General features: G+C 60.5%; 53 protein-coding genes, 1 tRNA gene and 2 pseudogenes (1 of these 56 only partly in view). 28 read left to right on the forward strand and 28 right to left on the reverse strand.

Translation table 11 applies throughout. From position 1 onward, the window contains the following. Nucleotides 1–243: 243 nt before the first annotated feature. Complete coding sequence (locus NKI47_RS10360) at nt 244–1371, reverse strand: CobW family GTP-binding protein (protein WP_352589741.1); 1128 nt, start codon at nt 1369–1371, stop codon at nt 244–246. 4 nt (nt 1372–1375) lie between these two features. Further along, nucleotides 1376–2554, reverse strand: a complete 1179-nt coding sequence (locus tag NKI47_RS10365) for a D-alanyl-D-alanine carboxypeptidase family protein (protein ID WP_352590062.1) — start codon at nt 2552–2554, stop codon at nt 1376–1378. A gap of 270 nt (nt 2555–2824) precedes the next feature. On the opposite strand from NKI47_RS10365, the gene NKI47_RS10370 reads away from it, so the two are divergent. After that, nucleotides 2825–3988: a M20 aminoacylase family protein gene (locus NKI47_RS10370; protein ID WP_352589744.1), complete on the forward strand. Its 1164-nt coding sequence runs from the start codon at nt 2825–2827 to the stop codon at nt 3986–3988. Between the two features lie 72 nt (nt 3989–4060). Here NKI47_RS10370 and NKI47_RS10375 read toward each other — a convergent pair whose 3' ends face one another. From NKI47_RS10375 to NKI47_RS10390, 4 genes and pseudogenes are all read right to left on the reverse strand, one after another. Next, nucleotides 4061–4204 (reverse strand): glycine zipper domain-containing protein, encoded by a 144-nt coding sequence (locus tag NKI47_RS10375; RefSeq protein WP_352589747.1) that lies wholly within the window; start codon nt 4202–4204, stop codon nt 4061–4063. Nucleotides 4205–4245: 41 nt separating this feature from the next. Next, complete coding sequence (locus tag NKI47_RS10380; protein ID WP_352457623.1) at nt 4246–4536, reverse strand: hypothetical protein; 291 nt, start codon at nt 4534–4536, stop codon at nt 4246–4248. Nucleotides 4537–4656: 120 nt separating this feature from the next. Beyond that, a pseudogene (locus NKI47_RS10385) lies at nt 4657–5185 on the reverse strand (hypothetical protein). A 115-nt stretch (nt 5186–5300) separates the two neighbouring features. Next, nucleotides 5301–5627, reverse strand: a complete 327-nt coding sequence (locus NKI47_RS10390; RefSeq protein WP_023677873.1) for a DUF1330 domain-containing protein — start codon at nt 5625–5627, stop codon at nt 5301–5303. A gap of 340 nt (nt 5628–5967) precedes the next feature. Between NKI47_RS10390 and NKI47_RS10395 the strand changes: the two genes are divergently transcribed. From NKI47_RS10395 to NKI47_RS10405, 3 genes are all read left to right on the forward strand, one after another. Then, the gene (locus NKI47_RS10395; protein ID WP_023677872.1) at nt 5968–6660 is read left to right on the forward strand and encodes a winged helix-turn-helix transcriptional regulator; all 693 of its coding nucleotides are present in this window, start codon (nt 5968–5970) and stop codon (nt 6658–6660) included. A gap of 47 nt (nt 6661–6707) precedes the next feature. Next, nucleotides 6708–6784 (forward strand) — tRNA-Arg (locus NKI47_RS10400). A gap of 1143 nt (nt 6785–7927) precedes the next feature. Continuing rightward, complete coding sequence (locus tag NKI47_RS10405; RefSeq protein WP_352574897.1) at nt 7928–9259, forward strand: UDP-N-acetylmuramoyl-tripeptide--D-alanyl-D-alanine ligase; 1332 nt, start codon at nt 7928–7930, stop codon at nt 9257–9259. A 338-nt stretch (nt 9260–9597) separates the two neighbouring features. Here the strand turns inward: NKI47_RS10405 and NKI47_RS10410 are convergent, their stop codons facing one another. From NKI47_RS10410 to NKI47_RS10430, 5 genes are all read right to left on the reverse strand, one after another. Further along, complete coding sequence (locus NKI47_RS10410) at nt 9598–10803, reverse strand: TadE/TadG family type IV pilus assembly protein (protein ID WP_352574895.1); 1206 nt, start codon at nt 10801–10803, stop codon at nt 9598–9600. A gap of 175 nt (nt 10804–10978) precedes the next feature. Then, the gene (locus tag NKI47_RS10415; RefSeq protein ID WP_352451186.1) at nt 10979–11404 is read right to left on the reverse strand and encodes a hypothetical protein; all 426 of its coding nucleotides are present in this window, start codon (nt 11402–11404) and stop codon (nt 10979–10981) included. A gap of 714 nt (nt 11405–12118) precedes the next feature. Beyond that, a complete protein-coding gene (locus NKI47_RS10420) occupies nt 12119–14425 on the reverse strand; it encodes a CapA family protein (protein ID WP_352589752.1) in 2307 nt (768 codons plus the stop codon). Nucleotides 14426–14736: 311 nt separating this feature from the next. After that, on the reverse strand, nt 14737–15201 hold the full coding sequence (locus tag NKI47_RS10425; RefSeq protein ID WP_352457629.1) for a hypothetical protein: 465 nt from the start codon (nt 15199–15201) through the stop codon (nt 14737–14739). Nucleotides 15202–15247: 46 nt separating this feature from the next. Further along, nucleotides 15248–17329, reverse strand: a complete 2082-nt coding sequence (locus tag NKI47_RS10430) for an ATP-grasp domain-containing protein (protein WP_352589756.1) — start codon at nt 17327–17329, stop codon at nt 15248–15250. A gap of 736 nt (nt 17330–18065) precedes the next feature. On the opposite strand from NKI47_RS10430, the gene NKI47_RS10435 reads away from it, so the two are divergent. Genes NKI47_RS10435 through NKI47_RS10445 form a run of 3 tightly spaced genes read left to right on the forward strand, consistent with a single transcriptional unit; the run spans nt 18066 to nt 22654 of the window. Beyond that, nucleotides 18066–19628 (forward strand): hypothetical protein, encoded by a 1563-nt coding sequence (locus tag NKI47_RS10435; RefSeq protein ID WP_352589759.1) that lies wholly within the window; start codon nt 18066–18068, stop codon nt 19626–19628. A 60-nt stretch (nt 19629–19688) separates the two neighbouring features. After that, entirely contained in the window at nt 19689–21332 is a 1644-nt protein-coding gene (locus tag NKI47_RS10440; protein ID WP_352589762.1) for an ATP-binding cassette domain-containing protein, read from the forward strand. Then, nucleotides 21329–22654: an HlyD family type I secretion periplasmic adaptor subunit gene (locus NKI47_RS10445; protein ID WP_352589765.1), complete on the forward strand. Its 1326-nt coding sequence runs from the start codon at nt 21329–21331 to the stop codon at nt 22652–22654. The genes NKI47_RS10440 and NKI47_RS10445 overlap by 4 nt, the downstream gene beginning before the upstream one ends. 67 nt (nt 22655–22721) lie before the next feature. On the opposite strand, the gene NKI47_RS10450 is transcribed toward NKI47_RS10445, so the two are convergent. Further along, nucleotides 22722–22862 carry a hypothetical protein gene (locus NKI47_RS10450; RefSeq protein ID WP_352589768.1) on the reverse strand — a complete coding sequence of 47 codons (141 nt, stop codon included), beginning with the start codon at nt 22860–22862 and terminating at the stop codon, nt 22722–22724. A gap of 183 nt (nt 22863–23045) precedes the next feature. Here NKI47_RS10450 and NKI47_RS10455 point away from each other — a divergent pair, with 183 nt between their 5' ends. Next, on the forward strand, nt 23046–24143 hold the full coding sequence (locus NKI47_RS10455) for a cupin-like domain-containing protein (RefSeq protein WP_352570606.1): 1098 nt from the start codon (nt 23046–23048) through the stop codon (nt 24141–24143). Nucleotides 24144–24259: 116 nt separating this feature from the next. Then, the gene (locus NKI47_RS35120) at nt 24260–24532 is read left to right on the forward strand and encodes a beta-barrel domain-containing protein (protein ID WP_502897332.1); all 273 of its coding nucleotides are present in this window, start codon (nt 24260–24262) and stop codon (nt 24530–24532) included. 378 nt (nt 24533–24910) lie between these two features. On the opposite strand, the gene NKI47_RS10460 is transcribed toward NKI47_RS35120, so the two are convergent. Further along, on the reverse strand, nt 24911–25285 hold the full coding sequence (locus tag NKI47_RS10460) for a site-specific integrase (protein WP_352589771.1): 375 nt from the start codon (nt 25283–25285) through the stop codon (nt 24911–24913). A gap of 364 nt (nt 25286–25649) precedes the next feature. Between NKI47_RS10460 and dctP the strand changes: the two genes are divergently transcribed. The 3 genes from dctP (at nt 25650) to NKI47_RS10475 (ending at nt 29301) form a co-directional block, all read left to right on the forward strand. Continuing rightward, nucleotides 25650–26768 (forward strand): TRAP transporter substrate-binding protein DctP, encoded by a 1119-nt coding sequence (dctP, locus tag NKI47_RS10465; RefSeq protein ID WP_352589774.1) that lies wholly within the window; start codon nt 25650–25652, stop codon nt 26766–26768. 109 nt (nt 26769–26877) lie between these two features. Further along, on the forward strand, nt 26878–27927 hold the full coding sequence (locus NKI47_RS10470; protein ID WP_352589777.1) for a TRAP transporter small permease subunit: 1050 nt from the start codon (nt 26878–26880) through the stop codon (nt 27925–27927). Between the two features lie 3 nt (nt 27928–27930). Then, on the forward strand, nt 27931–29301 hold the full coding sequence (locus tag NKI47_RS10475) for a TRAP transporter large permease (protein WP_023677869.1): 1371 nt from the start codon (nt 27931–27933) through the stop codon (nt 29299–29301). A gap of 168 nt (nt 29302–29469) precedes the next feature. On the opposite strand, the gene NKI47_RS10480 is transcribed toward NKI47_RS10475, so the two are convergent. Beyond that, on the reverse strand, nt 29470–29592 hold the full coding sequence (locus tag NKI47_RS10480) for a hypothetical protein (protein ID WP_352570610.1): 123 nt from the start codon (nt 29590–29592) through the stop codon (nt 29470–29472). A 65-nt stretch (nt 29593–29657) separates the two neighbouring features. Here NKI47_RS10480 and NKI47_RS10485 point away from each other — a divergent pair, with 65 nt between their 5' ends. Both NKI47_RS10485 and NKI47_RS10490 read left to right on the forward strand, forming a co-directional pair. Beyond that, nucleotides 29658–30194, forward strand: coding sequence for a hypothetical protein (locus NKI47_RS10485; RefSeq protein WP_352589781.1), 537 nt, complete (start codon nt 29658–29660; stop codon nt 30192–30194). Continuing rightward, on the forward strand, nt 30109–31329 hold the full coding sequence (locus NKI47_RS10490) for an FAD-dependent oxidoreductase (RefSeq protein WP_352589784.1): 1221 nt from the start codon (nt 30109–30111) through the stop codon (nt 31327–31329). Before NKI47_RS10485 ends, NKI47_RS10490 begins: the two co-directional genes overlap by 86 nt. A 21-nt stretch (nt 31330–31350) precedes the next feature. On the opposite strand, the gene NKI47_RS10495 is transcribed toward NKI47_RS10490, so the two are convergent. Together NKI47_RS10495 and NKI47_RS10500 are read right to left on the reverse strand one after the other, a co-directional pair. Further along, nucleotides 31351–31821 carry a YbhB/YbcL family Raf kinase inhibitor-like protein gene (locus NKI47_RS10495; protein WP_023677865.1) on the reverse strand — a complete coding sequence of 157 codons (471 nt, stop codon included), beginning with the start codon at nt 31819–31821 and terminating at the stop codon, nt 31351–31353. A gap of 49 nt (nt 31822–31870) precedes the next feature. Beyond that, nucleotides 31871–32308 carry a DUF2267 domain-containing protein gene (locus NKI47_RS10500; RefSeq protein WP_023677864.1) on the reverse strand — a complete coding sequence of 146 codons (438 nt, stop codon included), beginning with the start codon at nt 32306–32308 and terminating at the stop codon, nt 31871–31873. 265 nt (nt 32309–32573) lie between these two features. Between NKI47_RS10500 and NKI47_RS10505 the strand changes: the two genes are divergently transcribed. Continuing rightward, nucleotides 32574–33053: an Hsp20/alpha crystallin family protein gene (locus NKI47_RS10505; protein WP_023677863.1), complete on the forward strand. Its 480-nt coding sequence runs from the start codon at nt 32574–32576 to the stop codon at nt 33051–33053. An 88-nt stretch (nt 33054–33141) separates the two neighbouring features. Here NKI47_RS10505 and NKI47_RS10510 read toward each other — a convergent pair whose 3' ends face one another. Continuing rightward, nucleotides 33142–33570 (reverse strand): CBS domain-containing protein, encoded by a 429-nt coding sequence (locus tag NKI47_RS10510; RefSeq protein WP_023677862.1) that lies wholly within the window; start codon nt 33568–33570, stop codon nt 33142–33144. A 298-nt stretch (nt 33571–33868) separates the two neighbouring features. Here NKI47_RS10510 and NKI47_RS10515 point away from each other — a divergent pair, with 298 nt between their 5' ends. The 8 genes from NKI47_RS10515 (at nt 33869) to NKI47_RS10550 (ending at nt 44480) form a co-directional block, all read left to right on the forward strand. Further along, nucleotides 33869–34603: a phosphoribosyltransferase gene (locus NKI47_RS10515; RefSeq protein WP_023677861.1), complete on the forward strand. Its 735-nt coding sequence runs from the start codon at nt 33869–33871 to the stop codon at nt 34601–34603. Nucleotides 34604–34614: 11 nt separating this feature from the next. Further along, a complete protein-coding gene (locus NKI47_RS10520; RefSeq protein ID WP_352589787.1) occupies nt 34615–35349 on the forward strand; it encodes a dienelactone hydrolase family protein in 735 nt (244 codons plus the stop codon). Between the two features lie 66 nt (nt 35350–35415). Further along, complete coding sequence (locus NKI47_RS10525) at nt 35416–35916, forward strand: DUF6496 domain-containing protein (RefSeq protein WP_023678569.1); 501 nt, start codon at nt 35416–35418, stop codon at nt 35914–35916. A gap of 340 nt (nt 35917–36256) precedes the next feature. Further along, nucleotides 36257–37180 carry an arginase family protein gene (locus tag NKI47_RS10530; protein WP_352589790.1) on the forward strand — a complete coding sequence of 308 codons (924 nt, stop codon included), beginning with the start codon at nt 36257–36259 and terminating at the stop codon, nt 37178–37180. Between the two features lie 190 nt (nt 37181–37370). After that, nucleotides 37371–39902, forward strand: a complete 2532-nt coding sequence (locus tag NKI47_RS10535; protein WP_352589793.1) for an NAD-dependent epimerase/dehydratase family protein — start codon at nt 37371–37373, stop codon at nt 39900–39902. A gap of 181 nt (nt 39903–40083) precedes the next feature. Beyond that, nucleotides 40084–41112, forward strand: a complete 1029-nt coding sequence (locus tag NKI47_RS10540) for an ABC transporter substrate-binding protein (protein ID WP_023678566.1) — start codon at nt 40084–40086, stop codon at nt 41110–41112. Between the two features lie 3 nt (nt 41113–41115). Beyond that, nucleotides 41116–43404 (forward strand): ABC transporter permease, encoded by a 2289-nt coding sequence (locus NKI47_RS10545; RefSeq protein WP_352574854.1) that lies wholly within the window; start codon nt 41116–41118, stop codon nt 43402–43404. Further along, nucleotides 43404–44480 carry an ABC transporter ATP-binding protein gene (locus tag NKI47_RS10550; protein WP_352589796.1) on the forward strand — a complete coding sequence of 359 codons (1077 nt, stop codon included), beginning with the start codon at nt 43404–43406 and terminating at the stop codon, nt 44478–44480. The genes NKI47_RS10545 and NKI47_RS10550 overlap by 1 nt, the downstream gene beginning before the upstream one ends. On the opposite strand, the gene NKI47_RS10555 is transcribed toward NKI47_RS10550, so the two are convergent. The 5 genes and pseudogenes from NKI47_RS10555 to betI all read right to left on the reverse strand — a co-directional run bounded on the left by NKI47_RS10555 (nt 44470) and on the right by betI (nt 48030). Then, nucleotides 44470–45264 (reverse strand): inositol monophosphatase family protein, encoded by a 795-nt coding sequence (locus NKI47_RS10555; protein ID WP_352570624.1) that lies wholly within the window; start codon nt 45262–45264, stop codon nt 44470–44472. The two genes, NKI47_RS10550 and NKI47_RS10555, sit on opposite strands and share 11 nt — an antisense overlap. A 155-nt stretch (nt 45265–45419) precedes the next feature. After that, nucleotides 45420–45566 carry an SDR family oxidoreductase gene (locus NKI47_RS10560; RefSeq protein ID WP_502896713.1) on the reverse strand — a complete coding sequence of 49 codons (147 nt, stop codon included), beginning with the start codon at nt 45564–45566 and terminating at the stop codon, nt 45420–45422. A gap of 166 nt (nt 45567–45732) precedes the next feature. Continuing rightward, nucleotides 45733–45915, reverse strand: a pseudogene (locus tag NKI47_RS10565) (aspartate aminotransferase family protein); the annotation flags it as partial. A gap of 20 nt (nt 45916–45935) precedes the next feature. After that, nucleotides 45936–47237, reverse strand: a complete 1302-nt coding sequence (locus tag NKI47_RS10570; RefSeq protein WP_352589800.1) for a flavin monoamine oxidase family protein — start codon at nt 47235–47237, stop codon at nt 45936–45938. Nucleotides 47238–47313: 76 nt separating this feature from the next. Beyond that, the gene (gene betI / locus NKI47_RS10575) at nt 47314–48030 is read right to left on the reverse strand and encodes a transcriptional regulator BetI (RefSeq protein WP_352891294.1); all 717 of its coding nucleotides are present in this window, start codon (nt 48028–48030) and stop codon (nt 47314–47316) included. A gap of 113 nt (nt 48031–48143) precedes the next feature. Here betI and NKI47_RS10580 point away from each other — a divergent pair, with 113 nt between their 5' ends. After that, complete coding sequence (locus NKI47_RS10580; protein WP_352574940.1) at nt 48144–48359, forward strand: hypothetical protein; 216 nt, start codon at nt 48144–48146, stop codon at nt 48357–48359. 2 nt (nt 48360–48361) lie between these two features. Further along, nucleotides 48362–48622, forward strand: a complete 261-nt coding sequence (locus NKI47_RS10585) for a hypothetical protein (protein WP_023678557.1) — start codon at nt 48362–48364, stop codon at nt 48620–48622. A 42-nt stretch (nt 48623–48664) separates the two neighbouring features. On the opposite strand, the gene NKI47_RS10590 is transcribed toward NKI47_RS10585, so the two are convergent. The 4 genes from NKI47_RS10590 to NKI47_RS10605 all read right to left on the reverse strand — a co-directional run bounded on the left by NKI47_RS10590 (nt 48665) and on the right by NKI47_RS10605 (nt 51779). Next, nucleotides 48665–49723 carry a dipeptidase gene (locus NKI47_RS10590; RefSeq protein WP_023678556.1) on the reverse strand — a complete coding sequence of 353 codons (1059 nt, stop codon included), beginning with the start codon at nt 49721–49723 and terminating at the stop codon, nt 48665–48667. Nucleotides 49724–49908: 185 nt separating this feature from the next. Continuing rightward, complete coding sequence (locus NKI47_RS10595) at nt 49909–50208, reverse strand: GNAT family N-acetyltransferase (RefSeq protein WP_023678555.1); 300 nt, start codon at nt 50206–50208, stop codon at nt 49909–49911. Further along, the gene (locus NKI47_RS10600; RefSeq protein WP_023678554.1) at nt 50201–50836 is read right to left on the reverse strand and encodes an alpha/beta hydrolase; all 636 of its coding nucleotides are present in this window, start codon (nt 50834–50836) and stop codon (nt 50201–50203) included. Before NKI47_RS10600 ends, NKI47_RS10595 begins: the two co-directional genes overlap by 8 nt. Nucleotides 50837–50846: 10 nt before the next feature. Continuing rightward, nucleotides 50847–51779 (reverse strand): VOC family protein, encoded by a 933-nt coding sequence (locus NKI47_RS10605; protein WP_352589803.1) that lies wholly within the window; start codon nt 51777–51779, stop codon nt 50847–50849. 208 nt (nt 51780–51987) lie between these two features. Here NKI47_RS10605 and NKI47_RS10610 point away from each other — a divergent pair, with 208 nt between their 5' ends. Then, nucleotides 51988–53580, forward strand: coding sequence for an alkaline phosphatase family protein (locus tag NKI47_RS10610; protein WP_502897336.1), 1593 nt, complete (start codon nt 51988–51990; stop codon nt 53578–53580). Between the two features lie 52 nt (nt 53581–53632). On the opposite strand, the gene NKI47_RS10615 is transcribed toward NKI47_RS10610, so the two are convergent. Continuing rightward, the gene (locus NKI47_RS10615; protein WP_352589809.1) at nt 53633–55009 is read right to left on the reverse strand and encodes a PRC-barrel domain-containing protein; all 1377 of its coding nucleotides are present in this window, start codon (nt 55007–55009) and stop codon (nt 53633–53635) included. 253 nt (nt 55010–55262) lie between these two features. On the opposite strand from NKI47_RS10615, the gene NKI47_RS10620 reads away from it, so the two are divergent. Beyond that, entirely contained in the window at nt 55263–56183 is a 921-nt protein-coding gene (locus NKI47_RS10620; RefSeq protein ID WP_352457969.1) for a diacylglycerol/lipid kinase family protein, read from the forward strand. A gap of 58 nt (nt 56184–56241) precedes the next feature. Here the strand turns inward: NKI47_RS10620 and NKI47_RS10625 are convergent, their stop codons facing one another. After that, entirely contained in the window at nt 56242–56415 is a 174-nt protein-coding gene (locus NKI47_RS10625; protein WP_292659198.1) for a hypothetical protein, read from the reverse strand. Nucleotides 56416–56561: 146 nt separating this feature from the next. Between NKI47_RS10625 and NKI47_RS10630 the strand changes: the two genes are divergently transcribed. Continuing rightward, on the forward strand, nt 56562–56619 hold the 5' end (the start) of the coding sequence (locus tag NKI47_RS10630; protein WP_352589812.1) for a sensor histidine kinase. Its footprint extends 1469 nt past the window's final position; the window shows 58 of its 1527 coding nt (coding positions 1–58); the start codon lies at nt 56562–56564; its stop codon lies beyond the right edge, outside the window.

Below are 56619 nucleotides of genomic sequence, written 5' to 3' on the forward strand. Positions count from 1 at the left end.
GCCGGTCGATGCCATACCAAGCCGTCGAAAACTGCTTTCCCGGCCTTCAAAAAAGCCCCATTAACTCACCAACCAGGATTTCGCTTCCCGTGCAAAGCCCTCCTTGAGGGGGAGATGGCCGGCAGGCCAGAGGGGGTTGCCGCGCGTGAAGCGCCAACCTTTTCTTTCGTCCCACAGGGGGTCGCGCCAGCCGAGGCGACCCCCTCTGTCGCCTTCGGCGACATCTCCCCCTCAAGGGGGAGATCACGATCCGGCAATAGCCAGCGGGTTGCTTTCCAGTGCTGCGCGATCCGGCGTGTCGATCGACGGCCGGTTGGTGAAGGCGGCGAACAGCCGCCGGACATAGTCTTCGGGCATGTCGAGCGTGATCAGCACCAGTCTGGTGCCGCGCTGGCTGTCCGGCCAGGCCGGCAGTTGCACCGGCGGATGCAGGATCTTCTGCACGCCATGGATAACCAGCGGCCGCGACGGGTCTTCTGCAAGCTCGATGACGCCTTTCATCCGCAAAAGGCGCTCGCCATGCGCCGAGCGCAACAGATCGAGGAACATCTCGATTGCCGAAAACGGCACCGGCCCGTCATGAACCAGCGAATACGAACGCACGCGGGAATCGTGCCTGTGGTCATGGTGATCATGGTCGGCATGGTCATGCCCGTCGTGATCATGCCCGCCGTGGTCATGCCCGCCGTGGTCATGGTCGTGGCCGGCTTCTTCGCCGAGCCAACGCTGCACATCGACGGATTTGGTGGCCGGATTGTAGAGGCCGCTATCGAACAGGGTCGCGGTGCTTGCCTCGCCCGCGTCGAGCACCACGGCGCCCGGGTTGAGCTGCCTGAGCCGCGCCCGCAACGCCTCGACATCGCCTGCATCCGTGGTCAGGTCGGCCTTGCTGAGCACGATGCGATCGGCGACGGCCACCTGCTTCACCGCCTCGACATGCGCATCGAGCGTCGCATTGCCGTTGACGGCATCGACCAGGGTGATGACGCCGTCGAGCCGGAAGGCCTGGACCAGGGCCGGGTGTGCCATGATCGACTGCAGTACGGGGGCGGGATCGGCGAGCCCGGTGGTCTCGACGATGACGCGGGCAAGCCGGTCGATGCGGCCGGTCTGCAGGCGGTCGACGAGGTCAGCCAGCGTATCGACCAGTTCGCCGCGCACCGTGCAGCAGAGACAGCCGTCGGAGAGCTGGATGATGCCGTCGGAGGCCTGCTCGACCAGGAGATGGTCGATCGCCACCTCGCCGAACTCGTTGATGATGACGGCGGTGTCGGCGAGCGCCGGATCCCGGAGCAGCCGGTTGAGCAGCGTCGTCTTGCCGGCACCGAGAAAGCCGGTGAGCACCGAAACGGGGATCGGGAAGCCGGCCATGCGGCTAGTTCAGCGCCTTGGCCGGCTGCTGGACCTGCGCGGCGGTGGCGGATCCGGCCACAACTGGCTCGGCGCCGGCCGGCGGCGCCCGGTCCGGCCGCCATGTCGGCAGCGGCACGTCGGCATATTCCTGCCCGGAGGCGTCGAGCATCGCCTTTGGCTTCGGTCCCGTGGCGCCGCCGAGGCCGACGGCGATCAGCGTCGGTACATGGTCGAGCTTTTCCTGATAGGGCGATTTCGGCACGTCCTTGCCCTTGTCGCCGACGGCGGGTGCGGTTTCCGACTGCTCCTCGACCGGCTTCTTCTTACAGATTTCGTCATTCATGTCGTTGGCCGACATGGTGTCGCCATAGGCGGGCAGCGCCGCTACCGTCAGCCAGCTCGGCGCCGGCGTTGCAAAGCCCTGGTCGAGCAATTTTGCCGCCGCCTCGGCGCGGGTAATGGCCGATTGCTCGCCGAGCACTACGGCGACCAGGGTGCGGCCGTTGCGGGTCGCCGAGCCGATCATGTTGAAGCCGGACGAGCAGACGAAACCCGTCTTCATGCCGTCGGCACCCGGATAGCGGCCGATCAGCAGGTTGTAGTTGGAGATCGCCTTCTTGCCGACGGCAAGGCCTTCGATCGAGAACCAGGGGGCATATTGCGGAAATTCCTTGCGAATCGCCATCACCAGCAAAGCGAGATCGCGCGCTGTCGTATACTGGTCCGGCGAATAGAGCCCGTTCGGATTGACGAAATGGGACCCGCTCATGCCGAGCCTCTGCGCTTCGGCGTTCATGCGTTCGGCGAAAGCCGCTTGCGAACCGCCGATATTCTCGCCGACCGCCATGGCGATATCGTTGGCCGATTTGACCAGCATCATCTTCAGCGCATTGTCCAACCGCATCACCGAGCCCGGCTTGAAGCCCATTTTGCTCGGCGGCTCGCCGGCAGAATGTTTCGTTACCTTGATCGGCGAATCGAGCTGGACCTCGCCCGCGGCAATCGCCCGAAACGCCACATAGGCGGTCATCAGCTTGGTCAGCGAAGCCGGGTACCAGCGCCTGAACGCCTCCTGGTGCTGCAGGATCTTGCCGCTGTTCAGGTCGAACAGGATTGTCGGATTGGCCAAGGCAGGCCCGGCCAGCGCCGCAAGCACCACCGTGCCCGCCACCAACAGTTTGAGGAAATGCCTGTAGCGCATCATGAAAACCGAAATAGCCTCTTGCCGCAGTCCCACCTGGCTCCGTAAGATTTCGTTACACGGTCGCCAGGATAATGGTCCGGCCCTCTGTTCCCGGACCACAGTCGCGGTGCTATTTACTCTATGTGACGTCAACATGGCAAAGTGCTGCCGATCACAATGTGGAAGCAGCAGCACAATGCAAAGCAGCGTGCATGGTTGCAAGGCAGCAGGCACAATTGCAAAGCAGCAGGCCAAGACCGCCTGCTCCAACAGCGAAATGGAACCATCATGCCGATCCTGAACCGAGCCGCCGAAATGCAGGACGAGGTGGCCGGCTGGCGCCGCCATTTGCACCAGACGCCGGAGCTGAATTTCGACGTCTTCAAGACCGCCGCTTTCGTCACCGAGAAGCTGAAGGCTTTCGGCTGCGACGATATCGTGACGGGTTTGGGCAAGACCGGCGTCGTCGGCATCATCCGCGGCCGCCACGGCGAAGGCTCGACCATCGGCCTGCGCGCCGACATGGATGCCCTGCCGCTCAACGAGATCACCGGCAAATCCTATGCTTCGACCGTCCCCGGCAAGATGCACGCCTGCGGTCATGACGGCCACACCGCGATGCTGTTGGGTGCCGCCAAATACCTCGCCGAAACGCGCAATTTCGCCGGCTCCGTCGCGGTCATCTTCCAGCCGGCCGAAGAGGGCGGCGGCGGCGGCAACGAGATGGTCAAGGACGGTATGATGGAGCGCTTCGGTATCTCCAAGGTTTTCGGCATGCACAACATGCCGGGCCTGCCGGTCGGCCAGTTCGCCATCAGGCCGGGCCCGATCATGGCGGCGACCGCCGAATTCACCATCACCGTCAAGGGCCGGGGCGGCCACGCAGCGATGCCGCACGGCACCATCGATCCGATCGTCATCACCAGCCAACTCGTCGGCGCATTGCAGACGATCGCCTCGCGCAGCACCGATCCGGTCGAGGCGGTGGTCGTCTCGGTGACGAAATTCCACGCCGGCGACGCCTATAACATCATTCCCGAGACGGCCGAGATCGCCGGCACCGTACGCACGCTGAAGAAGGAGGTCGCCAAGAAGGCCGAAGAGCGCATCCGCGCGCTTTGCCAAGGCCTGGGCGCTGCCTTCGGCGCGACAATCGAGGTTGATTACAATGCCAATTACCCCGTTACCTTCAACCATCCGGAAGAGACGGTCTTTGCCAGCGACATCGCGGCCGACGTCGCCGGCGACAGCCATGTGCACCGCGCGATCCAGCCGGTGATGGGCGGCGAGGATTTCTCCTACATGCTTGAAGCGCGGCCGGGCGCCTTCATCTTCATCGGCAATGGCGATACCGCCGGCCTGCACAACCCAGCCTACGACTTCAACGACGAGGTCATCCCGCACGGCATGAGCTATTGGGTGAAGCTGGCGGAAACAGCGCTGGCGGCGTAGCCATTCGGCATCGGCGGTGCGGCAACCGCCGCACCTCTGGGCGGCAAAACCGGGCAGGACATGTTCTGATGGTCACTTCCGGCCGGACGACTTCCGGGCACGGCCGAAGGCAATGCCCAGAGCAATACCTATACCGATGCCCGCAACAATGTTGTCCAACACGACGCCGATAGCCACGCCGATCACGACGCCGAGTGTGAGGTGTTTGGCATCCATTATGCCCGGTCATGTAGCGTGGAAGGGAAGAGCCGCAACCGCTACGGTCCGCTCTTCGGATCCTCGACCTCCAGCGCCTCCATGACCGGCGCCAGCTCATTGTCGTCGGCAGCCTGCGGCTCTTCGCCTGTTCTCGCCTTCGTCAGGGCTGCCTCGATCGCCTCCTGGATATTGCCGAGCTCGTCTTCGCGAACCTCGTGGCCATAGCCGGCAGCGTCGGCGTCCTGCTCGAATTGCTGCGCCAGAACGGCGACGCTCACCTCGCTCTCGGCCGGCAAATTGCCGACATTCTCCTGCAGCCACGTTTGAAAGAACTCTTTGGTGGCGCTCATGCGGTGTCTCCTTCGGGACACTAAAGCGCGCCGGCGTCCCGAAAGTTCCGCTATCCCGACCTCTTTGGGGCCTGCTCCCACATTCGGCCAGGCGGCGTTGGCGCCGCCTGGCTCGGCTGCTTACTGGCTGGCAGCAGTCGTCGGTTCGCACGACACGTTCGGGTTCATATCCGCGAACGCGCCGGTCGGGTTGCCCTTCCAGGCCCAGACATGCAGCTCGTAGAACGGGCCGAGGCCATAGCGGTTGGGCGCGCTGTTGAAGTTGAACAGATGTCCATCGAGCGAGGCTGGGCCTTTCGAGGTGATGTATTCGACGGCGATCAGTTTTAGCGTGCCGTCGGCCATCGGCTCGTACATCACCGCTTCGGGCTTGGCGACATCGACCGCGTCGTCCTTGAGGTAGCCGGGATTGACATAGTGGATGCCCATGGCCGCCGGTGATGCCGCTGGCGCAGGGAATCGGCGCATAGCCCTCGGCGGTCGCCGCCGCCACATTCTCGAAGCGGCTGTTGGCGGCGCGTACCTTGTCGGCCAGCGGATTGGGACCGGACGCGGGCGCTGCCTGATGCGCCTGCGCCAGCGCGGTGCAGGCCGACAGCAGCGCCGCGGCAGCGAGGAACTTGTTGCGAAAGTTGATTGTCATAGTCATTCCATTCTTCTTGAAAAGCACAGCCCGGCCGGCCGCCGGAAGTAAGGAGGTCCGGCAGGTGGGCGCTGTGGCTGTTGTTGCTGGGAGATCCCTGTCCCGATGCGACGAATGCCTATCATCCCTTCGGCAGATAGGGGATGGTTCCGGCCAGATCGGAATTGTCGATCAGCTGGAAACGGCTGTCGCTGCCGCCCTGACGGGCCGAAACGAACGGCGCGTAGGCAGGATCGTCGGTGAAGGCGCGCGCCGCGGCCTCGGTCGGGAACGCCATCAAGGCAATCAGCGTCGTGTCGAGCGGCTTGCCTTCGAGCGTCTTCACATTGCCGCTGCGCGACAGATATCTGCCGCCGTGCTTGTGAACGAGGTCGTGGACCGACGCGGCATAGGCCGGCATCCACTTCGGGTCCCTCACCTTGATGTCTGCGATAACGTAAGCGGTCATGGGTCATGTCTCCTGGTCGTGCACAGGGGTATCCCGTGCAGCGGCCAAGGGCTCGCACGGCAAGGCCGGCGCCAGCCAGTCCGCGATCTGTACTGGTGTGGCGAATCCGAAATTCGCATTCACTTTTGGAGCAACGCAGCGAGCGAATTTCGGATTCAAAAGCCACACCAGCAAGTGCTTGGAATTCCAGTGTGGTTTTGGATTTGAAGTTCCTAACGCTGATGCCACCCAGAAAGCAGGAACTTCAAATCCACCACACTGGGCCGGTACAGTTTCTGTACTCGCCGTGCCGCCGGGGAAGGCCTATGATCCCGGCTGAGTTTGAGGGGAAGGCAACATCATGACCCAGTCCGGATACAAGCAGTTCTGCCCGCTATCGATGGCCGCCGAGGTGCTGTGCACCCGCTGGACCATGGTTCTGCTTCGCGAATTGGTGGCGGGCTCGACCCGTTTCAACGATCTGCGCCGCGGCGTCCCCAAAATGTCGCCGACCCTTCTGTCGCAACGCCTCAAGGAGCTCGAGCTGGCCGGGATCGTCGAGCGCAAGGAGGTGCGCGGCGAGAAAGGCATCTTCGAATACCGGATGACCGAGGCAGGCAGGGATCTGCGTTCCGTTGTCGAGGCGATGGGCTTTTGGGGGCAGAAATGGGTCGAGTCGCGGCTGTCGCTGAAGAACCTCGATCCGTCGCTGCTGATGTGGGACATGCGGCGCAACCTCAACGCGTCGCCGCTGCCCGACGGGCGCACGGTGATACAATTTCTGTATCAGGAGCTCCCCGCCTCGAAACGGTCGTGGTGGCTGATCGTCGAGAAGCACGGCGAGGTCGACCTCTGCTGGTACGACCCGGGCTTCGATGTCGATCTCTACGTCTCGACCGACCTGCACACCATGACCGAAATCTGGATGGGGCTGATCACCGTCGAGAAGGCAGGGACGAAAGTCATCTTGACGGGAGACCAGGATATCGCCCGTAAAATGCAGACCTGGCTGGGCCTGAGCCCGTTCGCGGTCGAACCCAAGCGAGCTGCCTAGCTGCCTCTTGGCGAAACGTCCCGAAGCGGTTATGTGTCGGGCGCGATGGTCCCGTAGCTCAGTAGGATAGAGCGGCAGATTCCTAATCTGTAGGTCACAGGTTCGATTCCTGTCGGGATCACCATGTTTTTCAAGTACTTAGCGCGAAATCGCCGTACTTTTTTGCAGGATTTTTGCGAAATAAGTACGGCGAATTTCGCAGACCTTCAGACTTTGGGCACACATATTCCAAGGGCGAAGCGGCCCAAAATCGCTGCGAAGCGCGGCGCTACGATGCCTAAATCGAGGTAGGTAATCGTTGTTCCCAATCAACTTGCCCGTTTTTCGACGCACCGAGACGACGGACGGCAGCCGCTACCGACCGTCAGCGTCGACGTCTCCTTGGCGGCGCCGAAAGGTCTCGCTACTTCGTCGTTCAATCGAGACCGCGGCGAGTAAGAATGCGAACATCGGCATCATCGATCACGAGGTCGAACTCGACTCGTGTGTCCATCCGTCCCCTTAGGGCGGATTGTCCACCAAAGTCCGCATCATAGGGGGAATGGACGCGCCCGGTCTGGCGGCTAGAGGAACGGAACGCTATCATTTTATTGTATTAGTAATGACGCATGAAATGGCCTACAATTGACTCTACCCGGCAGCGCCACTGGCAGCCGGTAGGCCCGGCGGCCCGCTGGAACCCCCGATCGGCTGTCGGCCCGTCCCCATGAAAGTTACGTGCGGTGGCGACCAACGTGAGACGAGATCGAACCAACAACCCCGCAACCGGCATCAAGGGCAAGCGCCACGGGCCGCCGGCCAACGACGAAGCAGGATATTTCGAGTTCTGCCCCGTTTGTGGCCAGACGTTCGACAAGCGAAACCTTGGCGAGGTGCTGCATCACTGTCTCCCCGACCATGAGCCGTTGAACTCGATGAATAGGTGACTAGCGTTCGAACAGATGGTTTCGCTCATCCAAGATCGTGATCGGTTCCAACCAGACGATCTCAAAAGTGATTGCGGATGTGGTCGTTAAAGTAGCGGGCTTGGCGAAGGCCGCTTTGAACCCGGCAAAGGTCTCAGGTGGTACCCGGAACCATTGCACATTGAGCGGAATTGGCTGAAAGTGATCGAACCACAGGACAGGGATGTCGGACGGCCACCTATTCAAGGTGGCCGGGGCGCGGGTTAACGTGATTCGGGTCGATCGGCGGGACAGGGGGAGAAATGCACCCTTGGACGAAGGCTGAGCTTGCGGATATCACCGGAGGCATATGGGAAGGCGAGTTGCCGGAAGCCTGGACGACCGACTGCATAGCCTTCTGCGACGCACTGATCGGCCCCGGCGCGCTCGTCATCCCGCGCGTTGGCACCTACCGTTACGGAGTACACCCCAGGAAGATCAGGCGCTTCAGGCGACAGGGGCTCGCGCTCCTCGCGGACCGAGAGTACCGGCCCAACTTCGAAGGCTTGCCGTTGCTCCGGGTGGCTTCGGTCCGCGTCGCCATGAAGTATCTCGCCGAGCGAGCGCGGTCTGCTTACGGCGGACGCCTGATCGCGGTTGGCGGCAGCGTCGGCAAGACGAGCACCACGGCGATGATCAACGTCATTCTCACCGCAGCTGGTTATCCACCTTTTCCGGGCGAAAACTTCAATACCGTCTCCGGCGTGCTCGGCCTGATCGCCAACCTTCCCCCTGATGGCATCCACGCTGTCGAGGTGTCGATTGGCTTTTTTCGGCGGCTCCTTGAGGTATCTGCGCTCAAGCCGCATGTCGCTCTTATCACGACGATCGGCGACGCCCATCTCGAAGAGTACGGCTCGCGTGAGGCCATCGCCAAGTTGAAAGCCCGCCTGTACGATGTCGCTGAGGGCGGCACTGCGATCATGCCTCGGGATTCCGAGCATTTCGAATATCTCCGAGCCCGCGCGCTGTCGTTCGGGGCGAAGGTCGTGTCCTTCGGTGGACATGCTAAGGCCGACTACCGGCTCGTGGACTATTCGCACGAAGATCAACTGGTGCGTGCGGTCCTGAAGGGCCGGGATTTCGCCTACAAGCTAGGTAATCCAGGGCGGCACATGGCAGTCAACAGCCTCAGCGCGCTGGCGGCTGTCGATTCGCTCGGCCTTGATCTGGGAGCTGCGACCAACGCGCTCGGGGAGGTGCAGGCCATCCACGGACGTGGCGAAGTCATACGCATCGCCCTCGCGTCCGGCGAGGTCCATGTCGTCGATGAGGCCTACAACGCGAATCCGACATCGGTGGCCGCCGTGCTGGCGGCACTCGCTGAGGGGAAGCGCGCAAGTGGGGGCCGAAAGCTTGCCCTTCTTGGCGACATGCGGGAACTCGGGCCACGATCGGCCGAATTTCACGCCGGTCTGGCGGAACCCGTTCTCGCGGCCGATCTGGATATGGTGATGACGGTTGGGACGCAGATGACATATCTCCGTCGTGCCCTGCCGGAGTACCTCCTCGGCCCACACTTCGCGACAGCAGACGATGTGTTGCCCGAGCTCGCCACTATCCTGCGCGCGAAGGACCGCCTTCTTGTGAAAGCTTCGAATGCCATGGGTCTGCATGAAGTTGTAACTCGCTTGCGCCGGCAATTTGGACGCTAGTCCGCCGCGATATACGTCGAATTTCGCTGTTTTTTTGGACCAAAGCAGAAAAATTGACCGGAGATCAGCTCCGCCCATGACTGGTTCCACAACCAAACAGTCTCAGGCACTTGGCGGAAAATTGTGCTTCGCCGCCTGATTCGATCTGTGCTGCCTCCGGGTGACCAGGGTAGCGCCGGCTGGACGCCGCCAACCGAAGAGCTGCGCACAGTCATGCCCCGCTCGGTCATTTCGGCCATGCATATAACGGCAGCCGCCCGGAATGGTTGGTTGGTCCGAGCCCAATGCAGCAACAACAAAGATATAGCCCTGTGCCGAGCACTGACATCAGTATTGCTTCAGCGAAGGAGCACTATTCCTAAGTCTCCAAGGCCTTTCGGCGGAGTCGCACCATACCAGTCCAGGGCCACGCTCGAGTTGCCACTATAGAAAAATTGCCACGCAACAATCCAACCTGAGTTGGCAGTCGACTTCAGGTCTGTTGTCCCTCTCATCCGAAAACGATGATGGGGCAGGTAGATAGCCCCTTCAATTAAGTAGTTTTTGTTTCCGGACAATGAGACCGTTGGCACAGAGGGCGTAACTGTGCGTGACCCGAAGATAGCGATGCCAGCGTAAATGCCGCTCGTGGGAGCCGAAATCCTTACGCCACCTTTGCCTGCTGACTGAATAATGCTTGACTCGGAGTCAACGAATATCGTGACTTCGTCGCCCGAGAGATTCACATGGCTGCCGATGCTCACTGTTGCGTTCTGAAAATAGTGAACTCCGGGAGAAAGAACGACATTTCCATCGAGATCGATGTTTCCACAGAACACCCGGCCGGCCGGAATGGTAACATCGGTCAGCATCTGATCACTGTAGTCGCAGCCGTTCGGTGGAACGGGCTGCGGTAGATCGACAAGGGGGTCTGCAAGTTCGGGTTGGTTGGTTTTCGGGATGATGGTGTAACCGCCGCCTTGGTAATTGCCCACTATAGAGATTTTTCTGGCGACAATCTTTCCGGTTCCAACGTGCCTCAGTGCCCTTGGACTGGAGGAATTCACTTGGATACCGCAGTTTGGCACCGAAAGCCCCCCGGAACCCATTACCGTCAGCGCTCCATTTGAGGCAGGATCGAGGACATAGAAGCAATAATCCGGCGCGGCTTTTCGGGCCGTTGCCGCCGCGTGAAGGTTAATGCTCCGAATTCCAGCAAGACTCATGAAAGCGGTTGGCATTCCAGCTGAGATTTCAACCGCCGCCTCTCGCGTCCCAGCAGAAGGAGTGGTGATGCTCACCCCAACGACAGCGCCGGTCACGAAGGAGCCATTGGCCAGCGCCCAATTCTTCGCGGCCTGGACGGCTGCTTCGTTTCCTCCATCGCTCTCGACAGCAACAAGAGCCGCCGAATCGGCTATCTCCTGCAGCTTGGATCTCCAGGAAGCGGCGTTGGTAAAGTCAATGCTAAGGCCGAGGGCCAAGCCCAGTGGCACCACCATTAAGGCCATCGCGACGGCAAAGTTCCCCCGTTTTTCGGGCGGCAGATCTTTCAGTCTCCGCATCCAGAAGCCCTCTCTTAAGAGCAACTTAGACCGAAGATGGTTTAGAATTTACTAAATTAGAACAACAAAACGCAGCGGCAATTCACGCTCGGCAAAAAGGCGATGCAAGCTGTCTCGCTGCTCATTGAGCTGAGTGAAACGCGGCAGACCTTGAAGTCAGCGATGTGCTAATTCTTTACTTAAGGCCGAAGACTTGCTGAGCCTGGTCAGACTGCAACAAGTCGCGTGCCGAATGTCCGACACCCGGCAAAATCACGAGACGCCAATTGAAAGGCCACCCGTTAGCGGTCGCGACAGCTTGCGCCAGCTCAAAAGTGAATTGCCCCCGATCCAAACGCGTCTCTCCTTGGCGCATAGCAGCTGCGCTTTCGTTTAGATCGACATCGCCAGTGTCGTCTTCTCCAAGATAGATCGTTAGAGGCAAAGCCAGATAGGCCTTCAACTCCTGAGAGGCTTGATCCGGCGTATAGACGCAACCCGAGGAGAGACATCCCAGCCCGTAGGCTGCCGCCTCTGCTAGCGAGGGCAATACGTAGGTCGACGGATTGGCTACGACCACTCTCTTGGCATCCGACAAGGCAAATGCTGCAACACGCGACATGAATTGACCTCCCGCCGAGTGCCCAAAAAGGTAATACTGCGCAGTCGGCAGCCCCTCTCGGGCCCTCGCCCAGTTTACCAAGCCCTTCACGTACCAGACAGTCCACCTGTCCCGAGGTTGAATTGTGCCCGAGTTGACAATGCCTCCCCGCTGATAGCTCCAGCCTGGGAACCTTTCCAGGTCGAAAAGCGGCGCCATAACGATCAGGCAATTTCGATCCGCAAGAGGCTGCGCGTAGTCTCGGTAGGATTCGGCCGTTCGGCTTAGTCCATGGAACACGAACAGGATCGATGGACTGGCACAGTTCTTCGGATGATAGGTGTATACTGTCAACTTTATACCGTTAATAGTTGCTGAGGTCGTACCTTTGCCGACCTTCCAGGCAAGTACTTGGCCTGAATACGTCAGACTACAGCCTAAGACGACTGCCCCTAACAGACGGATTAGAAATCGCACCTGTCGCTCCCATGGACGATCCCGCAGGGATGACATATCCCATTAGCGGCAGCTAAACAAATCAAAACCGGCTGAGCAGTAAAGAGTTCGTTTCTCCACGTCTGGTCCTCGCAATGTTCGCAAGCGACGCCTCCGCGGCACCTCCTGCGTGACAGGGTATCGGCTCCTTGTTTTGTCGGCACGTATCGCTCGCGCCGCCATTGCGATCGAGGAACCCAGTGCAAATCCGCGTACGGCATACGCATGAGCTTCGGAGCCTCACGCCAGTGCAGGGATGGCCAATCTAAGGCATCTGTCTTGAACGGCTACGACAACATCGGCGAGTCCAGGCGACAACGCCAGCAACCGGTCGATTGTCGCGCGACCGGCTGCTCCTCCCATTATCTTTGGTTGGTAGTCGAGGCGCGGATCTCTGTTTTGAACGTAAACTGGATAAATATCTAAACGGATCTGCTTCGCACTAAAGTGGAAGCAAGGCAGAATGGACTCCCCTTTGCTGTTTCCGGACCCAAATGCAAAATTGCCGACACTGTATAATATCGGCCGACCGTTATAAATCTCGATCGGCTGAAGGATGTGGGGATGATGGCCGATGACTGCGTCCGCACCCAGGTCGATAAATAGCCGTGCTTTCATGCGGTCTTGCTCGGTAGGTTGGCGCTGGTATGGCAAACCCCAATGTACCATCACGGCGATCCGATCGACCAGTGGACGAAGTTGGGCCAGATCACGCTCGATGAATTCGGGCACATCTTGTGCGGAGCCTGGAAGTTCGCCACGAGCCGCTGTTCGACGGTTCCAGTAATATCCGAGAAGTCCGATGCGGATATCTGCGCCATCAAAAATCGCGGGGTGGTAAGCAGAGCTCTGGTTCCTACCACCACCGTACGGTTGGATATACTGTCGCTCTAACGTGGCTAGCGTCTCAACCACGCCACCCCGACCGCAGTCTTGAATGTGGTTATTCGCGACAGTCATGGCAGCGAAGCCTGCACGACGTAAGACAGAGGCTGACTTGGGGTCGACTTTGTATGAGTAGTTCCGAGTGGTATCTGCTTTCTCAGAGATGGTGGAGAACGGCCCCTCAAGGTTTCCCGTTATCAAAGCGCAGCGTCTAAAGATCGGCCTGACCCAGGCGAAGGCATAGTCTGGGCCAAACCTACGGATACGATGACGCATCCGCATCCCGGTCATCACATCTCCGACCGCCGCCAAATGGTACGGAGCGCTGGCGGACGAAGAGAGGAACTGTTCAAGTTGGTCCGGGTCGATGAGATCGATGTCATCCGGAATTATGACCTCTGAAAACTTCTCGCGAATTTTTACAACATGGCGCCGGACTTCTTCCGATTCACTGAGGCGGTAAAGGGGTGGCTGAACGGAGGGGGCCAACAATGTCTCAACCGCTGAAGAACTAAAGCCGATCCCACGCTTCTCAAAAACGCTTCGGATCAGTGTTTCGTAACGGCTGCTGAATCTCATTCGGTCTGCATGAAGCAAACACGAGGCAAAGCTCTTCGGAAGTGACCTGAGGGCGCGCGTTCGAATTCCGGAAGGAGCATACGGGCTATCAGAAAGTCGTCCCAGCGCCAAAAGGGCAGCTACAACTAACGAAATGCAAGTAAGTTCGTCTCCCGGAAAAGCCTTGTGTAGGTCCCACATTGTCGCCGCTATGACTTGCGCGACCAGCGCCTCCGGCGGTGGCATCTCGGCGTCGTCCATACGCGAATCATTGGCAAGAGTATCCGATGGTACGAACTCGGCATCATGACGGAGGTGCCAACACCATACGTAGGGAGTCGACAGCATCGCGGCCGCAAAGTATGCGCTCAAGGCGTACTCAAGGGGACCAGGCTTACTGAAACTGGCGCGCGGTGCATGCAGCCTGTCAGCTTGGATGTCAGCGGTATGGCGCACCACGTGAAACCCGAATGCCTGATATATGAAACTGGCATTGTGCGAGGGGTCGCACAGATAAGCACCGCCTGAAATTCGTGGAAGCCACCCTTCCGCTGTGACTGCACGCCCCGGGCCGAACAGCAATTCCCCACAGAGGGGGATCGAAAAATCATCGAGATTTTCGATTCTTGCTGGATATCGGTATTTGGTCCCTTTGACCGGCACCAACCTAAGCAGATCCCCGTTAACTCCCCCTTGTTTCGGCTGGTGCGCGTTAACGATCGCTCTGACCTTCGGCAACGGGCCCTCGCCGAGTGAACGCAGCACTTCGTTCACTCGATGAGCTATCAAGGAGACGTGGTAGTAGACGTTGACCTGGCCGAAGCGTGCCGCGGCCTCACAACCTTCCTGTTCACCAAGAATTCCGCCGCCGAAAGGCTTGAAAACATAGTTACCTTGCTTGTCGGGCAGTGCTTCGCCCATCTCACCCGTGGGCCAGTGAACATCCGTGGCTGGATGACCGATTACGTCCACGTACCGCCCACGCAGCCCTTGCCTCCCCGTGTTTTGGCAAAGATAAGGCAGTTCGACCTCGGTTGAATGCACCCGGCCGCCAGTAAAATCTGAATCGCAACGCTCCCAGACGTAAACAGATCCAGTCGCCATCTTTTTCCCCAAAGCTACTGCTTCTTCTGCGAACGCTGAGACGCAAGAATTCACAAGTCTTGCGCTCCGCAATCCTGCGAACCTTTCGCCGACGGGTGCTGAAATTGATCGAAAGGACATGCCGTCGGTTGCCCTGAGGCCAACTCTCTACAGGGCGTGGAGATTGTCCTTCAACATGCTCTGAGGCCGCATTTTCGCTCCATGGTGGGAAGCTGGATCCGAGTCTGCAGCCCAGCTTCCGGCAGCGTTTTGGCCTCAATTCGCCTGCCCCTGATGGGGGCTACACAAATCAATCTCCTGACGAGGCACATCTATCCGATGCTTGCGACCGGCTTTTTCTTCTCTCCGCTTATTCGAACTGCCTTACTGAGGCCGCCTGCTGAACCGTTATTCTCACCCGATCCAGCGAGCTCTTGCCGAGCGCTCTCCAATGCCTTCGCCGCAGATCCCTCCTTAATCACCTTAAGTTCTTCCGCGACCATATTTGATTTTATGAGACGCCACTTGTCGAGGGAGGCGGCGCGCACGAAGCCGTAAGCCGATGGCATACGGACCATCAGCCAGCCTAGCTTCAACAATTCCTCCGTGAAGCCTCTCACGAACGCCGCCCCGCCGACACGCCGTCCGGTCAGGCGCCTGAATGTCTTGTACGACATTCTTGCACGGGTTCGCGGCTGTCCCGCTTTGTTTGTGGTGCGTTTCAAAGTCAAAGCAACGAGTGTCGCCGCATCACTTAGCGAAACACTCGGTGTTGCAATCGGCGAAACAGTGTTCATAACCTTACTCTCCTTAGCTTGAGCAGAATCGATAAACTCATCACTGCTATCGAACGTCGTTCGTCTCGGGCCGAACTGACGGAAACGGGGCCACTTCATCGAACCAGCCATCCTTTTTTGCCAAATACGACATTGCCATTGCGTGCATGGCAGCCTTTATTTGCGGTGGCCGCGACTGAGACATAGATGCGAGGGGTTCCGCGGCTAGCTCACCAGATCTCGACAAAAGCGCCATTTTGGCACCCGATCCGTCAGTGCTCCATCTCAAAGTTAGAACCAAACCACCACTCTGTAGGTGCCGACGTAGGTCGGTATCAGTATCAGGCTCGGAACTGACCAATATTAGTCGTGTGATCGGCAAGGTCGACAGCGCACGGCGGGGCCATTCATCTTCGCTGTTGACAATGAAATAGCCCTGGTTTCCGCACTGCAACACTCGCTGAGCGAGATCTTCGAGAACTGTACCATTGTCTGCATCCGTTCGAGTCATCGAGACCGCACGGCAAGCACCCAGACAAAGACCGCTCGCCCAAAGTCTGTCCGGAGAGGCTGCATAAACCAGGGCTTCCAGGAACGGGTCTCTGGCCAGCATTTGCGGGGTTGTCCGCCGCCCAAATTCCTGGGGTACAGTGTTGATGTAAGCGCCTCTTTTCGACAAGAGACCAACTCTTCGCCCTTCCGCCTGGAACCGATGATCGATTGCTGTCGCCACCGCACCAGTGTGTCGATCGCCGATGACGAGTACGGTGGCAATTTCCGAAGAGCCCGGCTCATTGTACATATTGGCCAGGATTATCTCACTCACATCTCTCGAGGTCCCCGCTCGCGGCCAAAGATGAAACTCGATCCCCGGCCGTGCATTTACCTCGATGACAGTACACCCGACCTCTTTGTATGATCTTGCAATATCGGGCATGATGAGATCTATCCCGGCAATGTTAAGGCCGATGACTCTCACGATGCGCTCGCACAGTTGCCTGTTATCTGGATGAACGGAGTTTGTAACATCGACCGGGACGCCTCCACGGGCGAGGTGGCCGGTAGGTCGGAGAACCAAAGGCTGCCCGGAAATTGGGACGGACTCCAGCGTAAGACGACGCAAGGCTAGGTGCCGTAGCAGCTCATCGTCAATCTCTACAGGAGAAAGACGTCTCCCGTCTCTGTCGGGTTCTCGGTTCAAATCATGAATCAGGTCAACTATCGTTTTTTCACCGTCGCCAACGACTTGGGGGGGGCAACACATGACCGCCGCCACGAGATGATAGTCAACGACTGTCGCTCGAAATTCCGGGCCGGCGATGAACTGCTCAACCAAGACGCCAAACCGCTCTGACTGAGTGACGTCGTGCGCTATATCGAATGCAGCCTCAACTGCACGGCGTCCCCGCAGTTTAACCGAGACTCCCCGCCCCTGATTTCCCTGAACCGGTTTGACCACGACGGTCTTACCCAGCTGTTTGGCGGCAGCGACGGCCTCAGGTTTGGTGCGAACGGTAATCTGACGGGGTACTGGGATCCCCGCTTGCGCCAAAAGTCTGTTGCCCAGCCTTTTGTCCAAGGCCACCTTCGCCGACGCAAACGATGTAGAACCCGATATCGTCGAGAACAGCTGCTTCTGGTGCTTGCCTTGGCCAAGGCGAAGGTGGTTACGGGCAATGAATTCGAACGGGATGTGATTTCTCTTAGCTGCAGCTACAAGCACAGCGGTCGAATTTGAAAGACGTCGTCTCTTCGCCCTTTCCAGGTTTAGCTCCCGAGTCTGAGCGTATTTCGCTGCCCCGTCCTCGCCTCGCGCCGCCTCACCAATCGCGTCAACGACAGCCGAAGCAGCCGCGCGCGACATCTGCGGGTCATCCGACTCCCAAACGATTGCAAGATGGCTTTCGGACGGATCGCCTATTAGCGACGCCGTCGGCGAAAACGAATAGAAATTCATCGCGCGGCGAAGCTCAAGATCAGCGGACAGGATTGCGTCGGCAATGTAGCGAGGGACCAAAGCGTTTTGTGCACAACCGGGAAACATTTCGGACAGCGCTGAGCGAGCCAGCGCAGTAAAATCGGAGATGCAAGAAACCGCTAGCCGCCCGATATTCAGGGTTAATTTGACCACCGTGTTCGTGCTATGCACGTTAAGTCCCGATAGCACCTTAAAACTGACAATCTCAAGTTGTCCAAACTCTTCAGATAGGCTGACCATAACCCCACTTTTGACCCCGGATGTTCACGCTCCGCCTGCTTTTCGACCGTCTCCCACAATACAGACTTCCTGACCACGCTTCCGCTGCAGCCACTTCAAATGCATCTCGAAACGGGCATCGCATCGATGGGCATGAGCGGCTTCGGCAAGACCCGATGTGAAGGGGCGAAGATGTGGCGCATTCCACCACATTTAAGCACGCTTTATCTCTGATCCCCCGCGTTCAGCCTAAACGCTACGGCCGCAGCATCCGGAAGTCGCGTTCTTATTCTCTTGAAAGACCAGTGGATTTCCCGCCGGCCTGATCCGGACAATGCAGCTGGATGGTATGTGGCCTCGCGGGGAGATGTCGTCATGCATTCGAATGGCAGAGATCCAGACATTATAGTGTTAATAGCCGTTAAAAGTCGTCAGCTTGGGTATGTATTTTAGGCATCTAATGCTATTTATCTAATCATATTTATCCAATCATATTGGTTATTGGATAATCGATTGCAAACGGAGAGGAGTATAGAAAAGGGCTTAATCTTATACATAGAACAGAAAAGACTTCTAAATGCCATCCAAATGTAAGTTGGGGGGGTTCATGTCCGTTTCAAGAATTAAGCGCGGGCGCCTGAAGAGAGCTAAACGAGCATTCGCCACCCGCCGGGTCGCCGCATCTCACATGCGCACACTCGTTACCGGACCTATACAGCCCGTCGCTGGCGATCTTGTTTTGGCGCGCGTTGATGAACTCGGCAATCACAGCAGACTGGAGCTCATCTGCGGGCGAAAGGCGATCATGTTTCGCGGAGATGAGATAATCCTCTGTTATGGAAACAGGTACGCTCCTGACCAGTTCGAGGCGGTAATAGGCCCCGATCTGGGGCCGTGCGACTTGGTAGCGGGGGGCGGCATCGCGGCATGTGAGCTTTCCAGGCATGCTCGCATGCTGGCGCCAACCAAGATCACCCCTCTCGGCCTGATTGGCGACAAATTCGGTCGCCGGCTAAACGTGTGGGATTACAAGGTCAGCTCCGACGATTTGCCCCCTTCCCTGCCGATTGTTCTGTCGCTTGGGACGTCAATGAACGCCGGCAAGACATTGACGGCAACGTCATTGGTCCGAGGGTTCAAAAAGGCGGGACTGAAGGTCGCGGCACTGAAAATTACAGGAACTGGCTCGGGTGGCGACACTTGGATTGTGCGGGATGCCGGAGCCGACATCGTTCTTGATTTCACAGATGCCGGATTTGCAACGACGTATTTAGCCCCGGTAGAGTTGATTGAGAAGGGCGCGTTCCGCCTACTGAACCATGCCGCTGAAAATGGATGTGACGTCGCTGTTATTGAGATTGCCGATGGGCTGCAGCAGAAGGAAACTTCCGAGCTAATTCTGGCTGAATCTTTTCGGAGCATGGCTCTTGGCGCGATTTTCGCTTCCTATGACGCGATGGGAGCAAAGTATGGAGTTGATACCCTCCGCGCTGCTGGCCACAAGGTACTTGCAATTAGTGGCAGGATCGGCCGATCGCCGCTCGGTGTGAGGGAGGCTGAAGAAGCCACTGGCCTGCATGTCTATTCCCCATGGGAGCTCCAGGATGGGGCACTCAGCCCCGTTCTAAAGGCTCGCGCTTCTGAAAAACTGGCTAACGGACAGGGCAATAATCCATATCTACGGCGTATTGCTGATTCCCCAAATCCAATGACGGCACTCGACCAGGGTCGAGCCTACTCTTCCCAGCTGCGAATTGATTTTTTGGGGAAGCTTGCGCACGAACTGATTCAGGCAGAGTTGGGAGAAACACCTGGTCCGGGAAGGCCTGCCAGTGACAGCAGGGCGACATGGCCCAGTCCCTTTGGGAGCGTCTCGGTCACCTTACCCGAGTTGCTATCGCAAAGCTCGAACCCCGCGTTTATGTCGATCCAGGCGCCCGCTGAGTTGATAGAAGCGGCAGTTTTGGCAAAAACCCGTGGAGCCCTCAAGTCATCTCTGGGCAGCCTGGTCCAAGCCCTCGGGTGCCCTCCCCTGTCCGCCACCCAAATGTACAACCTCGTGAGCGGAGCTTGGTCGATGTTCGAGGCAGTTGATCACGATGAACGCCTTTGGGCAGCAAATCGGCTTCAGCCAAATGTTCTTGCGGGACCTGCTTTGAGCCCTCATGACGATTTGGATGGGATGATCATGAATTTCTCGGGAATTTTCAACGAGGACCCCGACCAGCATGCCCCGCTTGGACGGGCGTGAAAGACGGTGTCCTTGCTGAGAACACGAGGTAGGCGGCGGTACAGCGCCCCCCTCAGCGAAATGTGGCGAAGGTCGATACCCGGCCTTGCTGCGGTTGTGGGTTTTGGTGTCTGTATCAATGCGCTCCGATTTGCTGGGCCGCTTTATTTTATACAAATATTCGACCGGGTCATTTCCAGCCGGAGCGTGGAAACCCTCGTTATTCTGACCTTGGCCGCCTTGCTCGCTCTGGTAACCGGCGTCGTGCTGGAAGCCATTCGTCGTCGTATGCTTTCCCGCTGGAGCGTTTGGATCGAGCACCACTTGACCAGCCAGTCCGTGAAAGCCGGATTGACGGCAGGCGTCCCCAATCCGCCGCTTCTGACCAGCATCGAGAAAGTCTCCAGCTTTGTTGAGCGAGGGCTAGCTGCTTGGCTGGACGTGGTCTGGGCTCCCGTTTTCCTGTTATGTGTATACTTGATCCATCCTGTTCTCGGCCTGATCGCGTTGGCAGGCATGGCTTTGTTGACAGGTATGAGCCTGCTCAAAGAAAAGATCACACAAGAGCCCCGCCAAGCTGAACGTGAAGCTGCCAAGCAGGCGAAAGAGGTATTGATCTCAGCGGAAAGGCACAAAGACGTAGTCGGCGCCTTCGCAATGGCCGACGCGATCGCCGGTCGCTGGGGTAGGAACAGAGTAGATGGCTTTTTGCAGCGGGAGCGGCTTAATGCCAGAGGATCGAGCCTTGATGCAGCGATCCGGGCGCTGAACCGTTGCGTTTACATAGTTCTATTGGCATCGGGCATCTGGCTGTTCCTGAACGATTCGGCGTCCCTCGGAGGCGTATTTGCAGCCCGGCTCATTGCCAGATTTGCTTACAGAATGGTGGAAAAGGCAGTTCGGGAGCTCAGAAGCCTCAGGGAAGCGCGGGAGGGATACTCTCAGATCAAGGCGGAGCTTGCCAAACCGTTGGACGTAGAGCCGTCCCTGCTTCCTGGAACGCCGCAAGGCTCGTTAGTTCTCGATCAAGTTACATTCAGGCATGCTGGATCGCGAGCAGACGTATTTAGGAAACTGTCGCTTTCTCTGGCTCCTGGGGAATTGCTGCTGGTCATAGGACGTGCAGCCACCGGCAAGACGACGCTTTCTCGTCTTCTCATCGGTTTGCTCAAGCCCCGCACCGGTCAGATCCGCTTGGGAGACATGGACATAACCAGGCTTCCGGATAATGTTAGAGTTGGAGGCATCGGCTATTTACCTCAGCACGTTGAACTTTTTGACGGAACCGTCGCGGAAAATATTGCACGTTTTCAACAAAGTTCTATCGATGACGTGGTTTCCGCAGCAAAAATAGCCGGAATACACGAAGTTATCATTCGTCTGGGCCAGGGTTATGACACTTTGCTTAACGACTCGGTCGGCCTGTCCGGGAGTGAACGGAAGCGAGTAGCCCTTGCCCGCGCGCTCTTTCGCGCGCCGAGACTTATTGTCTTGGACGAGCCATTCGCCAATTTGGACGCTGCCTCGAAGAAGACCCTCGAGTCGGCGGTTAGGCTTATGAAGGATGCGGGAAGCTCGGTAATTGTCACCATATCCGGACAGACCAACCGTCTTGCCGGATTAGTTGATAGGTCGCTGATCCTAGGAAGTCGATCGCCCGAGCTCACCGGAGGTTCCGTTCGTCCCGTTGCTTTCGGGAAAACTGAATTGCGGAGCGTTAAGTGATAGCTTCGCTCGCCCTTGGCACCAAACACCCCGGTACCCAGCGAGCCGAAGATCCGCCGCCGTTTGGTAGGCGTTTAGTGATCTCTGGTTTCGCGATTGTCGCTGCCTTCTCGACCCTGACCGGCATGTGGCTTGTCGCGGCACCTATCCAGGGTGCGGTCTTGGCCACCGGGGTGGTGAATGTCGCGTCAAACGTAAAGACAGTTCAGCACCTCGAAGGCGGCATCATATCAGAGATATTGGCTCAAGAAGGAGATCGCGTGTCGCCAGGCCAGGTGTTGATACGATTGCAAAACACCGCTTCGGCGGCTGCTGCAAATGAAATCAAGGCGCAGTGGTACGAGGCGAAGGCTACGGAAGCGCGCTTGGTCGCGGAAAGAGATGGAAAGGACTCGATCGAAATTCCGCCTGAATTGAAAGCGTCCGGCAAATTGGCAGCGGATGCTGTTTCCGGGCAGGAGAGTGTCTTTCGGACACGTCAAAACCTCTTCAGAGAGCAGCTCTCCCTGCTGCAGCAAGCAACCGGAAGCATGGCGAAGGAGATAGAGGGTTTTGAAGGGCAAGCGGTAGCGGCTACCCGGAAGCTCGAGCTGATCGAGGAGCAATTAGGTGATGTGCGCAGCCTGTACGAAAGGAAGTTGGTAGTCAGGACGCGCCTTGTAGATTTGGAAAGAGAAAAGGCGGACGTGGGAGGTGCCCTAAGCGGGTATGTAGCGTCGATCGGCGCGACCCAGCAAAAGATGGAGGAGACGAAATTCAAGATTGCCGAACTTAGCGCCTCGACGACGGCCGATATCGTCGAGACACTAGGAGAAACCCGCGCCAAAATATACGAATACGAGCAGCGAATGGCCGCTGCTGATGACGTGGCGACGCGTACCGAGATACGTGCTCCTATCGGAGGCACCATAGTGGGACTTAAGGTCCACACGAACGGAGGGGTCGTAACGGCGGGAGAGCCGCTGATGGACATCGTCCCTCAGGAGGATAGCTTCGTTGTTGTGGCAAACGTTGACCCCCTCGACGTCGATCAGGTGAAAGTGGGGCTGCACGCGACGGTGTGGCTTAGCGCTGTGAACAGACGTTACCAGCAACCGATGAGCGGTGACGTTCGCACTCTTTCAGCTGACCGGCTAATTGACCCTCGGACCGGTCAGGCTTTTTATTCAGTCCGAATTGTTCTGAGGCCGGAGTCTTTGAAGCCTGGAGCATTGCAAGCTGGAATGGGCACACAGGTCATGATCGAAACTGGAGCGAGGTCAGCATGGGAGTATCTCAGCGCGCCGGTCTATGCCGCTATGGGACGTGCTCTTCGTGAATAAAGAGAACGAGCAATAGACAAAGACTTTTACGCTCCCGTTCAAGTATAATTGGGGCGAGTATCGAGTATTATGTCTTCTCCCAGATTCGCGGCCACCAGTCGACGCGTCGCCGCCGCTCGGCCCTGTCGACGCCGCGCATGCGCAGGCCGAACTCGACATTCTCGCGCACGGTGAGGAATGGAAACAGCGCCAAGCTCTGCCAGGCCATCGGCGTATCCCGCTGCCAGTTGACGGCTTTCGTCGATCAGCACGGCCATTGAACACCAAGTGTCTGGATCGCTGCCATTCGAATGCACGACGACATTGCTCCCGACAGCCACATATCATCCAACTGAAACGCAATTTGTATTTCATTTCTTTGATTAAGGTCATCTCAATAAGGGTGGAAACCATGGCCAGCAACGCCAAACTCGCTGAATCAGCTCGCGAAACGCCAAAGCTTAACATGAAACCGATCGAGGAGATTGACAGCAAGCAAATCTCCACGGCAATCCGACAAAATCGGCCGTTTGTTGTTCGAGGCTGGGTTGCAGCCTCCGACGGTTGGGGATTGGATGACCCCAAATGGGCGCGGCATACCGGGCAGGTTACGGTGGTTCCAGGGGACGAGACCACGGTTTCCACTGCATCCTATGTCTTACGCAAGAGCGGGATGACACACGAAATGACCTTCCGTGAGTTGTTCGAGCGGATCCTAGGCCAGGGGGAATGGCAACCACTGATCGATGCAAACGAGCGCTACTACATGTTTGGTGGGAAAGTCCCGAGCAGTCTTCTGGAGGCATTGCCTTGGCCAAGCGACCTGGAGTTCGTTGGCTCGTCTCCCTATGTTGCTTCCGAAGGGGTTACCGCCAAGGCGCATTATGATCATTGGTACGCATTCCTGGTGCAGCTACACGGGACAAAAGCCGTAAAAATGTTCCCCCCTTGGGATTATAGTTTCATCTATCCGCAGCATGAAAAGACGGCCGACAAGCCCAGGCGGGCGCTTGTGGATTTGAATAATCCCGATTTTGACCAGTTCCCGTTGTTGAATCAACTGCATGGAGAGATTGCCGTACTGAATGCAGGTGACGTTTTGTATATGCCGGTCGATTGGTGGCATGAGGTTGAAACCGAGGGATTCTCTGTCAGCATCAACCGGCGTTTGAGACGGAGTGCGCTGGACTGGGCCGGCGCTCTGCTTGTATTCGGCTATCAGGTCCTGCAAGGCGCATACCGTTACGGCATCGAACCGATCCCCACCGACGAAATTAAGACTCTGGCCCAGCATGCCTATGTTGAGTGGAAGAGCGACACCGGCAAAACCGAATACGATCAATGGTGCGCATTCCTGGCGCAGTTGGGGCGGGACCAAGCAAAGGCGTTGCGGATCCCCGAAGATCTCGGAGTCCTCATGGCGCGGTGGTTTCAGACCGAGCAAGACCTAACGAAGGCAGAGTTTGAGGCGCTCTCGCATCCCGCGGTTGGACTACCTGTTCGGCAGTGACCTGCATCCCGGATTTCTGACCGTTCTGAGCTGGAATTTTCCACTGAGTTGAAGTTTTCGGAGGTGCAGATCGCCTTCATCCTGCGACAAGCTGAGGAGGGGACGGCGGTTACGCGATGGTTTGGCTGAGCGCTGTGAGCAGACGTTACCAGCAAGCGATGAGCGGCGATATGCGCACTCTTTCAGCTGACCAACTGATTGATCCTCGGACCGGTCAAGCTTTCTATTCAGTTCGAATTGCTCTGAGACCGGAGTCTTTGAAAGCAGCGCCTGCAGCATTGCAAGCTGGGATGAGCACGCAGGTCATGATCGAAACTGGAGCGAGGTCAGCATGGGAGTATCTCAGCGCGCCGGTCTCTGCCGCCATGGGGCGCGCCCTTCGTGGATAAAGGGACGGGCAAAAAGAATTTGGAGCTCAAGTTAAAGTATAATTTGGGCGAATATAATGTCTTATTCCAGAATTCGCGGGACTAGAAGAGAGCTAAACGTGAATTCTCTACCCGCCGGGTCGCGGCATTTCACATGCGCACACTTGTCACCGGACCCATACAGCCCGTCTCTGGCGATCTTGTTTTGGCGCGCGGAAACACCGCTTACGATTTTCCTTGCTATAGTGCTTCATATGGCGCGCCGGCAAGCGGACTCTGCTCACCGGCAGCAACGCAGCTTGAATTGGCAGCTCGACGAGTGTGGGGAAAGGCGGTAGCGCTCTACCGACTCGACCCCCCGAACACGTTTGATGCCGCTAATCCTTGCCGCTCATCAGCTCAGAAAGTAGGCGCCTGCTGGGAAGGACGGGCCAGGCGCGAAGCCTCGTTTGATTCCCTCGCGACCGCCCAGCTTCGAGCATCCAACGTGAGATTGCTTCCTGTTGCTGTCGCAGGTGATCGCTTCAGCAGCTTGTTGCGCGTGATGTAGCCTGCGTTAACCCCCGGGATCGAGTGGTTCATCAGAAGATGGACGTCCAACTCCGCAACGCCTGCAGCCTGGGCGATTGTCCGGAAAGTCTGCCGCAGGTCATTCCCCCATTTCGACAGATCGCTGCGTTTCTCCTTGTGCTCGATGACGTGACCGCGTTCGCTCTCTGCTGGGAATAGCCAGTCACGCGATTGCTCGGGGTAGAGAGCCCTACCGATGCGCATCACTCGAACCAGGCAGCGGACGCAGACCAGGACCATGGAGTGCAGTCACCCGGCCAATGTTTCGGCTTGAGAAGCAGGGACGGAAGCCGCACCGAGCTTCGTATAAGCCGAAGGAACGCCGCGTTGACTAGCCGATAACCCACTAAAACCGTGGATTTATTGAAACCGCACGAGCATATTACGGGTCGGGCGCGCAGTGGTTGAAAATGCTTGCGTCGCGCTATGTTATTTGCATGCTGCGCCGTTTCTTTCTCTGTCGTTCGTGGCGCTGGCATGCTCTGATCCCTCAAAAAGGATGTGTCATTGGTTTTCAGTTTTTGAGACCGGCGGTGGGCCTATCGTTTGCCGAACAGGGAGGAAGACAATGGACGGAGAATCGCATTCCAAATCAAGGCGAAGCTTTCTGAAGTCGAGCGGACTTGTCGCCGGGCTGACGGCGACGGCGGTTACCGCTCCCTGGGTTCGAAGGGCAGGAGCCGCTGACACAATCATCTGGAAAATTCAAACCTCGTGGCCGGCTGGCGTCGGACTTGAAACTTTCCAGAGCTGGTGTGGGACCATCAAGGAAAAGACTGGAGGCCAACTCGAATTTCAGCCGTTCAAGGCAAAGGACATCGTTGGTGACTTCGAACTCCTCGACGGGGTGAAGAACGGCGTTCTGGAAGCGATGAACTCGTTTTCACTTTACTGGGCCGGTAAGCTTCCCGCTGCGGCGTTCCTCTCCTCTTACACGATGGGGCTACGCTATCCGCACGAATGGGACATCTTTTTCTATTCGAAAGGTGGTCTGCAGGCCGCGCGCGACCTTTATGCGAAACAAGGTCTTTACTACGTCAACCGCATTCATCACGGCCCGAACATCATCCACTCAAAGACACCGATCCGCTCGATCGAGGATTTCAGAGACCTGAAGCTGCGCGTGCCTGGCGGCATGATCGCCGAGACATTCGCAAAAGCCGGCGCCAAGACGACGCTGCTGCCGGGCGGCGAGGTGTTCTCCGCGCTGGAGAAAGGCACGATCGATGCAGCCGACTACACTGGGCCGGCGGTAAACTGGGCGCTCGGGTTCCAGCAGGTGACCAAGTACATTTCCATGGGCCCAGCCGGTCTGATGTCCGTATACCAGCCCGTCGACCTGATGGACTTTGCCGTCAACATGAATGTCTGGAACCAACTCCCGGACAACCTCAAGAAGTTCGTGGAAGACGAAATCCAAGTCTATTCCAATGTCCATTTCGGGGCCATCCAGAAGGCCGACATGGAGGCCTGGCAGAAATTCCTGGATGCCGGCATTGAAATCAATCGGCTTGGACCGGAGGACCTCCAGAAGTTCCAGGAAATCGCGGTGCCAATCTGGTTCGAGTGGGCCAACAAGGATAAGGACGCGGCGCGCATCTTCAAACTGCAGCTTGAGGTGATGGAGAACCCGACCGTCGGTTACGTGACGCCGGACATGTATCAGGGATTGTCGATCGACCTCTGAGGCTCTCCGCGCCCGTCCTGTCCGGGCGGGCGCACTCTCCTGCAAGAGGCAGTCGCCGATGCCCTCACTCACATTTGTGCTGCCGCACTGGCTATACTGGTCAAGCCTCGTGCTTTTCCCGCTCGTTGCGGTCTTCCTTGTCCATCGCGAGCGGGCACAGCGCGATGCCGGCCGTCCAAATCTCTTTCTTGCTTACCTGTTCCTGGTCACTGCAGGCTTCCTCGGCATGCACCGGTTTTATCTGAAGAGCAGGTGGGGATTCATTTTTATCCCGCTGTTCATTGCAGTGCTTTGGACGAGCGCCCAGGTACGCGACGGACGTGAGGCAGTGTCGCTCGCGCGATCCCTGAGCGAACACGCCGAAAGGCTGTTGCCGCGTGCCAAGGCAGATGTAGCAGCCAGCAAAGAAGGCGCTGCCGATCACCTGGCGAAAGCTGAGGCAGACGCCACGGTGGCGCGCGATAATCTGAGCGCCGCCGCCCATGGGCTCGAGCGCGCCAACAGCATTGGCCGAATTGCCGGACTCCTGCTTGGTCTCGCTCTCGCAGGCGACGCCCTTCTAATACCCGGTCTTGTGCGGCGCACCCGCACCCGTGAGATCGCGCGCGCCGCGGCCGACCATCCGCTCGTAGTCGATGTGCCAGCCACGCCCGTCAAGCAACCGCTCGCGTTGTTCCAGCCGGTCGACTGGCTGGTACGCGTGACGGGCGAGTTCGTCGCGTATTGGTCGGTTCTCGCAGTGGTGGCGTACTACTACGAAGTGGTGGCCCGTTTTGTTTTCAACTCACCGACCAACTGGGTGCATGAAAGCATGTTTCTTATGTTCGGCATCCAGTACATGCTGGCAGGCGCCTATGCCTACCGTGACGAAACGCATGTCAGGGTAGACATCGTCTACAGCCATCTCTCCGAACGCGGTCGTGCTGTCTGCGACATCATCACCTCGGCCTTCTTCTTCTTGTTCACCGGCACCATGCTGGTCACAGGATGGCGATTTGCGAGCGATGCCACGGCGGTTGGCGAACGCTCATTCACCGAATGGGGCATCCAATACTGGCCGGTAAAGCTCGCGATCCCCATCGGGGCAGCGCTCCTGTTGCTTCAGGGCCTATCCCGGCTGATGCGAGACATCGCCACTGCATTTGGAAGGATCGGCTGAGCGATGGGCCTCGAGCTTCCGATCCTGTGGCTCAGCATATTGATGTTCGGGGGTCTGGGCGTACTTTTGCTGCTCGGATTACCGATGGCCTTTTGCACCGGCAGCCTTGCCGTGCTTTTCCTCTTTCTGTTCGGCAATTCGGCCATGCTGAACATGCTGCCGTCTCGGGTCTTCCCGTTCATGACGGATTATCAGCTCTCGGCGGTGCCGCTTTTCATCTTCATGGCCGCGATTCTCGAGAAGGCGGGCATCATCGAGGAGCTGTTCGATGTCGTCTACAAATGGCTGGGCGGACTCAAAGGCGGGCTCGCATCGGCCACGGTGATCTCCTGCACTCTGCTGGCCGCGATGGTCGGTGTCGTCGGGGCGACGGAAGTGACGATGGGCATGATCGCGCTCCCGGCCATGCTGCGCCGCAACTACGACGCCAAGCTTGCCTGCGGCTCGCTTCTTGCTGGCGGGACCCTTGGCATTCTCATACCCCCTTCCGTCATGGCGATCGTCTATGCCGTCGTGGCGCAGCAGTCGCTGGGCGAGCTTTTGATCGGGTCGGTATTTCCCGGGCTGCTGCTGTCCGGGATGTATGTCGCCTACGTGACGGCGCGCTGTTACATCGACCCCAAACTCGGCCCGGCGTTGCCGCCGAACGAGCGCATTGACTTCGCCCAAAAACTCAAGCTTTTGCGCCGGACGTTCATGCCGATACTGCTGATCCTGCTTGTGCTCGGGGTCATCTTCATGGGCATTGCCACGCCGGTCGAAGCCGCCGGCATCGGTACGTTCGGGGCTTTCATCGTCTGCGCCGCACATCGGCGCCTGACCTGGGACACGATCCGGGAGGCCTGTGTCGCGACGCTCAAGGCCACGGCGATGGTCATGTGGATATTCTTCGGCGCCACCATGTTCGTCGGTTTCTTCATCCTGAAAGGTGGGCAGAACTTCGTAGCCGAATCGATACTCGGAACAGGCTTGGCGCCTTACGGCGTTCTTGTTCTGATGATGATCATTCTGTTCGTCCTGGGCATGTTTCTGGACTGGGTGGGCATTCTCCTTCTCACCGTACCGATATTTCTGCCCATCCTAAAGACACTCGAATTCGGCGGCACGTTTGGGCTAGCCGGTGTGGCTCCTGAAGACGTGCCACTGTGGTATGGTGTCATTTTCATGGTCAACATGCAGATGGCGTTCCTTAGCCCGCCTTTCGGCTATTCGCTGTTCTATCTGAAGAGCGTTGCGCCGCCGGAGATCTCGATGGCGACGATCTTTCGATCCGCAGTCCCCTTCTTGTGCCTGCAGGCGATCGGAGTGGGACTGTGCATCGTGTTCCCCTCAATCGTCGTCTGGCTCCCGAAGGTCATGTACGGAGGCAATTGACCACATTTGCGGCTTGCCGACACCGAGGATCAGTCGAATTTGATAGCTTTTCGCTTGAACGGCGTCACCTTTTTGCCTTCCTTTGCGCGTCGTCATGAGATCGCTTCTTGAAACAATCCTGGCTGCGAGTGCGGGTGTATCGCACTCGACCAGTCTTGGTTATCTCGCCTACGCCGCCCCGGGAATGCCGCGCCATCTGTCCTTGCCGAGATGGCCAAGGAACCCGCCGCCGATCAGATCGTTTCGCGATAGATCAACCGGACGAGGAGAGACATGCTCGAAATTCTGCATGCTCACAATCGCGGGACACCGAACACGGGCCGGCTCTGCCAGTTCGGGGCTTGGCGCGATGCTGCGTGACGATGCTGCGTGACGTCGACTATGTCCTGCAAAAACTCGACTGGATGCGCGGCGAAGGCATCTGGCCCAACGGCTTGCGATATCTGTGGACCGATGCATTCGGGGTCGTGCTTTACGTCTCGCTTTATGCGGAAACTGGCGAAGAGCGCTGGCTGGGCGAAGCCGAGCGGCTGGTGGCCGATGTCGAGCGTGTGCTCGGCCGCCGGCGCGGACTGAGGATCGGCGAAGCGGCGGATCGCGACGGCCAGTATTTCCACTATCTGGCGATGTGGCTGTTCGCCTTGGCGCGTCTCGGCGATCTGAAGCCGGAATACCGCAAGCGCGGCATTACGCTGGCGCGGGACATTCACCCGGCGTTTGTGGTCCCCGGCCGCGGCGTGATCTGGAAGATGCAGGAGGATTTGAGCGGTCCTTACCCCGGCTACGGCCTCGGCAGCATGGATGCCTATGACGGCTACGTCTCTTACCGAATGCTCGCAGACCTATGCCGATGCGAATTCCGCCGGCGCCCGACAAATCCGCGACTGGGTTAACAACTACGCTATCGCCTGCGATCTCGAGAGCAAGGACGCCTATAGCTACACCTGCGATGAAAGCCGGCGCGCGGAGGTCGCGGCCGAGGCGAAGGCAGCGCGCCAGGTCGGGCTGGAGGCCGAGGTCCTCGAACGCGTACCGCTGCCTTTCGAAACGGCGGCGGCATTACGGTTCCCCGACCAGGCGCAGTTCAATCCGGCGATGTATCTGGTTGGCCTGGCGGAAGCGGTGACGGCCCGTGGCGGTCGGATCTTCGAAAACAGCCGCGCCACCTCGATCGACGAGGCAAGCCGCTGGCGCGTCGTCACAGATGGCGGCGCCGTTGATGCCGGGCACGTCGTCGTCGCCACCAACATGACGGTGAAGAGCCCCGTCGGCATGGCGAACCGGACGCAACCGCGCTGCCACACCGCCATGGCCTTTCGGATCGATGATCCCCTCCCTGCCGACGGCATGTTCATCGGCATCGACGACCCGACGCATTCCATCCGGACGGGCCGTGATGCCGAAGGTCCACTGCTGGTCACGCTCGGCCCCAAGTTCAACACCGGCTGGGACGGCGACGTGGCGAGGCGGTTTGTCGAACTGGAAAAATGGGCAAGAAAGAACCTTCCGGTCGGCGACGTCGCGTGGCGCTGGTGCAACGAGGATTATGATACGGCCGACAGGATTCCATATGCCGGCGAGCCCGATCCCGCCAAGGCCGCCGGCTTCCACATTGCCACGGGTTTCAACGCCTGGGGCATCACCAACGGGACGGCCGTGGGCACGATGATCGCCGACCTGATCTGCGGCCGCCCGAGCCCTTGGCAAAAACTCTACGATCCGGCGCGGCCCTATCCCGAGGACTTCCACAAGAACGGCCGCAGTCAATCGATCGTCTCGAGCACCCACGACATTGCGCCTGGCATGGGTGGCGTGATCGTCAGGGGAGACGAAAAGATTGCGGCGTGGAGAGACACCGAAGGCGCACTCCAGGCGGTTTCGGCGATTTGCACCCACAAGGGCTGCACCGTAACCTGGAACAATGCGGACCACACCTGGGATTGTCCCTGCCACGGCTCGATCTTCGCCGCCGACGGTTCGGTCATCCACGGCCCTGCCCGAAAACCGCTTGCCCAGATTACATTGTGAAGGCGGCCGACACGGCCCGCGTCACGCCGGCCGTTCGTAGGTTCCGACCAACTCCGTCTCCTCCAATGCGTGTTTCTGGGCTTGCTTCCAGACCTGATGCACGCCCGCCTGTCCTGGTACGCTGAGGCTCGGCACATCGAGCGCGGCCAGCAGGAAGTGGTAATGGTGGACGCCGTGCCCTGCAGGCGGCTGCGGACCATCGTAATAGGCATTGCCGAAATCGTTGGTGCCTTGCCTGAGTGCCGACGGGCCGGGCTTGCCGTCTTCGGCCTCGGCGAGTCCGCCGGCATCCGGCGGGATGTTGAACACCGCCCAGTGCCCGAAAATTCCGCTTGGTGCATCGGGATCCCGCACGACAAGAACAAGGCTCTTGGTACCATCCGGGACACCGGACCACTTCAGCGGCGGCGAGACGTTCTGGCCGTCACGCGCATATTTTTCGGGAAGTCTTCCGCCTGCCCGGAACGCCGGGCTGATAAGGGTGAGTGGCATTGCTATTTCCCCAAGGAGGTTGCGACCGAGAAGCCCGCGCCTGCGCCGTTCACGCCGCTTGCTGAGCTTCGGCGACGCGTCTTATCTCGCCTGGCAGGGATTCCCAGACCTTGTGCATCTGTCCTTCTCCGACGTGATGGGCGAGCACCTTGGACACGACCCTGAATGCATCCTTGGAATCGACCGGACGGGTAAATTCCAGCTCCGCCTTGATCTTGGCCAGAAACTCGTCGAGCGACCGCATCTTCTCGGGAGCTTTGGAAGGCTGATATTGGTCATAGAAGGCGCCGCGCACCAGGATCGGCAGCTGCGAGCCGAGGTGGGCTGCAAGATCCGGCTGCATACGGTCGCGCAGGGCGTGCAGCACCGCTCCGAGAACGTGCCAGGCGACCTGCCGATCCGGTCCAATCTCGTCCATGATCTCGTCGAGCCAGATGTTCGTGGTCTGCAGTGTCTTGTCGAATACGTCGAGTCCGGTGGCATTCATCGAAATCCTCCTTCCGTTCAAATCCGACTAGGTGATGTGACCAAACAGCCGTACCTGCCCGTTGTTCCCCGATGCGCATGTCCTGATGCGCATTTATTGTCGGAGGTCCCGTCATGGGGGAATTCGGGCCGGCTTTTTTGCCGCTGTTTTTCGACCACCTTTCTTGGCCGGCACCCGGAACATCCTCATGGGTGGACGAGTTTTGTTTGCCGTCGCCGATCACATGGCGACGAGTGATGCAGACACAAAAAACAGGAGAAGAACCATGGCACATCACGATTTGGCGCCCCGGACGCCATCGCGCAGCCTCTACCCATCCGCGCGCGACCCGCTCACGTCATTCCACCGGCAGATCGACCGCCTGTTCGACGACTTCTTCGCGCCGATGGCCGAAGCGACTACGGCCGGCGATCTTTGGCCGAGCGTCGACGTACATGAAACAGACCAAGCCTATAAGGTCACCGCCGAATTGCCGGGGCTCGAGCAGAAGGACGTTGAGCTCAAGCTGCGCGAAAACACCCTTTTTATCACGGGCGAGAAGCGTTCGGAGCACAAGGAAGGCGACGGCGGCCGCACCTACAGCGAACGCAGTTATGGCCGGTTTCAGCGGACCATCCCCCTGGAAGCGGAGATCGATGCCGACAAGGTGCAGGCCACTTTCAGGAACGGCGTTTTGGCTGTCGAGCTTCCCAAGAACCCCGCTGCAAAGGACAAGACACGCCGCATAGAAGTGAAAGCGCGATAGTTGCCAAACTGAAGGCTGCCTGAGCAGGCGGCGTTCAGCCCAGATGGAGAAGAACGGCAAGCACGGCGGCAACCGCCCAGGCGAGCGTCTACCGCCGGGGATCGTCCGTTGCCTCGGAAACGCCTTCGAGAGCGATCTTGGCGGCTTCCTCATCGGTCCGCCCGAGGTCGGCCAGGGCAATGACGCCGACGAGGCGCTTGTCGTGATTGATCACCGGAAGACGACGCACCTGATGCTTGGCCATGATCTTCGCCGCATCGGTGATATCGGCGTCATCGAAGCACCAATAGACATGCTCGGACATGACCTCGCGAACGGTCGTGTTGCCGGCTGAGCGCTCCTCGGCGACGCCGCGCATCACGATGTCGCGGTCTGTCACCATGCCGACCAGCCTGTCATTCTCGCCGACCGGAAGGGCGCCGAGATTGTCGGCCCGCATTTTCCGGGCGGCATCCCTGATTGTCGTGTTCGGGCCGACCAGTTCGGTCCGACGGCTCATGATCTCCTGAACTTGCATGGGATATTCCTTTCCCTGATTGCTGAGGCAACAAGTCGCCAGACGGGCCTGTTGCCACGCATCGCTAGATTGCCAGCTGGCCGGACGAGGCATGTACGGATCACTATCTTCGATCTTCCCGATCCGCGCTGAGGCGCGTGCCGGTGCCGGCACCTCGCGATCGAAACTATTCTTGGAACGTCCAGGCAGCGAGCGAGTTCCAAAATGGTACCGGTGCCGCAGCCATCCCACGGAATGTGGCCGCAGGCTGGTGAAAAAAACATCCACCGGGAAAACAGATGCACGCGGATTGAAGGTCATGGCTATCATCTTTTCAGATCGCCGCGAGGCCGGGCGGCAACTCGCCGGGGAACTCGTTCGCTTTGCCGGCCGCGACGATGTGATCGTATTGGCGCTGCCCCGAGGCGGCGTGCCGGTCGGCTACGAGGTCGCGCAGGCACTCAAGGCACCGCTCGACGTCTTCGTCGTGCGCAAGCTCGGCGTCCCCGGTCACGAGGAACTGGCCATGGGGGCGATCGCGCCCTCAGGTGTACGTGTCCTGAACGACGAAATCGTCAACGGTCTCGCGATCCCGCCACATGTCATCGACGCGGTCGCTGCAAAGGAGGAAAAAGAGCTTCTGCGCCGCGAGCACCTCTATAGGGACGGGCGACCCCCACCGCAGTTGAATGGACGAACCATTATCCTCGTGGATGACGGGCTTGCGACCGGATCGACCATGCGGGCCGGGATCAAGGCGCTGCGAAAAAACCACGCCGCCCATATTGTCGCGGCCGTTCCCGTCGGTAGCCCCGACACTTGCGACGCGATGCGGGCGGACGCCGACGAGGTCGTTTGCGCGACGACACCAGAGCCGTTGCTGGGTGTCGGGCGCTGGTACGTGGATTTCTCGCAGACGAGCGATGAAGAGGTCCGCGCGCTCCTCGCCAGGTCCGTGCCCAAGCCTGCGGCTTCCCACAAGCCTGCCGCTTCCGAAGAGGAATTGGCTGGGCGCGCGAGCGCGGGTCCGGCGCCTGGCACCAGATCGACATAGCGGAGGTGGATATGGACCGGGATAGCGAGCACGTCGTGCATGTTCCCGCGGGGCTTGTCACGCTTGAGGGCAATCTTTCGTTGCCCCCGGATGCTCGCGGCCTTGTGCTCTTCGCCCACGGCAGCGGAAGCAGCCGCCACAGCCCGCGCAACCGCCACGTGGCCGAAAGGCTGAACGAGGCGAACCTCGCCACCTTCCTCATCGACCTGTTGACGGCCGAAGAGGAGCGGATCGACCAGGTCACGGCCGAGTTGCGCTTCAATATCGGACTGCTCGCCGACCGGCTGGTCGGCGTCACGGATTGGCTCGGCGCCTCGCCGGACACGTCGGGGTTGCGTCTTGGCTATTTCGGCGCGAGCACGGGCGCCGGTGCCGCCCTGGTGGCGGCGGCCGAGCGGCCCGACCAGGCCGCGGCCGTAGTTTCGCGTGGTGGCCGGCCCGATCTTGCAGCGCACGCCCTGCCGCGCGTCCGGGCGCCGACCTTGCTCGTCGTCGGAGGCGCGGACACGCAAGTGATCGCACTCAACCGCTCGGCGCTGGCGGCGCTCCGCAAGCGAGAAGGAGCTCGCCATCGTCCCTGGCGCGACACATCTGTTCGAGGAGCCTGGCGCCCTGGACGAAGTCGCGGGTCTGGCGAGCCGATGGTTCTTGCGCCATCTGGTTTCGGACAGATCGGCGTCAACGTCCTGACGGCTGGGGCTTGGATCACCAGTGCCGGGATCATTTGCGTCCTCAACGCGTTATGATCCTCATAAGACCGCGCGCAGCTTCAACCCGAATGGCTGTCGCAACCCGTATGTGGGAGAAAGACAATGCCAGACAAGAAAACCATCGAGAAGGCCCGAAAGGACAAGCGCGAGGGCAAATCGCCGAGCACACAGGCCGGCGAGTTCGTGCACGAGGAGATCGATAAAATCCGCCGCGGCGAGCACGGCGCGCGCTCGACCCAGCAGGCCATCGCCATCGGGCTTTCCGAGGCGAGACGCGCAGGCGTAGACCTGCCCCCGCCCAAAAAGGGCAAGGTGAAGGAGAGCACGCGCAAAAGCGCCGAATACGCCTATGAGGCCGGCCAGGGTGAACGCACGCCGAAACGCCGCCCGCGGGTCTCGAAAGCCGTCTCCAAGGTGCTCGAGCACGAGCCGAAGAGCACGGCGTCGCACGAGGCGCTGGCGCAGCAGGCCAAGCGTGCGGCCTCGCGCCGGACGGCTGAGGAGCGCTCGGCCGCCGCCAAGAAGGCCGCCGAGACGAAAGGCGCCAGCGGAAGGAAGGCGGCGGCGCAGAAGGCCGCCAGAACGCGCGCACACCACGCATAATCCAAAGACGGCAGTTCGCCTCCTGGAAATCCGATATGGCCCAAACGACCGGTATCGAGCTCTGCCCCGGCAGCGCGGGACAACGCCGCTGCCCAAGGCGAACCAGAGCCTGCATCTGCGGGACAACATCGACTTCGAAATCACCGCTGACGACACGGTGGCGCTGAACGAGCAATACTCGTCGCTCGCGATGCTGCCTGACGCGTGACACCGACCGGAGGTACTCGGCGGCAAGGGCAGCGGGAGACCGGTCAGGAAAGCGCAGCCTGTTTCTTGAGCATGATGCGTATCGCCCATAACGCGGAGAACTCTGATCATTACCTCAGCTGCCAGCACGACAATGCCGCGAGCCACCACTCAGACGAGACACATCGCTTTGCTCGGCGCGCCCTCTAATCTTGGGCTGATGCCGCAGGAGGGTGGGCCGGAGCCCGGCGTGTGGAAGGCGCCGGAGGCACTTCAATCGCTTGGTCTCGCCGACCGTTTGGGCGCCGGTCCGTTGCGCTCGGTTCGGGCTCCGCTTTATCGGCCTGAGGTGGATCCTGCGACGGGCGTGCGCAATGCCCAGGCCCTGCGCCAGTATTCCAAGACGCTTGCCGAAGCGGTCGACGAGGAGCTGAACTCGGGAGGGTTCCTGCTCATGCTCGGCGGCGATTGCAGTGTGTTGCTTGGCCCTGCGCTCGCGCTACGGCGTCGTGGCCGCTACGGCCTTATCTTCTTCGATGGGCACACCGATTTCAAATTGCCGGATACCTCGCCGTCAAAGGGAGCCGCGGGCATGGATTTGGCCTTCGTGACCGGCCATGGCCCGACGCTCCTGACCGATTTCGGCGAGCACACTCCTTTGGTCCGTGAGGCCGACGTAGTCGCGTTTGGCTATCGCGATGTGCAGGACCCCGCGACTTACACGTCCAAGGCCGTCTTCGACACCGATGTTCACCGGATGGATTTGGCTGAAGTGCGGCGGCGCGGCTTCGCCGATGCGGCACGCATAGCGCTTGACGCGGTCGCAGGGCAGGACGTCGAGGGTGTATTCGTTCACTTCGATGTCGACGTGCTGGACAGCGAGATCATGTCGGCTGTCGATTCGCCGGAGGCCGGCGGTGTCTTGCCCGACGAAGCTGTCGAAGCCCTTCGCACATGGTGCAACGATCCACGCGTGATTGGGATGGAGGTGACGATCTATGATCCCGACCGCGATCCGGATCGTCGCTGCGGCAAGCTGCTGATCGACATTCTGGTCGCTTCCCTTCGCGGCCGGTAGACCAATGGGAGTCCTGCACTTGTGCACGAACGCAATCCGCCGGCACGAATGGCCGTCGGTCTGACGGATCGCCGCGCGCACCCATTCTGTGGTGCTACCTCATCGGGAACCGTTCTCAACGAACATGGTTCCGAGTGTGCGACCGAAGCATTCGGCCTCTTCTACCCGGCTATCGCCAAGGAGATTCGCCATGACCGGCAAAACCCGTCCCACCGTCCTGATCACAGGCAGCAGCGGGTTTCTGGGCCAAGCCATCGCTCGCGGCTTGATGGAGCGCTACGACATCATCGGCCTTGATGTTGCCAGACGATCCTTGCCCGGCGTCGAGACGATCGAGATCGACCTTACCTCGGACGCGAGCGTGGCGAAGGCACTGGCCGAGGTGCGCGAGCGGAGCGGCGGCCGCGTTGCCTCGGTGATCCATCTTGCGGCCTATTACGACACGACCGGCGAGGATAATCCGAAATACGGCGCGGTGACCGTCGAGGGAACGCGCCGGCTGCTGAACGCGCTGAGAGGGCTCGAGACGGAGCAGTTCGTGTTTTCGAGCACGTTGTTGGTGCATGCGCCGAGCCCGGCAAAGGGCGCCAGGATCGACGAAGAGTCTCCGATCGATCCGGCCTGGGCCTATCCGAGATCGAAGGCTGAGACCGAGACGCTGATCCTGAAAGAGCACGGCAACGTCAAGGTTGCGATCCTGCGACTGGCGGGCGTCTATGACGAGGATTGTCACGCGGCCTTCATCGCCCAGCAGATCGCCCGCATTTTCGAGCGCATGCCGACCGCCTATCTTTTCACCGGCGACATCACCACCGGCCAGCCCTACCTGCATCTGGACGATCTCGTCGACGCCGTGGTGCGCACCGTCGACCGGCGCAGCGCGCTTCCCGACGAGACCGTACTGCTGATCGGCGAAGAAGAGACGCCGTCCTACGACGAGATGCAGAAGCAGATCGGGCAGCTCCTGCACGGCGAGACCTGGCGGACCCTGTCCCTGCCGAAAGAGGTGACGAAGCTCGGCGCCTGGATGCAGGAGAAGGTTTTCGACCAGGAGACCGACATCAAGCCATGGATGATCGAGAACGCCGACGATCACTACGAGATCGACATCTCCCGCGCCAGGCGCCTGCTTGGCTGGAAGCCGCGGCACAGCCTGACCGCTACATTGCCGGAAATGATCCGGCGGCTGAAGGCGGATCCTACCGACTGGTACAAGAAGAACAAGCTTGAACCGTCGGCGGTCGCCGCTTCCGCGCCCGAGCTCGACCAGGCCGCCGAACGGCTGCAGCGCCCGCTCGAGCGCTCGGACGACGAGGTCGAGGCCGAAACCGAACGCCACCGGGCCGCAACGCTCTGGGCGCCGCTGACCAACGTTGCGGTCGGGCTGTGGCTCGTGGCGTCGCCCTTCACGCTCGGCCTGTTCGATCCCGCTTCAGCACCGATTCCGCCGGCGCTCGGACATGAGATCGCCTCGCCGGAGACGCGCGACGGCAGGCTCGGCATCAGTGAGATTGTATCCGGCCTCGCCATCCTGTCGCTGGCGCTTGTCGGCATGCGCCGGCGCTGGCACGGGCTGCAATGGCTCACCGCCTCGATCGGGGTTTGGGTGATGTTCGCGCCGCTGCTGTTCTGGACCACCAGCGCCGGAGCCTACGCGACCGACACGTTGGCCGGCATGCTGATCGTCGCGTTCGCGGTGATGATCCCGCCGACGCCGGGTATCAGCCGGCGTGCCCTTGCCGCCGATGACGACCGCCCGCTCGGCTGGAGCTATTCGCCCTCCCTCTTCACCCAGCGCATTCCCATAATCGGCCTCGCCTTTGTCGGCCTGTTCGTCTCGCGTTATCTCGCCGCCTATCAGCTTGGCCATATCGATGGCCTTTGGGAACCGTTCTTCGGCCCGGGCGAAACGCCGGCCGGCAATGGCAGCGAGGCGGTGGTCACCTCCTGGGTATCCAAGGGCTTTCCGATCGCCGATGCCGGGCTGGGCGCCTTCGCCTATGCGCTGGATATCCTCGCCGGCGCGATCGGCGACCGCCGCCGCTGGCGCACCATGCCATGGATGGTGCTTTTGTTCGGCTTGCTGGTCGTCCCGCTCGGCGTGGTCAGCGTCGGCTTCATCATCATCCAGCCACCGCTCATCGGGGCGCTGTGCACGCTCTGCATCGTCCAGGCTGCCGTCACCGTCGTGCTCATCCCCTATTCGGTCGACGAGGTGCTGGCGAGCTGCCAGTATCTTTGGCGTGCCAAACAGGCGGGAGAGCCGTTCTGGCGCACATTCTGGTGCGGAGGAGCGGCACTTTCGGAAGACCAGACGCCGACGCCCGACCTCGACCGGCCGCTGTCGGCAGTGGCGCTGGACTTCGTCACCGGCGGTGTGAACTTCCCGTGGACCCTTGTCGCCAGCACGCTCGCCGGCGCCCTGCTGATGATCACGCCGCTCAGCTTCGGCACAAGCCCGCCGCTCTACTTCAGCGACCATGTCATCGGCTGCCTGGTCATCATGGTAGCCGTTACCGCGATGGCCGAGGTGGCGCGCGCCGTCCGCTTTCTGAACATCGCGCTTGGAGCCTGGATTGCCCTCTCTCCGTTCATCCTCGCCGGCGGTGCGGCCGCGAGCCTCGCCAATCTGGCGATCGGAGCCCTCCTGGTCGGGCTCAGCCTGCCGCGCGGCACGCGCAGCGCTGCGCATTATGGCGGCTGGGACCGGGCCATCGTCTGAGGATGTTCAGCAGCGCTGGACGATCGGCCAGGTGACTGCAAAGATTGATCCGCATCAACCTGTCGAACATATCGAGCGGGAAGTCGGCGAAAGGCGCAAAGGCGGCCGTACCCTTCCAACTTGAATTTTCCGCGTATCTGGGTTTCATAAGTCGGCAAATAACTTAGGGAGGAATTTCAACATGATAAAAAGGGCAATTCTCGGCGCCGGCATCCTCGCCGCCGGTATGTGGGCCGCGTCGTCATCGGCGTCCGCCGAAAGCCTGACCATGTATTGCGGCGTTGACGAGGTCTGGTGCCAGCAGACGGCGCGGGCGTTCGAGGAGAAGACCGGCATCACCGTCAATATGACCCGCAAGAGCGCTGGCGAAATCTATGCGCAATTGCGCGCCGAGGCCGCCAACCCAAAGGCAGACATCTGGTGGGGCGGCACCGGCGATCCGCATCTGCAGGCATCCGAGGAGGGCCTGACAGTGGAATACAAATCGCCGCTGCTCAACCAGTTGCAGCCCTGGGCGATCAAGCAGGCGGAAACGTCCGGCTACCGCACGGTCGGCATCTATTCGGGTGCGCTGGGCTTCGGCTACAACAAGGATTTGCTGGCCAAGAACAATCTGCCCGAACCGAAATGCTGGGCCGATCTGATCAAGCCCGAATACAAGGGGCACATCCAGGTCGCCAACCCCAATTCTTCGGGGACCGCATACAATATGCTGGCGACCATCGTTCAGCTGTTTGGTGAGGACAAGGGTTTCGAATACATGAAAGCCCTGCACAAGAACGTCAACCAGTACACCAAGTCGGGTTCGGCGCCGATCAAGGCCGCCGGTCTCGGCGAGACCACCATCGGCATCGTCTTCATCCACGACGCCGTGTCGCAGGTCGTCGCAGGTTTCCCGATCGTTCCGGTCACCCCTTGCGAGGGAACCGGCTACGAGATCGGCTCGGAATCGATCATCAAGGGGGCGCGGAACCTGGAGGCTGCGAAAAAATTCTACGACTGGGCGCTCGAGGCCGACGTCCAGTCCATGGCGCAAAAGGCGGGGTCGTTCCAGGTTCCGTCGAACAAGGCGGCAAAAACCTCCGACAAGGCGCCCGACCTCTCCACCATCAAGCTGATCGACTACGACTTCAAGAAGTACGGCTCGAGCGAAGAGCGGAAGCGGCTGCTGAAAAAATGGGACGAGGAGGTCGCATCGCTGCCGCAATAGCAGATGCGCTTCCGCGAAACCCGCTGGCCGATTGAACCGGTCGCCGTCCTTTGGATGGCGGTCGGATGGCTGGGGTTTGCCGTGCTGCCCTGGTACGGCATCGAGGACGGGTTCTTCGGCTTTTCCTGGCTGTTCGACGGTTACCCGTCCGACAGCGAATTCGCGCCGGCACTGGTTCTGGCCCTCAAGGGCGAGAAACTGTGGCTGGCGCCGCTCGGCCTGCTGCTGGTGGTGCCGCTGCTTCTGTGGGGCCGCACCAAATCCGATCCGGTTTTCAGCCGGCTGCTGATCATTGTCGGCGCCGCCGGATTTGGCTGGCTGTTGTTCCAGGGCTTCGCCATCGGGCTGCGCGGTTGGCAGTTCGGCTGGCTCACCAGCCTGTTCGGCGAACTTGGCGACCGCCAATTCGGCATGGGCTACGGCGCCTTGCTGGTCAGCGGTGCCTTTCTGTTCCTTTTCACCCTGGGTGTTGCCGCGCGCGGCGCCGTCTCTGGCGACGTCTTCGTCGTCGGCTCGATCGGCTTTGTCGTCGCCATGGTTGCCATTTTCATCTTCATGCCGATCCTGATGATGCTGGCCAATGCCATGCAGACCGACGACGGCGGCTACTCGCCTGTCGCGTTCCTGGCCAAGCTGTTCAGTTCGCGGCTGTGGAGCCTGGCTTGTCTTGCCGGCGGCAGCCGCTGCGGCGTGGCCTGGAATTCGCTGCTGCTGGCCGTGCTCGTCGGCCTGCTGACCATGTTTCTGGGGCTGGTGTTCGCGCTGGTCGTGACCCGTACCGGTTTCCGCCACGGCAAGCTGCTCCGCGCCCTGACCGTGTTGCCGATCATCACGCCGGCTTTCGTCATCGGCCTTGCCATCATCTTGTTGTTCGGACTGTCAGGGGCAGTGACGCAGAGCGTGGCCGGTCTCTTCGGTTTCCAGCCGACACGCTGGGTATATGGACTTCCCGGCCTGCTCATTGCCCAGGTTCTCGCCTTCACGCCGATCGCCTTCCTGGTGCTGATGGGCGTCGTCGAAGGCGTCAGCCCGTCCATGGAAGAGGCCTCCCAGACGCTCCGAGCCAGCCGCTGGCAGACCTTTTGGACCGTATCCCTGCCGCTGATGCGGCCGGGCCTTGCCAACGCCTTTCTGCTCGGCTTCATCGAGAGCATGGCCGATTTCGGCAATCCGCTGGTGCTGAGCGGCAATTACGACGTGCTGTCGACAGAAATCTTCTTTGCCATTGTCGGCGCGCAGAACGATGCGGCACTTGCCGCGATCCTGGCGCTGGTGCTGCTGGCCTTCACGCTCGGCGCCTTTTATGCGCAGCGCTTCTGGATCGGCAGGCGCTCTTACACCACCGTCACCGGCAAGGGCGACGCCGGCGTCCATCCGCGCTTGCCTGCCGGGCTGACATACGCGCTCTATGTCATCGCCGGACTGTGGACGGCATTCACCGTACTGGTCTACACGGTGATCTTCTATGGCAGCTTCGTCAAGCTGTGGGGGGTCGACCAGAGCCTGACACTGGAGCACTACCGGAAGGCGTTCTCCGTCGGCTGGAACGAATTCGGCATCCACTGGTCGGGCTCGGCATGGAGCTCCTTCTGGACGACCATGGAGATCGCGCTGATATCGGCGCCTCTGACGGCCGGGATCGGGCTTCTGACCGCCTATCTTCTGGTCCGCCAGAATTTCCGCGGCAAGAACGCCTTCGAATTTGCGACCATGCTCTCGTTCGCGATTCCGGGAACCGTCATCGGCGTCAGCTACATTATTGCCTTCAACGTGCCGCCGATCGAGCTGACCGGGACCGGCATCATCCTCGTACTGTCGTTCATCTTCCGCAACATGCCGGTGGGCGTGCGCGCCGGCGTCGCCTCGATGTCGCAGATCGACCGTAGCCTGGATGAATCCTCACTGACGCTTGGCGCCAACTCGTGGCAGACCTTCAGGCGCGTCATCCTGCCTTTGCTGAGATCGGCAATGCTGGCGGCGCTCGTCTATTCCTTCGTGCGCGCCATGACCGCGATCAGCGCCGTCATCTTTCTGGTCAGCGCGCGCTACGATCTCTCGACCAGCTACATCGTTGGACGTGTCGAGAACAATGAATACGGCATCGCCATCGCCTATTCGACGGTGCTGATCGTCGTCATGCTGATGGTAATTGGCTTGATGCAGCTGCTTGTCGGCAGCCGCAATATCGGCCGGCGCGGCATCCAGCAGGGCGACGGCGGCTGGAGCGTGCGCACCAATGTCAGCCTGCCCGGAACGGCCGGCGGCCCGACCACAATAGCAGGAGCCGGGTGATGGCCGAAATTCGCAGCAACGCCGCCTCGGTAACCTTCGACCATGTCACCAAGACATATCCGGGCGCCAGCATGCCGGCGGTCGACGACATCTCGCTTGCGATCGAAGCCGGCAAGCTGGTGACGCTTCTCGGGCCCTCCGGCTGCGGCAAGACGACGACGCTGCGCATGATCGCCGGCCTTGAAATGCCGTCCAGCGGCCGCATTCTGATAGGCGGCAAAGATGTCACCCGCCTGCCCGCCACCGACCGCGACGTGTCCATGGTTTTCCAGTCCTATGCACTGTTTCCGCACATGACGGTGATGGAAAACGTCTCCTATGGCTTGCGCTTCTCCGGCCATGACAAGAAGGAGGCTGCGTCTCGGGCCCGTGCCGGGCTGGAATTGGTCGGCCTGACCGGTTTCGAGGCGCGTCTGCCAAGCGAGCTGTCGGGTGGCCAGCAGCAGCGCGTGGCGGTGGCGCGCGCGCTGGTGCTCGAACCGCAAGTGCTGCTGTTCGACGAGCCGCTGTCAAATCTCGACGCCAAGCTGCGCCGGCACGTGCGCGAGGAAATCAGGGAAATCCAGATCAAGCTTGGGCTGACGGTGGTCTATGTCACACACGACCAGGAAGAGGCGCTGGCGGTTTCGGATCGTATCATCGTCATGAACAAAGCGGTGATCGCACAGGACGGCACGCCACGCGAACTCTACGACGCACCGGCCAACGCTTTCGTCGCCGACTTCATCGGCGAAGCCAATATCCTCGATTGCGAGGTGGTTTCGGTAGAAGGTGATGAAGCTGCCGTCCGGCTGGGTTCGCTGGCCTTGAAACTGCCGGCGCGAGGCCAGCTGGTCGGCCCGGCGAAGCTGGCCGTCCGTCCGAGCCGCATCGAGATCGGCCCTGCCGGTGCACCACGGACGATCGCGGGCAGGCTGGAAAAGGTCACCTATATCGGTAGCCATCTCGAGCTTGTCATCGCCACGCCGCACGGCCAGGTGTTTGCAATATCGCACAACATCGATGCGCCGTTTCAGGCAGGCGACAGCGTCGGCATCGGCTTTCCGGAGCGCGGACCGGTTCTGATCAAAGCTTGAAGGATTGCACGCAGAGCTGGCGGACCTGGGCGAACACACCGCTGCCGGCGCAAATCACCAGCGCGCCGTTTTCCAGAACCGTCTTTGGGTCGGGCTTGACGATCGTGCCGCCGGCTTCTTCCACCAGCAGCATGCCTGCCAGGCAGTCCCAGGCGTTCATATGCTCTTCGACATAGCCGAGCAGCCTGCCGGCGGCCGCATAGGCGAGCATCAACGCGCCGGATGCGTTACGGAAAAACACGCCGCCTTTTGAAAACAGCAAGCCGATGAGCGTTGCGACGTTTTGCATTTCGGCGCGGTTGGAAAAGCCGGTGCCCAACGAGCCGTCGGTCAGGCTGGTGGCCGCGCTTGCCCTGATCGGCTTGCCGTTGAGAAAAGCGCCGCCGCCCTTGCGGCAATGGAACGTTTCGCCGGTAGAGGGCTCGTGGATGACACCCACGACAGTGTCGCCGTCCTTGGCGCAGGCGATGACCACGCACCAGGCCGGGATGCCCCGCACGAAGTTCGCGGTGCCGTCGATCGGATCTATCACCCAGACATGCCCGCTCGATCCGGTGACCGAGGCATGCTCCTCGCCGACAATTCCATCGGTCGGGTAGGCGGCTTTCATTGCCGCACGGATGAACAGCTCGACCTCGCGGTCAGCCTGCGAGACCATGTCCTGATGACCTTTGCTCTCGATGGCGAGGCTGTCGAGGTCGCGAAAATACTTCAGGCCGAGCGCGCCGGCGCGCCGCGCGAGATCGATGGCGAACTGTTCGCGCGTTGCTGTGTCGGGTGTCATGATATCCTTGGGATGGCGAATGTGATCTGAGGAAAATACCCCAGCCAGAGAAGCTTAGCGGTGAAGATAAGAGTGTGCAAATGACGAGCCCTGCCTTTTGCGGGGCGGGCCCGAGGCCGACCGATCTTCCATGCGCCCGACAGCGACAGTCACGCTCATACGGGTCCGGTCATGTCGCCGTCGACATAGATCATCTGGCCGGTCATGAAGCTCGACGCGTCGGAAACCAGGAAGATCGCGGCACCGCCCAGTTCATCGACCTCGCCCACGTTGCCAGCGGCCGACCAATGCCGCGGCTCAATCCGGAAATTAAGGCGGTTTTACCGGCGAGGCCGAACAGGCCCGATAGGTCATCAATGCTTTGTTTCCCCAGAGATGCGGCCAGAGACAGGCGATCGAGGCCCCTGCCGGACATCGTAGGCGCGGACGATCGTTGTCAGCAATGGCGAGATTGCCGGCGATAAACGCCTATCCCCGCCAGGCACCTTCGCGGCGCAGATCGTCCATCGTGCGCGAAATGCCTTCGCGCAGGATCGACACCATGTCGTCGATCTGGTCGCGCGTGATGATCAATGGCGGCGACATCACGCGCATGTTGATCAGTGGCCGGACCAGCAGGCCGAGCTCGTGGCAATGCGCGTCGATGCGCTCGGCACCTTGATCCGCCTCGCTTATGACCCCGAGGCTCTGCTGGCGATGGCAGACTGAATAATTCTTAGCGCAGCAATGCGGCCGGCGACGATGGCGCCCTCGACGTAGCCCGGAAATGATGGCGACAGCTCCGACGAGGCGAAATGGATCCGCGACGCGCCGGCGCGGATAATGCGTTCGGCATCGGTTGCCGTCGCATCGACGATCAGATCACTGTAACCGCCGCCGCTCCAGCGATCCCCAGTCCAGTCGCGATAACTGAGATCGATGATGCCGGCCGCCTCGATACCGAGCGCCTCTTCCAGCTTTGACGTCACCTTTGCGCGCAACGCCGCGTCGTCCAGATCCCGCCAGCGCTGCGCCAGCGGCCCGCCGATGAAGACGACAAGGGCTGCGTGATCCTCGTCCCTGCTGGCATCGCAGGCAAAAAGCCCGTGCGGGTCGCGCCACATCACCATGCCGCTCAAGCCCCTGTCGCGCCAGAAAGCCTTGGGGTAGCGCACCAGCATTTTGATCACCGCGCCGCTTTGCCAGACGCCGAGGGCTCTCTTCAGCACAGCCGGCAGCGGCGGCACGAAATCCACTCTCGAGGCCATCATCGGCGGTACGGCGACCAGTACCGCTCGTGCCTCGATCGCGCCGGCAGGCGAAACGACGCGAACCCCTCCCGGCCCGTGCTCAATGGCCTCGACAGCTGTATTCAGCCGCAGTCGATCGCCGAGATCCCGCGCAAGATCATCCGCTAGCGAATGCATGGTTTCGCCCACGAAATACTGCAGCTCCGACACCTCGTTGGTGATGCGGCGATCATTGTCGATCAAGTACCACAGCGGCAGCCTTTCCATTGCCAGGCACCACAGGCCCTCGATCATCGACCGAAAGGCGGCCTTCGCATCGTCGGGATCGGCCTGGCGATCGAGCCATGCCGCGACCGTCAAGCCGACAATGGTCGGGTCGGTCGGTGCGATCGCATTCATCCGCTCGCGCATTCGCATCGCGGTGCCGTTAGTGCGCCCGGCTTGCGCCTCGCTCATTCGCGGCTGCGTGACGAATTCGCCTGCGACATGGGTCTCGACCAATGTCTTGCCGCGCGCTCGCACCAGCGCCATTAATTCCGGCATGTCTTCGCACAGGAACTGGCCGCCGCTGTCGATCCGCTCGCCGAGCCCGTTCTGCACGGCTTCGACGCGGCCGCCGACACGGTCGCGGGCTTCGAGCAGCACGACATCGATGCCGGCGTGGTTCAATTCACGCGCGGCCGACAGGCCGGTGAAGCCGGCGCCGACGATGGCCACATCGGCTCGTTCAATCTTGAACTTCATTAGCCGGCCTTGCTCTTCTCGAATGTCAGGGGCCGGATCATTGTCTTCATTGCTGGTCCACCCTCTTTTTGATGGTTCACGCCGGCCTGCCACCGCGGGCTGCAGAGTTCGGATAGTGCTTGGGGAATGCCGCAGACAGGAACTCGTTCGCGGCCTGCAGCGCCGTCTCGCGTGTGGCGTCCTCGGTGCCCATCATCAAACGCAGCCACAGACCATCCAGCATGGCGCTGAGCGCCAGCGCCATGACTTGCGGCTCATAGGCATAGAAGCCGCTCTGCTTGAGCGCCGCGCAAAGATCGATGAAGATGTTCTGGTAGACGGCATCGCGTGCGCTGCTCAGCGCCTGATATTTCGGTCGCGATTTGGCCTCGCCCCAGAAGGCACACCAGGCAGCCAGCTTGCGCTTGTTGCAGATCGAGCGGTCGAAATCGGCCGCCACCAATGCCTGCAACTGGCAGGCGGGATCATCGCCGGCCTTTTGCAAGGCGCTGCGCCAATGCGCCGAATACTCGTCATACATGTATTGCAAGGTCGCGACGAGCAGCTTCTCCTTGCTCTCGAAATGGAAATTGACGATGCCGCGAGACAGGCCGGCGCCGTCGGCAACGTCGGCCATCGTCGTCTCCGAATAGCCGCGCTTGGCCAGTGAATCGATCGTCGCTTCGATCAATTGAAGCTGCCTGGTCTCTTTCGACGCCTTGCGGCCGCGCTTATCGGAATCGCTTTTTCGCGCCGGTTCGAGGAGGGCTTCGCGCGCCTCTGTTGTCTTCATCGGGGTGATGGTCTCCAGCATCGCCGGCTAGCCGATCGGCTTCGGCCGCGAAGATCAGTGGGACGGTGTTTGCCACTGTCAAGCACCTTCTGCACGGCTGCCCATATTCGAATGTTCTCGTCGAGATTGCATCCTTGGAGAAAACGACGTCGAAGGCACCGTCGGCGAAAGGCAGCGATCCCGGCGATGCAGACCAGATCAGCGCCGCCGAGCCCGCCTGCAGCGGACCTTGGGTCGAGATCTACGCCAGGCGCGAGCTGCAATATCAAAAGCTGCTGAGGCGTGCCAAACTGGCGCCGCGGCTGGTCATCAAACTCGACCGCCGCACCAGTCCGCCCGCGGATTTCTAAATATGGCCGACGACACCGACAGTCCCGAACTCGACACCGAAGCCGCCGAACAGTGGCAGCTGATCAACACGCCGCTCGGCGAAAAATGGTCGGGCCGCACCCGCTATGCCGCGGCCATGTTCTTCTACAAACGCGGCGAGATGAACGCCGAGACGCTCGAGGTCTACCGCATCTGCGCACGCCTGGATTCGACGGATCCGCTGCCGATCATCCGTGATCGCGGCATTGGCCAGGACTGGCTTAAACGCATGGGTTTCGAATAGTCCGCCCCCAAAACGCGTTCCGGTCAAGCCGGCATCACCCGCTTAGCCGATGGTCCTTTCCAGCATGCCTAGCCAGTTGCGATAGGCGATCTTCTCGATCAGCGCGCGCCCGAAGCCGCGTGCCGCGAATGCGTCGAGCAGTCTTGGCAGGCCGGCAACATCGCCTATCACGGCCGGGATCATGGCGCCGTCGAAATCCGAGCCTAGGCCGACGCCGTCTTCGCCCAGCGCCTGCAGCAGCGAATCGACATGGCGCACCATGACGTCGAGGCCGGTGTCGGCGTTCATCCTGCCGTCCTCGCGCAGGAACCCGGTGGCGAAGTTCAGCCCGACCATGCCGCCGGAGTCGCGGATCGCGCCGAGCTGCCATTCGGTGAGGTTGCGCGAATGGCCGCAGATCGCGTGCACGTTGGAATGGGTCGCGACCAGCGGTGCGTCGCTGATCTCGACGACGTCGCGGAAACCTTTTTCGTTGAGATGCGAAAGATCGATCATGATCTTCAGCTGGTTGCAGGCTTTCACCAGCGCCTTGCCGGCATCGGTCAGCCCCGCCCCTGTATCGGGCGATGACGGGAAACGGAACGGCACGCCGTGGCCGAAGGCATTGGGACGGCTCCAGACGATACCGAGCGAGCGCAGGCCGGCTGCGTGGAGAACGTCGAGCAGGGTGAGCTCAGGGTCGATCGCCTCGACCCCTTCGATATGGAAGACCGCCGCGATCGAGCCTTGCGCCATCGCCTTCCTCACATCGCCGGCGCTGCGGCATACAGTAAGTGCCGAAGCCCGCTCCAGCCTGAACAGGATCGAGGCCATCGCTACGGTGGAGTTGAGCGCATCGGCGCGCGGAATCTCGGGTGGCAAGGGCTCGCTGTCGCTCGGCGCCAGCGGCACCGCGCCGCGTTTGGATTTCTCGACAGGCGGCGGGAAGATCGCGAACATGCCGCCGGCAAACCCGCCTTTCTTCGCGCGCGGCAGGTCGATGTGGCCACCTGGCGTCCCCTCGACGAACAGCTTTTCGACGTCCGCATCCTTCGACTGGTAGAGCCGGAGCAGCGTGTCGTTGTGGCCGTCGAAGACGGGAACGAGATCGGATTCGGTCATGGAGGGCCATTCGGTTGAAGTGGTCGGGCCGCGGACGGCGAGCCGGTTGCTGGCAATACTTAGGCAAGGTTGGCGCTCTGCGCAAATCCCGCATGTTGCCGCTGTGTTTGTACGCCTCCAATGGCCAAAGGGGCACGCGGTAAAGCCGCGCACCCCTTCTCCTGTCATTCATCGAGGGGCTGTGCTTACCGCTTCAGCACGTCCGCCCATTCCGGATGGCGGCGGAATTGGGCATTGGCGAACGGGCAAAGCGGGATGATCGTCTTGCCCGCCGCACGTGCATCCTCGACGGCACGGGTGACCAGGCGAAGCCCCGCGCCCTGGCCGCGAAATGCATCCGGCACTTCGGTATGGTCGATGATGATCTGGTGCTCGCCGATCTTGGTGAAGGTCATCTCAGCCTCGGCGCCGCCCGGCCCACGCAGGAGGTAGCGGCCCTTCGAGCCGCGGTCCTCCATCTCGATCTCGGGCAATAGGTCAGACATGGCTTGCGGTCCTTTCATCCGGCGCAAGGGCGAACAACCGCCGCGCCGCCTCGATCTCGCTCGGCCGCACCTCATGGCCGCCGTCATGCCACTCGACTGTGACATCGGCGCCATCGGCGCGCAAATAGGCTTCAAGCCGCGCCGTCAAATCAGGCGGACAGATCGGGTCCCGCCTGCCGGCGGTGACCAGGATGCGGCTGCCGCCAAGGCTGCCCTTGACCTCCGGCTCGAACGGGATCAGCGGATGCATCAGCACCGTTGCGTCGAACAGCGACGGTTCGGCAAACAGCACCGAGGCCAGGATGTTGGCGCCGTTGGAGTAACCGAGGCCGAGCACCGAAGATGGCCTTGCCGTCTCGACATGTGCCTTGACGAAGCCGGCCATCTTGTCCGTCGCTCGCGTGATGTCGCCCATATCGTAAACGCCCTCGCCGGTCCGGCGGAAGAAGCGTGCGGCGCCTTGTTCCGAGACATCGCCGCGCGGAGCGACGATCGTCGCTTGCGGCGCGAGATCGCGTCCAAGCGACAGAAGCTGGGCCTCGTCGCCGCCGGTGCCATGGAAGACGAAGAGCAGCGGTCCATCAGGCGAACCGGGCAGCACTTTGTGAATATACGAATCCTTGCTCATGACCTTGCCCTCAGTCTTCCAGTTTCTGCAGATGCTGCTCGAGATAGGGCCGCAAATGCTGGTGTTGCGACGGCAGCTTCAGCGCCTCGCCAAGATGGGCGGTATCCTCGTCGCGGTCGAAGCCCGGCTCGTTGGTGGCGACTTCGAACAGCACGCCGCCCGGTGTGCGGAAATAGATCGCCCAGAAATAATCGCGGTCGATCACCGGCGTCACCTCATAACCTGTATCGAGCAGCGCCTTGCGCACTTCGATCTGCTTGGCGCGGTTCTCGACGGCGAAAGCGACATGGTGGACCGAGCCGGCGCCGAGATTGGCGAAGCCGGCCCCTGGCAGCGATTCGATATCGACGACGTCGGCGCCGTTGCCGTTCCTCACCGCCAGCCGCCTGACGTTGCCGGACTTGTCGACCTCCTCATAACCCATGAATTTCAGCAGCTCTTCGGTGGCGCCGCCATCTTTCAGCCTGAGCGACACCGAGTGAAAGCCGCGGATCGCCTCGTCGGTGGGAATGCCACCCTTGGCCCATGGCGCACGGTTGTCCGCTCTGTCCTCGACCAGCGCAAACCCGTCGCCGTCGGGACCGGCGAACGCAAGACGCTTCTCGCCAAACGTCTCCTCGCGGGACAGCCCAGTGACACCTTGCTCGGCAAACCGTTTCTCCCAATAACCGAGCGTGCCTTCGGGCACCGAGTAAGCGGTGGTACCGACTTCGCCGATTCCATGGCGGCCTTTGCCGATGTTCGGGAACGGGAAGTAGGTCATCACCGAGCCGGGCGTGCCGACCTCGTCGCCGTAATAGAGGTGGTAGACATCGGGTGCGTCGAAATTGACGGTTTTCTTGACCCGCCGCAGACCGAGCGTCCCGGTGAAGAATTCATTGTTCTGGCGCGCATCGCTGGCCATCGAGGTGACGTGATGCAGGCCCTTGACTTGGTCGAGCATGTTTCTGCTCCTTTCCTTGTGCCGGTGCGGCCCTTGCCGCTGTCCACGCAAATATGAGCATCCGCCTCCTGGCCGCAAAGGCGGCAAACACAGAATGGACTGTGCTGTTAAAGTGAACGACGAAGCAGGTTTTGTTCACCATTCGGCAAACTGGACCGGCTTGCATACTCGTCGAAATTGCGCTCCAAGAACGACGCATGTAGCCAGCATGAGGATACCGCGGTTGACGGGAAAACGCCCCAACATTCTCCTGATCACCTGCGATCAATGGCGCGGCGACTGCCTGTCAGCTGCTGGCCACAAGGTGGTAAGAACGCCCAATGCCGACGCGCTGGCCGCCGAGGGCGTTCTGTTCCAGAAGCACTATGGCGGCGCCGCACCTTGCTCGCCGGCACGCGCCTGCCTCTACACCGGCCTCTACCAGATGAACAATCGTGTCTGCCGCAACGGCACGCCGCTCGACGCCCGCCACGGCAACATAGCCCTCTGGGCACGCGCCCTCGGCTATGATCCGACGCTGTTCGGTTATACCGACATGGCGCGCGACCCGCGCACGCTGGCGCCTGGCGACCCGCAGCTGAAAAGCTATGAAGGCGTGCTGCCCGGCTTCACCGTGCGCCAGCTTCTGCCCGAGCACCAGAAGCCCTGGCTGTCATGGCTCAAGGCGCGCGGCGTCGATGCCGGCGCCGGCTCCCCCGCCATTCACCGCCCGGCGGGCGAAATCCTGGAAAACGACGGCGCGATCAGCAACGGTCCGCCAATCTATTCGAAGGACGAGACGCCGTCGGCCTTCCTGGCCGGCGAATTCATCCGCTGGCTCGGCGAGCAGGAGCGCGATGCCCCGTGGTTCGCGCATCTTTCCTTCATCAGCCCCCACCCGCCCTTCATCGTGCCGGCGCCTTACAACGCCATGTACGATCCGGCCATCGGTCCAGCTTTTGACCGCGCGGAAAGCTGGCAGGCCGAAGCAGCAAGCCACCCTTATCTCGCCTATGAACTTAACCGGCAGGAACGGTCGAGATTCCGTCCCGGCTCGGAGGGCAAGGTGCGCGACTGGGGCGACGATAATTTTCGCCGCATCCGGGCGCTCTATTACGGCATGATCTCGGAGGTCGACGCGCAGCTTGGCCGCGTCTGGCAAGCGGTCAAGGCGGCCGATGCATGGGACGACACCGTCATCGTGCTGACCTCCGACCACGCCGAGATGATGGGCGACCATTTCATGCTGGGCAAGGGCGGCTTCTTCGACTGCAGCTTCCATATTCCGCTGATCATTCGCGATCCGCGCCGCCGCAAGGCTGCCGGCAGCAGCGTCGACCGCTTCACCGAGGCGGTGGATTTGGCGCCGACCTTGCTTGAGCTCACTGGGCTCGAGCTCACTGGCGGCGAAGTGCTGCCGCATCTCGACGGCCGCTCGCTGGCGCCTTTCCTGGACGCAACGGAGCCGGACAATTGGCGCGATGCGGCGCATTGGGAGTTCGATTTCCGCTCGATCGCGGATGGTGATGCCGAACGGTATTTCGGCGTCGGTCCGCGTCAGTGCAATCTCGCCGTCGTTCGCACGCAAAAATTCAAATATGTGCATTTCGGCGGAGGCCTGCCGCCCTTGCTCTTCGACCTGGAGAAGGATGCGCGCGAGTTGACCAATGTCGCTGACGACCCAGCCTATCTGCTGGCACGGCTGGAATTTGCCGAGAAGTTGCTCGCCTGGCGGGCCGAGCATCTCGACCAGTCGCTGGCGCTCGCCGAATTGACGGACAATGGCGTTGCCGGCCATGTCGCCGGCTTCCCCTCGAGATAAGCAAAGCCCGCGCCGTTGCCGGGGCGGGGTTCTCTGTCGGCCTGTGCGCAGCTTAGCGCATGATCATGCGCTGTTTCTCGCGATTTTGCGCATAGCTGGCCTTGTCATAGGGGGCCTGCGCCTCAAGCTGCTCCTTGGTGAAGTTCGTGTAGAGATAGCGCTTGCCGTTCCTGTCGGTCATGAATTTCAGGTTGTCCATGCCGACCGCCACCTCCTTCTCGCCGATGCCAAGGAAGCCGCCGACGTCGATGATGACTGCGTCGACCTTCTTGTCGCCGCCCAGCACGATATCGCCGATCTCGCCGACATTGACATCGTTGGCGCCGTAGACGGTTGTTCCGACCAGATCCTCGGCCCGGATTTCGCCTATCGGCATTTCAGTCAGTGTCGACTTGTCGATCGACCCGGTCTTGGTCTGGTCTGCCGTCGTTGCGGGCGCTGGGGCATTTTGAGCCGTCTTACTGGCCTGGTCAGTGTTGTTGGTCGTCGCAGTGTTATCGGTCGTGGCAGTGTTGCTGGCCGTCACAGTAGGCGTGACGACGGCTGGCGCATTAGCCGCGGCATCGTTCGACGCTGTGGTCGCCGGGGCCGGATCATAGGGCTTGCGGTCGAAATCCGGCTGCGCCGTCAGCTCTTCCCTGGTGGTTTGGGCAACCAGCCAGCGATCGCCGTTCCTCTCGGCCCACTGCGCCTTGTCGAAATCATAGGCGACGTTCTTTTCACCTATGCCGAGGAAGCCGCCGACACCGATGACCAGCGATTGCGCCTTGGCTTCCTTGTTGATGACGATGTCGTTTACGTCGCCGATGTTCTGGGCGTCGTCGCCGGTACCGTTGTAGACGGTCTCGCCGATGATATTGGTGGCAAGATTGCCTTCCGCGCGCTTCACGACCGGAGCGGGGTTGTTACCGGCCGGCGCCGCCGGGGCGTTCTGCGCCGTATCGGTGGAGGTCGACGGAGCGGCAGGAGCCGTAGCCGTGGTGTCTGTCGCCGCAGGCGCCGGATCATAGGGCTTGCGGTCGAAATCCGGATGAGCCGTCAGCTCATCCTTCGTCGTTTGCGCTATCAGCCAGCGATCGCCATTTCTTTCGGCCCATTGCATCTTGCTGAAGTCGAAGGCGACGTTCTTGGTCCCAATGCCGAGGAACCCGCCGACGCCGATGACGATGGATTTTACCTGGCCGCGTTCGTCGAAGACGACATCGGTGACCTTGCCGATATTCTCTGCATTGTCGCCGGTGCCGTTATAAACCGACTCGCCGATGATATTGGTGACAAGACTGCCCTCGGCGCGTTGCACCGGAGCGGCTGGAGCGGAATTCTCTACGGCGGGTGCTTGCGCCGGCGCCGGGGTCGTCGCCGATTGCGCAAATGCACCCGTCGCAATCAATGTTGCGACTGCTGTCGTGGTTAAAAGGGTGCGGATCATCTTAGTGTCTCCTCGTCGGTGATTTCGTGCACGCCGTGCCCGCATAGCGTCGCTGCGGGCGCAGCGTCTTCTGCATGTTCACAACGTTGTGACCACACTGTTGTTCCGAAAAAAGCCGTGGCGCACCCGGTGCCATGTCGAAGGTTCTCGGATTCGCCACGCTGGTCGAAAGGAACATTTTCTCGGCCGCCCCGTTCCACTCCCGGCTGGGACCCCGTCCCGGCCGGATAGGTGCTGGAAAAATGGAGCGGCCATGCGGTTTGCAGCGGTGCTGAACAAGGACGGCGGCACCCTGCGCACCATCGATCTTGAGGCCTTCGCCGGCCGGATCCGCGGTACGCTTGAGGCTGCTGGTCACTCGATCGATATCGACATCGCCGCCGGCAAGGATATCGTCGCCACGCTGGACGACATAGCTTCCAGGCGCGGCATCGACGTCGTGCTGGCTGGCGGCGGCGACGGAACCATTTCGGCCGCGGCAGCCCGTTTGATGAATGGGGAGAAGGCGCTGGCAATTCTGCCGGCTGGCACAATGAACCTTTTTGCGCGCGGCCTCGGTATTCCGCAGACCCTCGATGCGGCACTGAAATCGTTTGCCGACGGCGAGGTGATGGCGATTGACATTGCAACAGCCAACGGCCGGCCTTTCGTGCATCAATTCTCGATCGGCATGCACGCCAGGATGGTGCAACTGCGCCAGAAGATGGAATTCGGCTCGCGGTTGGGGAAGATGCGCGCCTCGGTGCGAGCCGCTTGGGCGACGATCAACAATCCACCGGCGATGAACGTAACGCTGACGATCGGCGAGGCCGAGATCAGAACCCGGATCACCGGTATCGGCATCACCAACAATCTGTTTGGCGAGGGCCACCTGCCCTATGCCGATAATCCGGCAGGCGGCGTGCTGGGCATCTATGTCACCGTGGCGCGGCGGCGCGGCGAGTTGATCAGGTTCCTCTTTGACGTCGCCCGTGGCAAATGGCGCGGCAACGAGCATGTCGAAATTCATCAGGCAAACCGCGCCGTTTTGACAATCCATTCGAGGAACAGGAAAGTTCAGGCCGTCATGGACGGCGAACTGGTAAAGCTCGATCGCGAGACGACCGTCGAAATCCATCCGCGCGCGTTGAATGTTCTCGTCCCTGCGCGCGCCGCCGAGGCAAAGGTTGCCTGACGTGGGATGCGTGATGTGGGGTTGTGTGATGCAAACTGGCGCGAGCGATGGAGAGAACCTAGCCGCTGGGCGTGTTGCCCTGTTCGGTCTTCGGCGTCTCGATCATCCAGCCGTAGATTTCGGCGACGCCCCAGGCGATAAAAGCCAGCAACAGCGCGGCGATCAGGATACGAAGGACATGCCGACCCCGCCGCCCTTGACGGGCTTTGTTTTCAGGAATGGTTTTTGGCATTGTCTGGCTCCATATTTGGCGCCGGCAGGCGTAACTGGCGGGGCGTTGGCTGGTAACGGTCCCCCGCCGCGAAAGTTCCGGCTCTGCAAGGCGGCAGACGGGCCGGTTGGCCTGACCAATCAGCGGAGCCGGCCACCGGGGGCATAGTGGACGACAATAGCCAGAACACGCCGGGCCTGCCGGCCGATATTCGCCGTGTGGTGG

The sequence above is a fragment of the Mesorhizobium sp. M0633 genome, from assembly GCF_040320645.1.
Taxonomy (GTDB): domain Bacteria; phylum Pseudomonadota; class Alphaproteobacteria; order Rhizobiales; family Rhizobiaceae; genus Mesorhizobium.

Bases quoted from the DNA above. Each gene is read 5' to 3' on its own strand.
- NKI47_RS10360 (WP_352589741.1), bottom strand. From the start codon at position 1,371: ATGGCCGGCTTCCCGATCCCCGTTTCGGTGCTCACCGGCTTTCTCGGT.
- NKI47_RS10365 (WP_352590062.1), bottom strand. From the start codon at position 2,554: ATGCGCTACAGGCATTTCCTCAAACTGTTGGTGGCGGGCACGGTGGTG.
- NKI47_RS10370 (WP_352589744.1), top strand. From the start codon at position 2,825: ATGCCGATCCTGAACCGAGCCGCCGAAATGCAGGACGAGGTGGCCGGC.
- NKI47_RS10375 (WP_352589747.1), bottom strand. From the start codon at position 4,204: ATGGATGCCAAACACCTCACACTCGGCGTCGTGATCGGCGTGGCTATC.
- NKI47_RS10380 (WP_352457623.1), bottom strand. From the start codon at position 4,536: ATGAGCGCCACCAAAGAGTTCTTTCAAACGTGGCTGCAGGAGAATGTC.
- NKI47_RS10390 (WP_023677873.1), bottom strand. From the start codon at position 5,627: ATGACCGCTTACGTTATCGCAGACATCAAGGTGAGGGACCCGAAGTGG.
- NKI47_RS10395 (WP_023677872.1), top strand. From the start codon at position 5,968: ATGACCCAGTCCGGATACAAGCAGTTCTGCCCGCTATCGATGGCCGCC.
- NKI47_RS10410 (WP_352574895.1), bottom strand. From the start codon at position 10,803: ATGCGGAGACTGAAAGATCTGCCGCCCGAAAAACGGGGGAACTTTGCC.
- NKI47_RS10415 (WP_352451186.1), bottom strand. From the start codon at position 11,404: ATGTCGCGTGTTGCAGCATTTGCCTTGTCGGATGCCAAGAGAGTGGTC.
- NKI47_RS10420 (WP_352589752.1), bottom strand. From the start codon at position 14,425: ATGGCGACTGGATCTGTTTACGTCTGGGAGCGTTGCGATTCAGATTTT.
- NKI47_RS10425 (WP_352457629.1), bottom strand. From the start codon at position 15,201: ATGAACACTGTTTCGCCGATTGCAACACCGAGTGTTTCGCTAAGTGAT.
- NKI47_RS10435 (WP_352589759.1), top strand. From the start codon at position 18,066: ATGCGCACACTCGTTACCGGACCTATACAGCCCGTCGCTGGCGATCTT.
- NKI47_RS10440 (WP_352589762.1), top strand. From the start codon at position 19,689: ATGTGGCGAAGGTCGATACCCGGCCTTGCTGCGGTTGTGGGTTTTGGT.
- NKI47_RS10450 (WP_352589768.1), bottom strand. From the start codon at position 22,862: ATGGCCTGGCAGAGCTTGGCGCTGTTTCCATTCCTCACCGTGCGCGAG.
- NKI47_RS10455 (WP_352570606.1), top strand. From the start codon at position 23,046: ATGGCCAGCAACGCCAAACTCGCTGAATCAGCTCGCGAAACGCCAAAG.
- NKI47_RS35120 (WP_502897332.1), top strand. From the start codon at position 24,260: ATGGTTTGGCTGAGCGCTGTGAGCAGACGTTACCAGCAAGCGATGAGC.
- NKI47_RS10460 (WP_352589771.1), bottom strand. From the start codon at position 25,285: ATGCGCATCGGTAGGGCTCTCTACCCCGAGCAATCGCGTGACTGGCTA.
- dctP (WP_352589774.1), top strand. From the start codon at position 25,650: ATGGACGGAGAATCGCATTCCAAATCAAGGCGAAGCTTTCTGAAGTCG.
- NKI47_RS10475 (WP_023677869.1), top strand. From the start codon at position 27,931: ATGGGCCTCGAGCTTCCGATCCTGTGGCTCAGCATATTGATGTTCGGG.
- NKI47_RS10480 (WP_352570610.1), bottom strand. From the start codon at position 29,592: ATGCAGAATTTCGAGCATGTCTCTCCTCGTCCGGTTGATCTATCGCGA.
- NKI47_RS10490 (WP_352589784.1), top strand. From the start codon at position 30,109: ATGACGGCTACGTCTCTTACCGAATGCTCGCAGACCTATGCCGATGCG.
- NKI47_RS10495 (WP_023677865.1), bottom strand. From the start codon at position 31,821: ATGCCACTCACCCTTATCAGCCCGGCGTTCCGGGCAGGCGGAAGACTT.
- NKI47_RS10500 (WP_023677864.1), bottom strand. From the start codon at position 32,308: ATGAATGCCACCGGACTCGACGTATTCGACAAGACACTGCAGACCACG.
- NKI47_RS10505 (WP_023677863.1), top strand. From the start codon at position 32,574: ATGGCACATCACGATTTGGCGCCCCGGACGCCATCGCGCAGCCTCTAC.
- NKI47_RS10510 (WP_023677862.1), bottom strand. From the start codon at position 33,570: ATGCAAGTTCAGGAGATCATGAGCCGTCGGACCGAACTGGTCGGCCCG.
- NKI47_RS10515 (WP_023677861.1), top strand. From the start codon at position 33,869: ATGGCTATCATCTTTTCAGATCGCCGCGAGGCCGGGCGGCAACTCGCC.
- NKI47_RS10520 (WP_352589787.1), top strand. From the start codon at position 34,615: ATGGACCGGGATAGCGAGCACGTCGTGCATGTTCCCGCGGGGCTTGTC.
- NKI47_RS10525 (WP_023678569.1), top strand. From the start codon at position 35,416: ATGCCAGACAAGAAAACCATCGAGAAGGCCCGAAAGGACAAGCGCGAG.
- NKI47_RS10530 (WP_352589790.1), top strand. From the start codon at position 36,257: ATGCCGCGAGCCACCACTCAGACGAGACACATCGCTTTGCTCGGCGCG.
- NKI47_RS10535 (WP_352589793.1), top strand. From the start codon at position 37,371: ATGACCGGCAAAACCCGTCCCACCGTCCTGATCACAGGCAGCAGCGGG.
- NKI47_RS10540 (WP_023678566.1), top strand. From the start codon at position 40,084: ATGATAAAAAGGGCAATTCTCGGCGCCGGCATCCTCGCCGCCGGTATG.
- NKI47_RS10545 (WP_352574854.1), top strand. From the start codon at position 41,116: ATGCGCTTCCGCGAAACCCGCTGGCCGATTGAACCGGTCGCCGTCCTT.
- NKI47_RS10550 (WP_352589796.1), top strand. From the start codon at position 43,404: ATGGCCGAAATTCGCAGCAACGCCGCCTCGGTAACCTTCGACCATGTC.
- NKI47_RS10555 (WP_352570624.1), bottom strand. From the start codon at position 45,264: ATGACACCCGACACAGCAACGCGCGAACAGTTCGCCATCGATCTCGCG.
- NKI47_RS10570 (WP_352589800.1), bottom strand. From the start codon at position 47,237: ATGAAGTTCAAGATTGAACGAGCCGATGTGGCCATCGTCGGCGCCGGC.
- betI (WP_352891294.1), bottom strand. From the start codon at position 48,030: ATGCTGGAGACCATCACCCCGATGAAGACAACAGAGGCGCGCGAAGCC.
- NKI47_RS10585 (WP_023678557.1), top strand. From the start codon at position 48,362: ATGGCCGACGACACCGACAGTCCCGAACTCGACACCGAAGCCGCCGAA.
- NKI47_RS10590 (WP_023678556.1), bottom strand. From the start codon at position 49,723: ATGACCGAATCCGATCTCGTTCCCGTCTTCGACGGCCACAACGACACG.
- NKI47_RS10595 (WP_023678555.1), bottom strand. From the start codon at position 50,208: ATGTCTGACCTATTGCCCGAGATCGAGATGGAGGACCGCGGCTCGAAG.
- NKI47_RS10600 (WP_023678554.1), bottom strand. From the start codon at position 50,836: ATGAGCAAGGATTCGTATATTCACAAAGTGCTGCCCGGTTCGCCTGAT.
- NKI47_RS10605 (WP_352589803.1), bottom strand. From the start codon at position 51,779: ATGCTCGACCAAGTCAAGGGCCTGCATCACGTCACCTCGATGGCCAGC.
- NKI47_RS10610 (WP_502897336.1), top strand. From the start codon at position 51,988: ATGAGGATACCGCGGTTGACGGGAAAACGCCCCAACATTCTCCTGATC.
- NKI47_RS10615 (WP_352589809.1), bottom strand. From the start codon at position 55,009: ATGATCCGCACCCTTTTAACCACGACAGCAGTCGCAACATTGATTGCG.
- NKI47_RS10620 (WP_352457969.1), top strand. From the start codon at position 55,263: ATGCGGTTTGCAGCGGTGCTGAACAAGGACGGCGGCACCCTGCGCACC.
- NKI47_RS10625 (WP_292659198.1), bottom strand. From the start codon at position 56,415: ATGCCAAAAACCATTCCTGAAAACAAAGCCCGTCAAGGGCGGCGGGGT.